The sequence below is a fragment of the Mesorhizobium sp. ORM8.1 genome (assembly GCF_053005525.2).
This window is the reverse complement of record NZ_CM132600.1, coordinates 448,275-504,015: the sequence shown is the minus strand read 5'-3', so window position 1 is coordinate 504,015 and position 55,741 is coordinate 448,275. Positions and strand designations below refer to the sequence as shown.

55 protein-coding genes, 1 tRNA gene and 5 pseudogenes (1 of these 61 running past the window's edge) are annotated in these 55,741 nt (G+C 60.9%); 34 read left to right on the top strand and 27 right to left on the bottom strand.

Features of this window, described 5'->3' with window-relative positions:
• Positions 1-287: 287 nt before the first annotated feature.
• Entirely contained in the window at positions 288-1,592 is a 1,305-nt protein-coding gene (locus ACVDG8_RS02630; RefSeq protein ID WP_447253290.1) for a M24 family metallopeptidase, read from the bottom strand.
• Between the two features lie 181 nt (positions 1,593-1,773).
• On the opposite strand from ACVDG8_RS02630, the gene ACVDG8_RS02625 reads away from it, so the two are divergent.
• Positions 1,774-2,157 carry a hypothetical protein gene (locus ACVDG8_RS02625; protein ID WP_447253289.1) on the top strand — a complete coding sequence of 128 codons (384 nt, stop codon included), beginning with the start codon at positions 1,774-1,776 and terminating at the stop codon, positions 2,155-2,157.
• A gap of 80 nt (positions 2,158-2,237) precedes the next feature.
• On the opposite strand, the gene ACVDG8_RS02620 is transcribed toward ACVDG8_RS02625, so the two are convergent.
• Positions 2,238-3,134, bottom strand: coding sequence for a GlxA family transcriptional regulator (locus ACVDG8_RS02620; protein ID WP_447257211.1), 897 nt, complete (start codon positions 3,132-3,134; stop codon positions 2,238-2,240).
• A 188-nt stretch (positions 3,135-3,322) separates the two neighbouring features.
• On the opposite strand from ACVDG8_RS02620, the pseudogene ACVDG8_RS02615 reads away from it, so the two are divergent.
• Positions 3,323-3,819 (top strand): annotated as a pseudogene (locus tag ACVDG8_RS02615) (GAF domain-containing protein).
• A 12-nt stretch (positions 3,820-3,831) separates the two neighbouring features.
• On the opposite strand, the pseudogene ACVDG8_RS02610 reads toward ACVDG8_RS02615, so the two are convergent.
• A pseudogene (locus tag ACVDG8_RS02610) lies at positions 3,832-4,874 on the bottom strand (alpha/beta hydrolase family protein).
• Here ACVDG8_RS02610 and ACVDG8_RS02605 point away from each other — a divergent pair.
• On the top strand, positions 4,861-5,064 hold the full coding sequence (locus tag ACVDG8_RS02605) for a hypothetical protein (RefSeq protein ID WP_447253286.1): 204 nt from the start codon (positions 4,861-4,863) through the stop codon (positions 5,062-5,064). The pseudogene ACVDG8_RS02610 and the gene ACVDG8_RS02605 overlap by 14 nt on opposite strands.
• Positions 5,065-5,079: 15 nt before the next feature.
• Here ACVDG8_RS02605 and ACVDG8_RS02600 read toward each other — a convergent pair whose 3' ends face one another.
• Both ACVDG8_RS02600 and betI read right to left on the bottom strand, forming a co-directional pair.
• Entirely contained in the window at positions 5,080-6,141 is a 1,062-nt protein-coding gene (locus ACVDG8_RS02600) for a YeiH family protein (RefSeq protein WP_447253285.1), read from the bottom strand.
• Between the two features lie 96 nt (positions 6,142-6,237).
• Complete coding sequence (betI, locus tag ACVDG8_RS02595) at positions 6,238-6,855, bottom strand: transcriptional regulator BetI (RefSeq protein ID WP_447253284.1); 618 nt, start codon at positions 6,853-6,855, stop codon at positions 6,238-6,240.
• Between the two features lie 77 nt (positions 6,856-6,932).
• Here betI and ACVDG8_RS02590 point away from each other — a divergent pair, with 77 nt between their 5' ends.
• From ACVDG8_RS02590 to ACVDG8_RS02550, 9 genes are all read left to right on the top strand, one after another.
• Positions 6,933-8,957, top strand: a complete 2,025-nt coding sequence (locus ACVDG8_RS02590) for a CocE/NonD family hydrolase (protein ID WP_447253283.1) — start codon at positions 6,933-6,935, stop codon at positions 8,955-8,957.
• A gap of 37 nt (positions 8,958-8,994) precedes the next feature.
• Positions 8,995-10,536, top strand: coding sequence for an ABC transporter substrate-binding protein (locus tag ACVDG8_RS02585; protein WP_447253282.1), 1,542 nt, complete (start codon positions 8,995-8,997; stop codon positions 10,534-10,536).
• Between the two features lie 29 nt (positions 10,537-10,565).
• On the top strand, positions 10,566-11,531 hold the full coding sequence (locus ACVDG8_RS02580) for an ABC transporter permease (protein WP_447253281.1): 966 nt from the start codon (positions 10,566-10,568) through the stop codon (positions 11,529-11,531).
• Entirely contained in the window at positions 11,528-12,370 is an 843-nt protein-coding gene (locus tag ACVDG8_RS02575) for an ABC transporter permease (protein ID WP_447253280.1), read from the top strand. Before ACVDG8_RS02580 ends, ACVDG8_RS02575 begins: the two co-directional genes overlap by 4 nt.
• A complete protein-coding gene (locus ACVDG8_RS02570) occupies positions 12,370-13,359 on the top strand; it encodes an ABC transporter ATP-binding protein (protein ID WP_447253279.1) in 990 nt (329 codons plus the stop codon). The genes ACVDG8_RS02575 and ACVDG8_RS02570 overlap by 1 nt, the downstream gene beginning before the upstream one ends.
• A complete protein-coding gene (locus ACVDG8_RS02565) occupies positions 13,356-14,117 on the top strand; it encodes an ABC transporter ATP-binding protein (protein WP_447253278.1) in 762 nt (253 codons plus the stop codon). The genes ACVDG8_RS02570 and ACVDG8_RS02565 overlap by 4 nt, the downstream gene beginning before the upstream one ends.
• Before the next feature lie 145 nt (positions 14,118-14,262).
• Positions 14,263-15,696, top strand: a complete 1,434-nt coding sequence (locus ACVDG8_RS02560; protein WP_447253277.1) for an aldehyde dehydrogenase family protein — start codon at positions 14,263-14,265, stop codon at positions 15,694-15,696.
• Positions 15,697-16,204: 508 nt separating this feature from the next.
• Complete coding sequence (locus tag ACVDG8_RS02555) at positions 16,205-16,381, top strand: hypothetical protein (RefSeq protein ID WP_447253276.1); 177 nt, start codon at positions 16,205-16,207, stop codon at positions 16,379-16,381.
• A 340-nt stretch (positions 16,382-16,721) separates the two neighbouring features.
• Positions 16,722-17,006 carry a hypothetical protein gene (locus tag ACVDG8_RS02550; protein WP_447253275.1) on the top strand — a complete coding sequence of 95 codons (285 nt, stop codon included), beginning with the start codon at positions 16,722-16,724 and terminating at the stop codon, positions 17,004-17,006.
• Between the two features lie 64 nt (positions 17,007-17,070).
• Here ACVDG8_RS02550 and ACVDG8_RS02545 read toward each other — a convergent pair whose 3' ends face one another.
• The 4 genes from ACVDG8_RS02545 to ACVDG8_RS02530 all read right to left on the bottom strand — a co-directional run bounded on the left by ACVDG8_RS02545 (position 17,071) and on the right by ACVDG8_RS02530 (position 19,397).
• Positions 17,071-17,376 carry a hypothetical protein gene (locus ACVDG8_RS02545; protein ID WP_455707517.1) on the bottom strand — a complete coding sequence of 102 codons (306 nt, stop codon included), beginning with the start codon at positions 17,374-17,376 and terminating at the stop codon, positions 17,071-17,073.
• A gap of 78 nt (positions 17,377-17,454) precedes the next feature.
• Entirely contained in the window at positions 17,455-18,087 is a 633-nt protein-coding gene (locus tag ACVDG8_RS02540; protein WP_447253273.1) for a hypothetical protein, read from the bottom strand.
• 98 nt (positions 18,088-18,185) lie between these two features.
• Positions 18,186-18,259, bottom strand: a tRNA-Gln gene (locus ACVDG8_RS02535).
• A 205-nt stretch (positions 18,260-18,464) separates the two neighbouring features.
• Positions 18,465-19,397 carry a lysylphosphatidylglycerol synthase transmembrane domain-containing protein gene (locus ACVDG8_RS02530; protein ID WP_447253272.1) on the bottom strand — a complete coding sequence of 311 codons (933 nt, stop codon included), beginning with the start codon at positions 19,395-19,397 and terminating at the stop codon, positions 18,465-18,467.
• 256 nt (positions 19,398-19,653) lie between these two features.
• Between ACVDG8_RS02530 and ACVDG8_RS02525 the strand changes: the two are divergent.
• Together ACVDG8_RS02525 and ACVDG8_RS02520 are read left to right on the top strand one after the other, a co-directional pair.
• A pseudogene (locus ACVDG8_RS02525) lies at positions 19,654-21,035 on the top strand (Ppx/GppA phosphatase family protein).
• 196 nt (positions 21,036-21,231) lie between these two features.
• Positions 21,232-22,023 (top strand): RlmE family RNA methyltransferase, encoded by a 792-nt coding sequence (locus ACVDG8_RS02520; protein ID WP_447253270.1) that lies wholly within the window; start codon positions 21,232-21,234, stop codon positions 22,021-22,023.
• An 80-nt stretch (positions 22,024-22,103) separates the two neighbouring features.
• Here ACVDG8_RS02520 and ACVDG8_RS02515 read toward each other — a convergent pair whose 3' ends face one another.
• On the bottom strand, positions 22,104-22,523 hold the full coding sequence (locus ACVDG8_RS02515) for a lipocalin-like domain-containing protein (RefSeq protein ID WP_447253269.1): 420 nt from the start codon (positions 22,521-22,523) through the stop codon (positions 22,104-22,106).
• 201 nt (positions 22,524-22,724) lie between these two features.
• Positions 22,725-24,146, bottom strand: a pseudogene (locus ACVDG8_RS02510) (MFS transporter).
• Between the two features lie 221 nt (positions 24,147-24,367).
• Here ACVDG8_RS02510 and ACVDG8_RS02505 point away from each other — a divergent pair.
• Positions 24,368-24,892 (top strand): annotated as a pseudogene (locus ACVDG8_RS02505) (Arm DNA-binding domain-containing protein); the annotation flags it as partial.
• 116 nt (positions 24,893-25,008) lie between these two features.
• A complete protein-coding gene (locus tag ACVDG8_RS02500; RefSeq protein ID WP_447257209.1) occupies positions 25,009-25,542 on the top strand; it encodes a tyrosine-type recombinase/integrase in 534 nt (177 codons plus the stop codon).
• On the opposite strand, the gene ACVDG8_RS02495 is transcribed toward ACVDG8_RS02500, so the two are convergent.
• The 9 genes from ACVDG8_RS02495 to ACVDG8_RS02455 form a co-directional block, all read right to left on the bottom strand.
• Positions 25,539-25,961 (bottom strand): hypothetical protein, encoded by a 423-nt coding sequence (locus ACVDG8_RS02495; RefSeq protein WP_447253268.1) that lies wholly within the window; start codon positions 25,959-25,961, stop codon positions 25,539-25,541. The two genes, ACVDG8_RS02500 and ACVDG8_RS02495, sit on opposite strands and share 4 nt — an antisense overlap.
• Positions 25,962-26,016: 55 nt before the next feature.
• A complete protein-coding gene (locus ACVDG8_RS02490; protein WP_455707516.1) occupies positions 26,017-26,841 on the bottom strand; it encodes an MltR family transcriptional regulator in 825 nt (274 codons plus the stop codon).
• 173 nt (positions 26,842-27,014) lie between these two features.
• Positions 27,015-27,851 (bottom strand): hypothetical protein, encoded by an 837-nt coding sequence (locus ACVDG8_RS02485; protein WP_447253266.1) that lies wholly within the window; start codon positions 27,849-27,851, stop codon positions 27,015-27,017.
• Between the two features lie 272 nt (positions 27,852-28,123).
• Positions 28,124-28,801 (bottom strand): hypothetical protein, encoded by a 678-nt coding sequence (locus tag ACVDG8_RS02480; protein WP_447253265.1) that lies wholly within the window; start codon positions 28,799-28,801, stop codon positions 28,124-28,126.
• Between the two features lie 170 nt (positions 28,802-28,971).
• Positions 28,972-29,355, bottom strand: a complete 384-nt coding sequence (locus tag ACVDG8_RS02475; protein WP_455707515.1) for a hypothetical protein — start codon at positions 29,353-29,355, stop codon at positions 28,972-28,974.
• Positions 29,356-29,728: 373 nt separating this feature from the next.
• The gene (locus tag ACVDG8_RS02470) at positions 29,729-30,289 is read right to left on the bottom strand and encodes a hypothetical protein (RefSeq protein WP_447253263.1); all 561 of its coding nucleotides are present in this window, start codon (positions 30,287-30,289) and stop codon (positions 29,729-29,731) included.
• 324 nt (positions 30,290-30,613) lie between these two features.
• Positions 30,614-31,201 (bottom strand): hypothetical protein, encoded by a 588-nt coding sequence (locus ACVDG8_RS02465; RefSeq protein ID WP_447253262.1) that lies wholly within the window; start codon positions 31,199-31,201, stop codon positions 30,614-30,616.
• A 517-nt stretch (positions 31,202-31,718) separates the two neighbouring features.
• Positions 31,719-33,578, bottom strand: coding sequence for a DNA primase family protein (locus ACVDG8_RS02460; protein WP_447253261.1), 1,860 nt, complete (start codon positions 33,576-33,578; stop codon positions 31,719-31,721).
• A 92-nt stretch (positions 33,579-33,670) separates the two neighbouring features.
• On the bottom strand, positions 33,671-33,994 hold the full coding sequence (locus tag ACVDG8_RS02455) for a hypothetical protein (RefSeq protein ID WP_447253260.1): 324 nt from the start codon (positions 33,992-33,994) through the stop codon (positions 33,671-33,673).
• Between the two features lie 284 nt (positions 33,995-34,278).
• Here ACVDG8_RS02455 and ACVDG8_RS02450 point away from each other — a divergent pair, with 284 nt between their 5' ends.
• From ACVDG8_RS02450 to ACVDG8_RS02430, 5 genes are all read left to right on the top strand, one after another.
• On the top strand, positions 34,279-34,449 hold the full coding sequence (locus tag ACVDG8_RS02450; RefSeq protein ID WP_447253259.1) for a hypothetical protein: 171 nt from the start codon (positions 34,279-34,281) through the stop codon (positions 34,447-34,449).
• Positions 34,450-34,452: 3 nt separating this feature from the next.
• Positions 34,453-34,746, top strand: a complete 294-nt coding sequence (locus ACVDG8_RS02445) for a hypothetical protein (protein WP_447253258.1) — start codon at positions 34,453-34,455, stop codon at positions 34,744-34,746.
• Positions 34,747-34,748: 2 nt separating this feature from the next.
• Positions 34,749-35,189, top strand: coding sequence for a hypothetical protein (locus tag ACVDG8_RS02440; protein WP_447253257.1), 441 nt, complete (start codon positions 34,749-34,751; stop codon positions 35,187-35,189).
• Positions 35,186-36,205 (top strand): hypothetical protein, encoded by a 1,020-nt coding sequence (locus ACVDG8_RS02435; RefSeq protein WP_447253256.1) that lies wholly within the window; start codon positions 35,186-35,188, stop codon positions 36,203-36,205. The genes ACVDG8_RS02440 and ACVDG8_RS02435 overlap by 4 nt, the downstream gene beginning before the upstream one ends.
• Positions 36,206-36,288: 83 nt before the next feature.
• Complete coding sequence (locus ACVDG8_RS02430) at positions 36,289-36,555, top strand: hypothetical protein (RefSeq protein ID WP_447253255.1); 267 nt, start codon at positions 36,289-36,291, stop codon at positions 36,553-36,555.
• Positions 36,556-36,862: 307 nt separating this feature from the next.
• Here the strand turns inward: ACVDG8_RS02430 and ACVDG8_RS02425 are convergent, their stop codons facing one another.
• Together ACVDG8_RS02425 and ACVDG8_RS02420 are read right to left on the bottom strand one after the other, a co-directional pair.
• A complete protein-coding gene (locus tag ACVDG8_RS02425; RefSeq protein WP_447253254.1) occupies positions 36,863-37,207 on the bottom strand; it encodes a hypothetical protein in 345 nt (114 codons plus the stop codon).
• Complete coding sequence (locus tag ACVDG8_RS02420) at positions 37,204-37,710, bottom strand: hypothetical protein (RefSeq protein ID WP_447253253.1); 507 nt, start codon at positions 37,708-37,710, stop codon at positions 37,204-37,206. The genes ACVDG8_RS02425 and ACVDG8_RS02420 overlap by 4 nt, the downstream gene beginning before the upstream one ends.
• A gap of 474 nt (positions 37,711-38,184) precedes the next feature.
• On the opposite strand from ACVDG8_RS02420, the gene ACVDG8_RS02415 reads away from it, so the two are divergent.
• From ACVDG8_RS02415 to ACVDG8_RS02400, 4 genes are read left to right on the top strand one after another with little or no spacing between them, the layout of a single operon-like run.
• Positions 38,185-38,793, top strand: coding sequence for a hypothetical protein (locus tag ACVDG8_RS02415; protein ID WP_447253252.1), 609 nt, complete (start codon positions 38,185-38,187; stop codon positions 38,791-38,793).
• A 55-nt stretch (positions 38,794-38,848) separates the two neighbouring features.
• Positions 38,849-40,084, top strand: a complete 1,236-nt coding sequence (locus ACVDG8_RS02410) for a PBSX family phage terminase large subunit (protein ID WP_447253251.1) — start codon at positions 38,849-38,851, stop codon at positions 40,082-40,084.
• The gene (locus ACVDG8_RS02405) at positions 40,065-40,484 is read left to right on the top strand and encodes a hypothetical protein (RefSeq protein ID WP_455707514.1); all 420 of its coding nucleotides are present in this window, start codon (positions 40,065-40,067) and stop codon (positions 40,482-40,484) included. The genes ACVDG8_RS02410 and ACVDG8_RS02405 overlap by 20 nt, the downstream gene beginning before the upstream one ends.
• A complete protein-coding gene (locus ACVDG8_RS02400) occupies positions 40,481-40,726 on the top strand; it encodes a hypothetical protein (protein ID WP_447253249.1) in 246 nt (81 codons plus the stop codon). Before ACVDG8_RS02405 ends, ACVDG8_RS02400 begins: the two co-directional genes overlap by 4 nt.
• A gap of 4 nt (positions 40,727-40,730) precedes the next feature.
• Here the strand turns inward: ACVDG8_RS02400 and ACVDG8_RS02395 are convergent, their stop codons facing one another.
• Positions 40,731-41,042 carry a hypothetical protein gene (locus ACVDG8_RS02395; protein ID WP_455707513.1) on the bottom strand — a complete coding sequence of 104 codons (312 nt, stop codon included), beginning with the start codon at positions 41,040-41,042 and terminating at the stop codon, positions 40,731-40,733.
• Positions 41,043-41,455: 413 nt separating this feature from the next.
• Here ACVDG8_RS02395 and ACVDG8_RS02390 point away from each other — a divergent pair, with 413 nt between their 5' ends.
• The 5 genes from ACVDG8_RS02390 to ACVDG8_RS02370 all read left to right on the top strand — a co-directional run bounded on the left by ACVDG8_RS02390 (position 41,456) and on the right by ACVDG8_RS02370 (position 44,917).
• The gene (locus ACVDG8_RS02390; protein ID WP_447253247.1) at positions 41,456-41,701 is read left to right on the top strand and encodes a type II toxin-antitoxin system Phd/YefM family antitoxin; all 246 of its coding nucleotides are present in this window, start codon (positions 41,456-41,458) and stop codon (positions 41,699-41,701) included.
• The gene (locus ACVDG8_RS02385; protein WP_447253246.1) at positions 41,698-42,147 is read left to right on the top strand and encodes a PIN domain-containing protein; all 450 of its coding nucleotides are present in this window, start codon (positions 41,698-41,700) and stop codon (positions 42,145-42,147) included. Before ACVDG8_RS02390 ends, ACVDG8_RS02385 begins: the two co-directional genes overlap by 4 nt.
• Before the next feature lie 139 nt (positions 42,148-42,286).
• Positions 42,287-43,789, top strand: coding sequence for an IMP dehydrogenase (gene guaB / locus ACVDG8_RS02380; RefSeq protein WP_447253245.1), 1,503 nt, complete (start codon positions 42,287-42,289; stop codon positions 43,787-43,789).
• Entirely contained in the window at positions 43,740-44,480 is a 741-nt protein-coding gene (locus ACVDG8_RS02375; RefSeq protein WP_447257438.1) for a hypothetical protein, read from the top strand. Before guaB ends, ACVDG8_RS02375 begins: the two co-directional genes overlap by 50 nt.
• Positions 44,481-44,497: 17 nt before the next feature.
• Positions 44,498-44,917, top strand: coding sequence for an MAPEG family protein (locus tag ACVDG8_RS02370; RefSeq protein ID WP_447253244.1), 420 nt, complete (start codon positions 44,498-44,500; stop codon positions 44,915-44,917).
• Positions 44,918-44,923: 6 nt separating this feature from the next.
• Here ACVDG8_RS02370 and rnd read toward each other — a convergent pair whose 3' ends face one another.
• Positions 44,924-46,075, bottom strand: coding sequence for a ribonuclease D (gene rnd, locus ACVDG8_RS02365; protein WP_447253243.1), 1,152 nt, complete (start codon positions 46,073-46,075; stop codon positions 44,924-44,926).
• Positions 46,076-46,198: 123 nt separating this feature from the next.
• Positions 46,199-47,425 carry an MFS transporter gene (locus ACVDG8_RS02360; protein ID WP_447253242.1) on the bottom strand — a complete coding sequence of 409 codons (1,227 nt, stop codon included), beginning with the start codon at positions 47,423-47,425 and terminating at the stop codon, positions 46,199-46,201.
• Between the two features lie 111 nt (positions 47,426-47,536).
• Here ACVDG8_RS02360 and ACVDG8_RS02355 point away from each other — a divergent pair, with 111 nt between their 5' ends.
• On the top strand, positions 47,537-48,295 hold the full coding sequence (locus tag ACVDG8_RS02355; protein ID WP_447253241.1) for a DeoR/GlpR family DNA-binding transcription regulator: 759 nt from the start codon (positions 47,537-47,539) through the stop codon (positions 48,293-48,295).
• A 117-nt stretch (positions 48,296-48,412) separates the two neighbouring features.
• Positions 48,413-50,203, top strand: coding sequence for an aspartate--tRNA ligase (aspS, locus tag ACVDG8_RS02350; protein ID WP_455707883.1), 1,791 nt, complete (start codon positions 48,413-48,415; stop codon positions 50,201-50,203).
• A 95-nt stretch (positions 50,204-50,298) separates the two neighbouring features.
• On the opposite strand, the gene ACVDG8_RS02345 is transcribed toward aspS, so the two are convergent.
• Positions 50,299-51,489 (bottom strand): hypothetical protein, encoded by a 1,191-nt coding sequence (locus ACVDG8_RS02345; RefSeq protein ID WP_447253240.1) that lies wholly within the window; start codon positions 51,487-51,489, stop codon positions 50,299-50,301.
• A gap of 414 nt (positions 51,490-51,903) precedes the next feature.
• Here ACVDG8_RS02345 and parC point away from each other — a divergent pair, with 414 nt between their 5' ends.
• Together parC and ACVDG8_RS02335 are read left to right on the top strand one after the other, a co-directional pair.
• Positions 51,904-54,159 (top strand): DNA topoisomerase IV subunit A, encoded by a 2,256-nt coding sequence (gene parC / locus ACVDG8_RS02340; protein ID WP_447253238.1) that lies wholly within the window; start codon positions 51,904-51,906, stop codon positions 54,157-54,159.
• A 239-nt stretch (positions 54,160-54,398) separates the two neighbouring features.
• Entirely contained in the window at positions 54,399-55,661 is a 1,263-nt protein-coding gene (locus tag ACVDG8_RS02335) for an AI-2E family transporter (RefSeq protein ID WP_455707512.1), read from the top strand.
• Here ACVDG8_RS02335 and ACVDG8_RS02330 read toward each other — a convergent pair.
• Positions 55,588-55,741: the 3' end of a DMT family transporter gene (locus tag ACVDG8_RS02330; protein ID WP_447253236.1), read on the bottom strand. Its footprint extends 743 nt past the window's final position; 154 of the gene's 897 nt are visible here — the last part of the coding sequence; its start codon lies beyond the right edge, outside the window; it ends in the stop codon at positions 55,588-55,590. The genes ACVDG8_RS02335 and ACVDG8_RS02330 overlap by 74 nt on opposite strands.

Here is a 55,741-nt window from a genome sequence, read left to right as displayed (position 1 = left end):
GCAAACGGTGGTGATTGGCCGTTGCCTCCCCAGCTTCGTCATCCACGGGCGAAGCAGGAGCGAAGCTCCGTCGCGGAGACCCGAGGATCCATGCCGTGACGTTGGCCAAGTAACACAGCGGAGCAGAATTTGCACCGTTGCGGCGCTCGGGAGTCCCGGCATGGATCCTAGGGTCTGCGCCGCGTCGCTGCGCTCCTTGCTTCGCCCTAGGATGACGATGGCGCAAGCGCTGCAGCTACTCACCATGGTTTGCGATACTGCACCCGAGCCAAGAGTGGATATCGGCATCAAACCTGCGGCTCCAAAAATTCATCCTCATAGGGGAAGCGCGACAGCAGCTCGGTGCCGGTCTCGGTGATCAGGATCTCGTCCTCCAGCTTGACGCCCTCGCGGCCGCCTTTCTCGCCGATATAGCTTTCGACGCTGACCACCATGCCGGGCACGATGACGCCGTCGCGGCCATAGGTCGCGTAATCCATCGCATGGGCGATAAACGGCGTCTCGCCATGCATGCCGACGCCATGCATCACCGACGTGTAGCGCTGGTCGACGAAGCGGTCCGGGATTTTCCAGGCCTTCTCCGCGATCTCGCGGAACGCCATGCCGGGCTTCACGATCGAAATGTTGTGCTGCACCTGGTCGTGCGCCATGCGGTAGAGCGACTTCTGGTAGGGCGTCGGCCGGCCCGGACCGCAGCGGAAGGTGCGCGAGAAGTCGGAATAATAGCCGTAGCAGCCGATCGTGTCGGTATCGAGCGCCAGCAATTCGCCCGGCCGGATCTTGCGGCCGCTGGCTTCGTTGAACCACGGGTTGGTGCGCTGCCCGGAGGTGAGCAGCCTGGTCTCGATGAACTCGCCGCCCTGGCGGATCACCTCGCCATACATGATGGCGAACAGCTCGTTCTCGGAGACGCCGGGCTTGATCGCCTCGCGCACCGCGGCCACCGCAGCCTCAGCGCCGGCCATCGACGCCAGCAGGCATTTTACTTCCTCCGACGTCTTCACCGCGCGCACGGCGAGAATCTCGCCCTGGCAGTCCTTCACGTCGCAGCCGCGCTTTTCGAGCGCCAACGCCTGCAGATGGCTGCAGCGGTCGAGGCCGAGCTTCATCGAGCCGCCGCCATGCTGCTTCAGCAACTCGGTGATCTCGTCGGCGAAGGGGCCGGCGGTCTCGTCGTCGCGACCCGACACCGATGACCAGACCAGCTTCGACGGCCGCGCCTCGTCGATCGTGTCGAGCACCATCGAGACATGGTAGCTCTGCGGATATTCGAACAGCACGACCGGCCCTTCGGTCGGGATGAAGAAATACCGCGTCGAGTTGCGCAGGAAATAGCCGAACATGTTGCGCGAGCCGGTGGCGTAGCGCTGATTGTAAGGGTCGAACAAAACGATGCCGCCATAGCCCGCCTCGCGCATCCAGGCGCGCAACTTGGCGAGTCGGCCCTTGCGAAGCGCGTCGGCATCGATGAAGGACGGCTCGGTATCGGACAGCCACATGCCGCCGGCAGGGTCGGCCGCGGCGGGGTGGCGCATGCGATCCTTGAAGTCGACGTCTTCGGTGCTGTCGGGGTCGAATACGACGATGCTCATCAGTGCCTAGCCTTGTTGGATTGCGAGATCAGACCATGGCGCAGACGGTTCAAGAGCATTGTGCGGAAAACCGCGTCTGTTGTGCGAGATGCCGCCGCAACCTCGACTAAAACCGATCAACACGAACGGCGGAGTTCGATCTGAAGCGGAAATCTAGCAATCGACGGGGGCGTGTTGGCCGATGGACATGCGCCGCGCCGCAAGTTGTCCTATTGCCAGCGAATTCAATACCTTTGATAAAGTGGTTAAGCACTCGGAGATTGGCGGGATGGACCGGCGAAGCGAAGAACAAATGAGAGGCCTGAGAAAAGAATGGGTCGACGGTGGTCACATCGCGATGAGAGACGATGTACATAGGGAAGACCATATAGAGATCAATAGATGGATCTTGCGATTGCTTGACAAGAAAACGAGATCTGACGAAGAAGAATACATCGTTACATGCGTTGATATTAGCTTGAATTTCGACATTCCATTTAAAGCAACAAAGGGAGATAGGGACGATCTATTGCGCATGGTCAGAATGAAGATTAAGGATCCGAACTGGACCCGTTTCCCGCGCTGATGGAGGGAAGTCGCGTCAGGGAAATTTACGTCCGCCCTCCACCCAGTTCAGCCGTTGGCTGCAATCAGCCAATTCTGGTCCTAATGCCGTCGCGCCAGTTTCGGCGGATGCCCATGCTCCTCCCTGAACGCCCGGGCAAAGCTCGACATCGAAGCGAACCCGCAGGCCAGCGCCACGTCGCGCACCGCCAGTGTCGAATGCGCCAGCAGGTCGGCGGCGCGCTTCAACCTGAGCCGTCGGTAGTAGCCGTTGGGCGAGATGGCGAGTTCGGAGCGGAAGCTGCGTTCGAGTTTGTCGGACGACACGCCAAGCCGCGCGGTCAGTTCCGCCATGCCGAGCCGCTCCTCGACCGCGTCCTCCATGATGGCGATAGCCGACAGCACCAGTTCGTTCTGGACGCCGGTGCGCAATCTCAGCGGCATCAGCTTGCGATCGACGCTGGAGCGCAATTGGCTGTGCACGAACCATTCGGCGACGCCGGCGGCGAGCTCCGCGCCGTAGTCCCGAGTGATGATCTCCAGCATCATGTCGAGGCTGCCGACGCCGCCGGCCGAGGTGAAGCGTTTGCGGTCGATGACGAAGAGATCGCGCCGAAGCTCGATCTCCGGGAACGCTTCGGTGAAGGCGGCCTGGCTCGTCCAATGCAAGGTGCAGGCGTGGCCGTCGAGCAGACCGGCGCGGGCGAGGAAGAAGGCCGCATCGGCCACTGCGCCGATATGGGCACCGCCGCGCAGGCTTTTTCGGATCCAGTTCATCGCTTCGTCGGCCACGACATGATCGGCATCGCCGCCAGAGCAGACGACGATGCGGTCGACCTTGGGCGCGTCGGAAGCGCTAAAGCCAGGCTGGATGACGACGCCATTGGAAGCCTCGACCGTGCCCTCATCGGCACCGACGATCACCCAGCGATAGCATTCGCGCGTGGCCAGCACATTGGCGGCGCGCAGCGGCTCGATGACGGACGAGAACGCCATCATCGGGAAGCCTGGAAAGACAAGCACGGCGAAGGTGAGGGGCGCCTCGCTGGCGGCCGGCTGTGCGTGGTCGCGTTTTCGGGTGGCAAGGGTGGCATTCACGATTGTGTATTTCCCGGGCGCAGCATTGGTGGCAGAGAGAACGCAAACTGTAGCTGGCCAGCCGGCCGGCTTGCAACGGAGACACCAGGATGTTTGCGGCAACCGCGATCGACACCAAGGACAAGCCGGCCTTCTACAAGGAATTGGCGGCACAACTTAAAGCACTGCTCGAGGGCGAGGGGACTCCATCGCCAACGCCGCCAACACGGCGGCGTTGATCTATCAGATGGTGCCCGACCTCAACTGGGCGGGTTTTTATTTCCTCGCCTCCGACGAGGAACTGGTGCTCGGACCCTTCCAGGGCAAGCCGGCCTGTGTGCGCATCGCGGTCGGCAAGGGCGTGTGCGGCACGGCGATCGACCTCGACATGTCGATGCTGGTCAAGGACGTGCATGAATTCGCCGGGCACATCGCTTGCGATGCCGACTCGCGCTCGGAGCTGGTGGTGCTTCTGCGCGATGCGGAAGGCGCGTTCGGTGTGCTCGACCTCGACAGCCCGACGCCTGGCCGCTTCGACAAGGAAGACCAGGCCGGGATCGAGACACTCGCCGCCATCTATGTCGCGGCGACCTCCTTCGAGGACTGAGGTCGCGAGGTTTTACTCTCCGGCCTTCAGCGCCCGGTCGAACGCCGCCGTCGCCATGCCGATCAGCTGCGCGTGGATCGCCGCGCGGGATCGCCCGCCGCCATCGTCGCAAACCGGGTCGCCTATCTCCTGCGAGACGATGAGGGCTGCTGCACCCGGCTTGCATTCGCCGAACATGCTGTAGTGGCTGGCATCCTTGATCGTGGCGTAGCTGGACCCTGAGATCGCCTTGGCGACCCCGAGGCATCGGCCGTCACGGGGATTTTTCCTGGACGACCGAGATTGACGATGTCGACCGGAATCTTGATCGCCGCGAAGCTTTTGACATCGAAGACGTCGGACGGCGCCGGATCGATCGCCATTGCGAAGTGGATGCGCGGATCTCTGTTGTCGCGGCCGGCCAATCGCATGTCCATGGCATGAAGGTCGACGCCGCTCTGCCTGACCCATCCGCACAGCGAGGCGTTGAGCGTGTCGTTGTCGCAGTAGCCCGCGAGCAGCTTCGGGTCGACGCGCGCGCCGGCGATCGAGAGCGCGGTGTTGCCGCCCATCGAAAGCCCGAGCACACCGATCCGGCCTTGCTCCAGATGATCCTGGAAGAATCCGTCCTTGCCCATTGCATCGAGCGTTGCCGTGAGATCGGCGGGCCGCAGCCAGAGCTTCATCGTCTCGGCCGCCGACCTGTTTTTGCCGCCATTGCCCGGATGGGTGGGAGCGGCAACGATGAAGCCGTGTTCGGCCAAAGGCGTTGCGATCCAGCTCAGCGCTTGCGGGGTGCCGGCCAGGCCGGCGCCGTGCGAAAGCAGGATCAGTGGATACTTCCCGTCGGCAATCGGCGCATCGCGCATGGCCGACGTTCCGGTGAAAAGCGGACTGTCGCCGAGCACGACCGGCTCGCCGCCCGCCTGTGCCGGATACCAGACCGTCACGTCGAGATCGCCGCCGCGCTCCTTTGATGGCGCCGGCAACTGACGAACACCGACATCGGCGTATGCCGCGTGCTGGGCCAGCGCCATGGATGCAAGGATGATGCATAAGCGGATGATGAATTTCATCGAAATCTCCGTAGTCGAACGCTTTCGGCTCCAGCCGGCTGGCGGTGGCGTTCGGTTGCAGTTTCGATGTGCAGATCAGCGGATCGGGACGAAGCGCGCGACCTCGATCGCGATCGAGGACGTGCTCGATCGTGATCGGGTCAGCGCCCGGATCATCCGGGTCCTGGCCGGCATCGGCACGGCCAGGTAGAAACTCTCGGCCGCCTTAGGCGAACTTGACCAGCAACAGACTGAAGCAGCCGATGAAGATGAAAGCCGAGAAGGCCAGCAGCAGCGGGCGCAGGCCGCGCGAGCGCAGCTGCGAGATGTCGGCCTGAAGGCCCATCGCGGCGAGACCCATGGTCAGCAGGATCTGCGCGGCCAAGGCGACCGCCGAGTGGATCGGCGCCGGGATGTCGACGAGGCTGTTCAGCGCCACGATCGCCACGAAGGCCGCGACGAACCAGGGCATCGGCGGCTTGGCGGCGGAAGCATCGGTGCTGCCGCGGCGCGCCATCAGGCCGAGCGCAATGACCATCGGCGCCAGCATCGCAACGCGCGTCAGCTTGGCGACTGTGGCGGTCTCGCCGGAGAGTGTGCCGTTCTGGAAACCGGCGCCGATCACCTGCGCCACTTCATGGATCGAAGCGCCGGCCCACAGGCCGAATGCATGCTGGTCGAGCCCAAGGACAGGCGCCAGCAGCGGGAAGCCGAGCATGGCGACGGTGCCGAACAGCGTGATCGACGCGACGGCGTAGGTGACATCTTCATCCCGCGCTTCTGTGGCGATGTTGGTGGCCACGATCGCCGAAGCGCCGCAGATAGAGGTGCCGGCGGCGATCAACTGCGCCAGCTTGCGGTCGACACCGATGAGTCGGCCAAGCGTTACGGTGAACAGGAAGGTGGCCCCGAGCGTGGCGGCGACAATGCCGACACCGCTGAAGCCGATGCCCGCCACCTGGCCGAGCGTCAGCTGGAAGCCGAGCAGCACGATGGCGAAGCGCAAAAGGCGCTTTTGCGAGAATGCGATGCCGGCCTTGGCATGGGCGGGCAGGCCGAGCACGTTGGAATAGACCATGCCGACAACGACGGCGAGGATCATCGGGCTGAACAGCGTGAGGCCGGAGAAGCTGCGCGCCGAATAGGCGACGCTGGTGATCATGGCCACCAGCACGAGACCCGGCACGACGCTGGTCGAGACCGAAGCGAGGGCGGGGCGATTGCTCCCGGACTTGGCCGAATTCAGGCTGTTTGGAAGATCGTTCGCGGTGGCGGGCAGGAAAGACAATTCAATTCTCCGGGCACGTTCACGCGTGAAATGCCATTCCAGAACCAATCTTTCTAACGAATTATTCTAGTCATAACGATCGATTTTTACGAACGATTAGTTTTGCGTTGCCCGATCGGCCGGCTGTCCTTCGATGCCAGGGATCAGCAGGCAGACATAGCGCCAGCAGATCCTGCGCGCCCGCTCGGCGTCCTCAGCCTCATATTCGCCGGCGCTCTGCCAGAAGAAGCCGTCGATCAGCGCCGCGATACCGTCGACAATGTCATCGACCTTGTCGGCCGGCACCAGCTGCCGGACGGCGAAGCGGATGTTGGAGACGAAGCGCGCGCCGGTCAGATGATAAAGGTGCTTGATACGCGGTTCGGTCTGCGCGGCGATCATGAACTGCATCCATGTCGCGGCGCGCTTGGGCGCGCCCAGATGCTGCGGCACGAAGGATCCGTCGACGATGGCCTTCAACCGTTGCGCCGGCGTCGGATTGGCCGGCGCCAGGCGCATGATATCCTGGCGAAACAGGTTCGAGACGTTGCGCATGGCGAGCGCGATCAGCTCTTCCTTGCTGTCGAAATAATGGTTGACCAGCCCGGCCGACATGCCTGCGCGCCGTGCGATAACAGCCATAGTCGCGTTCGCCATGCCTTCCTCGCCAATGATGGCGATCGCCGCGTCCATCAGCTCGTCGCGCCGCATCGCCTTGATCGATCGTTTCGCCATTGCATTGCCTTCGCATTGGTAATATTGATTGGTCATTCAATATATTATATCATCGTTCAATCCAAGCCGGAGTTCTCATGCCCAGCGTCGTTATTTCCGGGGTCAGAACAGTCGAAACCCACTGGATTCCGCTTCGCGACGGCCGCAAGCTGGCCGCCCGCTTGTTCCTGCCGGAAGACGCCGAGGAAAACCCCGTCCCCGTGATCCTGGAATACATACCTTATCGCCGCCGCGACGGCACGCGCAGCGGCGACGAGGAGATGCATCTTTTCTTTGCCGGCCATGGATATGCCGGCGCCCGGGTCGACATCGCCGGCATGGGCGATTCCGACGGCCTGCTCGACGATGAATATGTCAGGCGCGAGCAGGACGACGCGCTGGAAATCCTCGACAATCTCTGCTCGCAGCCCTGGTGCAGCGGCGTCGCCGGCATGATCGGCAACAGCTGGGGCGGCTTCAGCGGCCTGCAGGTGGCTGCCCGTCGCCCGCCGCAACTGAAGGCGATCGTCACTTCATGCTCGACCGACGATCGCTACGCCTGCGACGCGCATTATAATGGCGGCCTGTTGATCAACGACAATTTCGGTTGGGGCGGTGCACTGTTCGGCTATTCGGCGCTGCCGCCGGATCCGGCCGTGGTCGGCGAGGGTCGCTGGCGCGAGATGTGGAAGGCAAGGCTGGACCATCACAAGAACCACGCGGCGCAATGGCTGAAGCATCAGCGCCGCGATGCGTTCTGGAAACAGGGTTCGGTCTGCGAGGATTTCTCGGCCATAGAATGCGCGGTGCTGACGGTCGGCGGCTATCTCGACGGTTACACGCAGACGATCTTCAGCCTGGTCGAGAACCTCAAGGCGCCGGCCAAGGGCATTTGCGGTCCCTGGGGCCACAAGGAGCCGAATTATGGCATGCCTGGACCAGCCGTTGGTTATTTGCAGGAATGCATCCGCTGGTACGATCACTGGTTGAAAGGCATCGACAACGGTGTCGAGCGCGATCCCGACATGCGGCTTTACCTGATGGACCATGCCAGTCCACATTCGCATATGGATTTCAGGCCGGGGCGGTGGCTCGGCCTGCCGCAATGGCCTGCAAGGCAGGTTGGGGCCAGGACCTTCTGGCTGAACGGCGACGGCAAGCTTGGCGAGATGCAGGATGCCGGCGGCATCCGGCCGGTGATTTCATCGCCGCTGACCACCGGCGTACAGGGGCAGGAGTGGTGCCCCTATGGCCAGGGCCGCATTTCGGCTGAAGGCGCGCGTGACCAGCGCGCCGACGACGGCGGTTCGCTGTGCTTCGACAGCGCCGTCATGGAAAGCGACCTGTCGCTGACCGGCATTTCGAAAATCAGGCTGCGCGTCGCCGCCGACAAGCCGCAGGCGCAGATCTGCGTCAGGCTGACCGACCTGGCGCCCGACGGTACCTCGGCCCTCATCACCTTCGCGCTGCTCAACCTCACGCATCGCGAAAGCCATGAATTCCCGACGCCGCTGACGCCGGGATACTTCGAGGATACCGAACTGTCGTTGAAGCCGGTGGCGCAGATCGTGCCGGCCGGACACAGGCTGCGCGTGGCGATCTCTTCGTCCTATTGGCCGATGGCCTGGCCGTCGCCCGAGCGCACGATGCTGACCTTCGATCCGGCCGGCTGCCGGCTCGACCTAGCGGTGCTGGCGAGCGAAGAAGGGCTTGTTCCGGTGACCTTCAAGGAGCCGCTGTGGGCCGAGCCCCGCCCGGTGACGGTCAAGGAGGAGGCGCGGCAATTGCGTTCGCTGGCGACCGATCTGCCGACCGAGCGCACCGAGCTGACGGCGATGTCGGATGACGGGCGCTTCGCGATAGAGGAGACTGGCACCGAGATCACGTCATGGCGTCGTAAGGTCTACGGCATAACGGACAACGACCCGACGAGCTGCGCCACCACAGTGACCTGCCACGAGGAGTTCATCCGGCCGGATTGGAACGCGCGCGTCGACTGCGAAATCAGCTTCAACTGCGACCGCGACAATTTCTATGCCCGCGGCTGGGTCAAGGCTTACGAGCGCGGCGTGATCTTCGCCGAACGCAATTACGACGAGGTCATTCCGCGCGACTGCATGTAACCGACAGGCGTATAACCAACAAAAATGGGGAACAAGAATGCGCATGAAACTCGATCGCAGAACCTTCCTGGCCGGCTCGTCGGCATTGGCGCTGCTGCCTTATGCCCGCTTTGCCCTTGCCGCCGACAGGACCAATCCGGTCATCGCTCTCGACACCGACATCGGCAATCTCGACCCCGGTAACCGCGTCGGCACCACCGAGGGCAATATCATCCGCGCCGTCTGCCAGACACTTGTCCGCTTCGAACCGGGCAAGACCAGTTGGACCAACGACGCGGCCAAGGACATCAAGCAGATCTCCGACACCGAGTTCGATTTCGAGCTCAATCCGGGCCAGATGTTCACCGGCGGCTTCGGCGAGATGACGGCCGACGATGTCAAGTTCACCTATGACCGCTACATCAACGGCGACGCGAACGGCAAGAAGCTCACCTATGCCGACGATCTGGAAGCGCTGAAGTCGGTCGAGGTCACCGGCAAATACACTGGAAAGCTAATCCTCAAGCATCCGTCGGCAGCACTTTGGCTGATCGGCATCTGCGATGCCTCCGGCGCGATCCTGTCGAAGAAGGCCACCGAGCAGCTTGGCGACAAGATCGCCACGACGCTGATCGGCTCCGGTCCGATGGTGCTCAAGGAATGGCGGCCGAAGGAGCAGTTCGTGCTCGCCGCCAACCCCGATTACAAAGGCCCGTACAAGGCGCATTTCGAGGAGATCACCGGCAAGATCATCCCCGAGCACAAGACCGCGTTCCTGTCCTATCAGGCCAAGGAACTAGACTTCACCGCCTTCGATGCCGACCAGCTTGGCACCGCCAAGGGCCTGCCGGACACCAAGGTCATCGACATCCCTGGCATCGACTACACCTGGATCGGCATCAATGTCGAAAAGGGCGATTTGGCCGATCTCAAGGTGCGCCAGGCGATCCGCTGGGCGGTGGATGTCGACGCCATCATCCAGGGCGCCTATTCCGGCGCCACCTCGCGTGCCAAAACGCTGCTGGCGCCTGGGCTGCTCGGCAACTGGGCCGATGCGCCGCTCTACAACCGCGATGTGGCCAAGGCGCAGCAATTGCTGAGCGAGGCCGGCAAATCCAACCTTGCCTTCACCTTCACCTGCCTCAACGACGCCACTTCGTTGGCGGTCGCCCAGATCGTTCAGGCCAATCTCGCCGAGGTCGGCATCACCATCAACATCAACGCCATGGATTCCGGCGCCTATTGGGCGCTCGGCGCCGACAATGCCAGCAAGGACCTCGAGCTGACGCTCATTCCCTACACGTCGAAATTCGACCCGAGCTTCCAGACGCAGTGGTTCCTCGCCAGCCAGATCGGCCTGTGGAATTGGCAGCGCTGGAACAGCCCGGAATTCGACAAGCTGCACCAGGAAGGGCTGGAGACGCTGGATAAAGCCAAGCGCGAGGAGATCTACATCAACATGCAGAAACTGCTCGATGAATCGGCGTCCTGCATCTGGATCACGCATGGCCGCAACTTCTTCGTCGACGCGGCCTGGCTGAAGCCGGTATTCCTGCCCAACGGCAAGGACTGGCAGTTCGAGTTTTTCGACAAGGCTTGAGCTCGGCAACGCCTCGGACGGGGAGCCGCATGACCAGAACGCAACGGACAGCCGCCTTCATCGCGACGCGGCTTGGCTCCATGGCGCTGACCATCGTCGGCGCCACGCTGCTCCTGTTCCTCATGGTGCGCCTGGTTCCGGGCGATTTTGCCTCGGTGATGCTCGGCCCGCGCGCCACGCCGCAATTGCGCGCCCAGATCGTGCATGACATGGGCCTCGACCGCAGTTTTGTCGAGCAGCTCTGGCTGTTCGTCAGCCGCGCTGCGACCGGCAATTTCGGTGAGGACGTCGTCTCGCACCGGCCGATCCTCGAACTCGTGCTCGAGGTCATTCCCAACACGCTGGCGCTGGCCTTCAGCGCGCTGGCGCTGGCGCTTCTCGTCGGCATCCCGATTGGGATCATCGCGGCGCTGAGGCCGGGATCATGGCTCGACAGCGGCCTGGCGCTGCTGTCGATTTCCTTCATCACCACCCCGACACTGGTCGTCTCGGTCGTGCTGTTCCTGATCTTCGCCATCGGCCTGCATTGGCTGCCGGTGGCGGGCGCCGGCAATCCAGGCGATATCGTCGACCGCCTGCAGCATCTCATCCTGCCCTCGGTGGCGCTGGCGCTGGGCTGGATCGGCTACATCTCGCGGCTGGTGCGGGCAGCACTCCTCGACACGCTCGCCGAACTCCATGTGCGCACGCTGCGCGCCTACGGCGTTTCCGAATATCGCATTGTCGGGCTGTTCGCGCTCAAGCTCGCGCTGGTGCCGGTGGTGTCGATCCTCGGCATCGGGCTTGGCGACCTGATCGGCAGTTCGGTGGTGGTCGAGATCATCTTCGCGCGCACCGGCATCGGCAGCCTGATCTTCAACTCGATCGCGCAGCGCAACTATCCCGTCGTGCAGGCCTGCGTCATCTTCATCGTCGCCTTCTATATCCTCGCCAACCTGGTGGTCGACATGGTCAACGCGCTGCTCGACCCGCGCGTCGCGGCGGGCCGCGGATGAGTGAGGCGATGTGGGCGCTGCGGCGCATCTGTTCGGAACGCGACGGCCGGCTCGGCCTTGCCTTCACCATCATTATCCTCGTGTTCGCGCTCGTCGGGCCGTTGGTCAGCCCCGACCCGAACGTGCTCGACATCAAGGCGCGCTTCGCGGCACCTGGCATCGCGCATCTGCTCGGCACCGACAATCTCGGCCGCGATCTGTTCGCGCGCACGTCGGTCGGCACGCGCTATGCGCTGACGCTTGCGGTGATGATCGTCGTCATCTCCTCGACCATCGGCTCGCTGATCGGCATCGTCGCCGGCATCGCCGGCGGCTGGGTCGACCGCGCGGTGACGGCGGTGTTCGACATCGTCAACGCCTTCCCGCCACTGATCCTGGCCTTCGCGCTGATCGCGCTTTACGGCAAGGGATCGGCCACCTTCGTGCTTCTGGTCACGGTCGTCTTCATCCCGCAATTCGGTCGCATGGCGCGGGCCCGGGCGCGCACCTTGCGCAATCTGAGCTTCATCGAGGCCGAGCGCATGCTGGCGGTCCATCCAGGGACCATTATCGTGCGCCACTTTTTGCCCAATGTCGCCGGGCCGATCATCGTTCTGGCCAGCATGAACCTGCCGGTCGTCATCGCCTTCGAGGCATCCTTGTCGTTCCTCGGCTTCGGCGTGCAGCCGCCGAAATCATCGCTCGGCACGCTGATCAAGGACGGCTTCGTGTCGATCAACCAGTCGTGGTGGCCGACGATCACGGCAGCCCTCGTACTGGCCGTCGCGACACTTGGCGCGACCTTGCTTGGCGAGGCGCTGCGGCGTGTCATCGATCCCAAGTCGGCGGGGGCGCGCTGATGACGATTTCGCTGCGCAATCTTTCGGTCGACTACAATTTGCCGATCGGCGCCGCGCATGCTTTGCGCGATGTCTCGCTGGACATCCAGAAGGGCGAGATGCTGGGCCTTGTCGGTGAATCCGGCAGCGGCAAATCCACCGTTGCTTTCGCGCTGATGGGCCTGCTCGCCGCCAATGCCAGGGTGACGTCGGGCACCGCCACCATCGAGGGCAGGCAGTTCGACCTGACCAGGCCCAACGCCACGGCATCGTTGCGCGGCCGCGGCATGGCGATGATCTTCCAGGATCCGATGCTGTCGCTCAATCCGGTCTTCACCATCGGCACCCAGCTCATAGAAGTGCTGCGCCGGCGTTCGCCTGGCAGCGACCGCAAGACCCGGGCAGCACAGGCCGAGGATGCGCTCGCCAAGGTCAAGCTCAGCAATCCGAAGCAGCGGATGCAGCAGTACCCGCACGAACTGTCCGGCGGCATGCGCCAGCGCGTGGTGATCGCCATGGCGCTTCTGTCGGAGCCGGCGCTGCTGATCGCCGACGAACCGACGACGGCGCTCGATGTCACCGTCGAGGCGCAGATCATGCGCGAGATCATCGGCCTGCGCGACCGCATCGGCTGCGCGGTGCTTCTGATCACGCACAGCCTGGGACTGGTCACCGAGCATTGCGACCGGATCTCGGTGCTTTATGCCGGCGAGCGGTTGGAAAGCGGCACGGTGCGCGACGTCCAGCGTCAGCCCGGCCACCCTTACACCCGCATGCTGTTCGACTGCGAGGTGCCGATCGATCGCGAGCGCGACCCCGATGCGGCGCAAAACCGCTTCACCGTTATCGCTGGAGAGTTGCCTGACCCGCGCCGGCGTCCGCCGGGTTGCATCTTCAAAGGCCGCTGCGATGTCTCATTCGAGGATTGCGCAAAAATCGTTCCCGGCGACTACGCCGTCGCCGGAAGCGCTTCGCATGGCGCCCGCTGCCTGCGGTTGGCGACGCCATGACCGACGCGATCTCTATTCACGACGCGCAGCTGCGCTTCGGCCAGACGGCGGCGCTGGACGGCGTTTCGCTGTCGATCCCGCAAGGCACATGTTTTGGCATCGTCGGCGAATCCGGCTCCGGCAAGACGACGCTGATGCGCGCGGTGCTCGGGCTGCAGTGGCTCGACGCGGGTGAGATACGTATTCTCGGCAATCCGCTAGGCCATGGCCGCGCGGCGCTGAAACGGCGCGCCAGTTTCATCCAGCCGATCTTCCAGGACCCGGCCGCCTCGCTGTCGCCGCGCAGCCGCATACGCACCTTGATGAACGAGGTCGGCACGGTGCTGAAGGAGCCGTATGCGGCAACTCATGAACGCCTGGCCGTGATCCTCAAGCGGCTCGGGCTGCCGGCAAGCGTCGTCGACAAATACCCGCACGAGATCAGCGGCGGGCAGGCGCGGCGGGTGGCGATTGCCCGTGCGCTTTTGATGAAGCCCTCGATCCTGATTGCCGACGAGCCGACCGCCGGGCTCGACGTCTCGGTGCAGGGTGACCTGCTCAATTTGTTGCAGGACATCCGTCGCTCCGACAACATCACGCTGGTCGTCATCAGCCACAATCTCGCGGTCGTGCGCCTGATCGCCGAGAACGCCGTCGTCATGCGGGCGGGCAAGGTGGTCGAGGGCGGCGAGGTCGGGGCGCTGTTCGGCGCGCCGCGCGAGGCCTACACCAGGGAACTGCTGGCTGCGTGGCCGAGTGTCACGCACCACACTGCATGAGCTGCGCCCGCCGGGGGTGTTCCCCTGGCTCAATCGCCCGCCCTTGCGTTTGACATCGCTATGGCCGCATCGTTATCTCTGAGGCGATACGACGATCCGGCGATCGCACCTCACCACATCAGAGATATCGACGAGGAAGAATTCCATGTCCCACAATCTGCAGTTCTATATTGACGGCGCCTGGGTCGATCCGGTGGTGCCGAACAATTTCGACGTCATCGATCCGTCCAACGAGGACGCTTTCGCGCAGATTTCGCTCGGCACCAAGGTCGATGTCGACAAAGCGGTCGCCGCCGCCAAGCGCGCCTTTAATACATTCGGCTTCACCTCGGTCGAGGAGCGCCTCGACATCCTCAACCGCATCATCGAAATCTACAAGAAACGCAGCAAGGATCTGGCGCTTGCCGTCTCGCGCGAAATGGGCGCGCCGCGCCAGTTCGCGCTGGACAGCCAGGTCGGCGTCGGCCAGGCGCATCTGGAGAAGATGGCGGAAGTGCTGAAGAGCTTCCAGTTCCGCCATGTCAAAGGCTCGTCCCTCATCGTCAAGGAGCCGATCGGCGTTGTCGGCCTGATCACGCCGTGGAATTGGCCGCTGAACCAGATCACCTGCAAGGTCGGTCCGGCACTTGCCGCCGGCTGCACCATGGTGCTGAAGCCGTCGGAGATCGCGCCGCTTGACGCCATCATCTTCGCCGAGATCATCGACGAGGCCGGCGTGCCGAAGGGCGTCTTCAATCTCGTCAACGGCGACGGCCCGGGCGTCGGCCAGGCGCTGTCCAGCCATCCCGACATCGATATGATGTCCTTCACCGGTTCGACCCGCGCTGGCATCCTGGTCGCCAAGGCCGCCGCCGATACCGTCAAGCGCGTACATCAGGAACTCGGCGGCAAGTCGGCCAACATCCTGTTCCCGGATGTCGACCTCGAAAGGGCCGTCACCAAGGGCGTCGCCGGCTGCTTCGGCAACTCAGGCCAGTCCTGCAACGCGCCGACCCGCATGTTCGTGCCGCGCGACCGTCACGACGAGGCGGCTGGTTACGCCAAGACGGCGGCCGAGAAATTTACCGTCGGTCCGGCTGACGCGGCCGGCTCGAAGCTTGGCCCGGTGGTCAGCCAGATCCAGTTCGATAAGATCCAGGATCTGATCCAGAGCGGCATCGACGAGGGCGCCACCCTGGTCGCCGGTGGCCCTGGTCGTCCGGCCGAACTCAACCGCGGCTACTACATCCGCCCGACAGTGTTCGCCAACGTGACGCACGACATGCGCATCGCCAGCGAGGAAATTTTTGGCCCGGTGCTGTCGATCATGCCTTACGACAGCGTCGAGCAGGCGGTCGAACAGGCCAACGACACGGTCTACGGCCTTGCCTCCTACATCCAGGCCAAGGACATCGAGAAGGCGCGCGACGTGGCTGCCCGCATGCGTTCCGGCAATGTCTACATCAACTATCCGACCTGGGATGCCGGCCTGCCTTTCGGCGGCTACAAGCAGTCCGGCAACGGCCGCGAATACGCCGAATATGGCCTGGAGGATTTCCTCGAGATCAAGGGCATCGCCGGCTATGAGGCGGCTGAATAGCCGGCTGTTAAAAACCGGTCATCGAACGATGCCAGGGCCGCTTCGTCTTTCAGGAGGAGCGGCCCTTGGCTTTGGGACACAGTGACGGCAGCGCCGGCGACGCCAATTACGGCGTCATCGGAATCGACTGCTCGCTTAAGCTGGTCGTCGGTCGCGGCTGAAGAGCGGCATAACGTGGCCATCTATTCGCCGCCTTTGCTACCGAGGGCGGCTCCAAACACATGTCCTGGCAAATATCCTCCAGCACGCACTCAGTAAAAACCCTCCGGCTGGAGCCGTTCGCTGGTGACGATCGCATGGCTGGTGAAATCCTCCGACTACATAAAAGCCAACAAGTCCACGGAGGCGAAAGAAGCGTTCGCACGTGCCCGCAGGATAGGTATAGACCCCGAGTCCCTTCAGGCCCTCTGCAGCAATCTGTGCAATGACGTCAATTTGTCCCTGAGCGAGTTCCGGTAGTCGAGCGCTCTCGGCCTCTCAATATATTCGATAGAATACAACGGCGGCGTTGCTATTTCAGCAGCCGACGTCGTCGTCGGCCGCGGCATTCGACTGGGGCTCCGACGCCGAGCAGGAGATGCTGCTCGACGAGCGGGTGATGCGCGACATGGCGCTCGGCGAATTGCGCGCCGCAAGTGGCAAAGGTCGCCATGATTTGAACAGTTCGGTGGCGGACCTGACCTGAAGCTCGCAAGCTTTGCGGAAGGACCTGCCTTTAGGCGCAGCCACGATTCAACGCCCGATCACTTCCGATAACGTTTGCGTGCCTCGTCATGTCAACGGCCGGGCAGTTTCTTACATCTCTTTGCGGGCCGAGTACCGCCGGCGATGAATGGCCTACACCGCGACACGACGCGACCAGACGGCCCCATTTTCGGAGAAGCGATTCTATCGTTTCCCCATCGTAGGGAGATGTCATCATGCGCTCTTTCATACCAAAAATCATAGCGGCCGCATCGATCTTCGCGGCTATACCGCTTTCAAGCGCCTATGCGGTGCACCGTCACCACAGGGCGGTCGACACCATGACGACGGCATCGGTGCCTGCGGACCCGGCAGCCAAAGCGGCGTTGGATCAGTTGGCCGGAGTGAAGCAGGGTATCATTGAGGCCAGGCAGGCCGGCAAGATCTCACAGGCCCAAGCCCGCGATCTGATGCTGCAGGCGGACACCATTCAGCGCACGGCGTCGACTTCGAGTCGTTCGAAGCTGGGGCAGATCAATGAGCTGGATCAGCGGCTTCAGCGTGCCACCGGCCAGGGAACCTATATCGGCGACGGCGCCGACGGCGGCTATTATCCGAACGGCTGACCGAACGCAAAGAGCCTCGCCGGCGAGATGCCTGCGAGGCTCTTCCCCAACGGAACTTGCAGATTTAACGACGATCGCTTCCGCGGTCACTGTGGCCATTGTTCGCGGCGCCCAGGCACTGGCTCCAGTAACTGTCATGGTTGCTGCACGAATTGACGGCCGCGCTCTGAGCGTAAGCCGAGCCGGTCAGGCCAGCAACGGCAACAACTGCGAGAAATGTATTGCGAAGAATCTTGGACATTTCAAAGTTTCCTTTGCTTAAATTCCGGTCATGCCGGTCGACGACGGTTTTGCCGCGATTGTGTTTCGGCTTGATGCCGGTTGAGCGCGCATTTGTTTCGAAACGGCAACTGTGCATGCGGAAAGCCAAACTGGACGGAAGCCTTGCAAACAACGATGAAACCGTTCGCATACGAACGTTTTAGAGGCTCTTGTTCTGGTTACGGACCTAGTCGGTCCCTTCCGGCAGCGCTTCATCTTGCCAGCCGGCCAGCTCCGGCAGGTCGTCAAGCCAACTTTTTTCGGTCATCGAGACTTCGCCGGCCGGCGGCAGAGCCTCGGTCGCGTTTTGCATCAGCCAGTCCATCCACTTGCGATAGGCAGGCGGGGCCAACTCGGGCGGCAACACCTTGGCCTTAGCCAGCATGCGTTTGCGGAAGCTGACTTGCCTGCGCAGTTTGGTCGTCGTGAATTTGATGGCCTTGCCTTGGTATTCGACTGTCCAGCGCCCATCCCCGTGGCTGGCCAGCCTGTCGATGGCGAAACCGGCATCGACCGGTCTATCGCGCCAGGGAAGCTCGATGGCATTCTTCCTCAGTTCGAGCGCCCATCGCCGGTAGTCGACACCGGTACGCTGGGGTGGCAGCACGCCGGCCTGTTCGAGTATCTTCCTACGCAAGGCAGGCTGCTTCTTGATCTGGCCCGTCGTCAACTCGATGCGATGCCCACGGAATTCGATGTGCCAGCGGATCCTCCCGTTGCCGAGATATTTCACCAGCCTGTCGATGACGAACTCGCCCTCGGAAAGCATCACGCATCCTCGGGCGGCGCTTTCGAGAATGTACCGGCTATCGGTGGGCATGACGCGGCATCGTGCAGAACCTTTCGCACAAGCATAACGATGCAAAATCGAAAGAGGTCAAAATTGCCCACCAGGCCGTGTATTTGTTGTGGAATGCTTGGCTGGGGAACCTGGATTCGAACCAGGACTAACGGAGTCAGAGTCCGTGGGTCTACCGTTAACCTATTCCCCAGCAGGTGCGTCTGGTAACGCGCGAAGCCGACGGCTATGTGCCGCGAGCGCTGCCTTGTAGCCGCCATCGGAAAATAGTCAAGCCCGCAGCTGCGTCCAATCGCAGGCTTTTTAGGCTTTTGTCCGACGCATGTCGTTACCCCAAAACGCTGCGCACTATTGGGCGACATGCATTGGGTTCGCCGGCAGGGGCGAGGCGGAACGCCTCAGCTTTCGCTCTTGCTGTATTGCGAGTGCTCGAAGAACAGCACCACGCACAGCCCGATCACCAGCGGAATGACGAGGTAGAACAGCCGGAACACCAGAAGGGCGGCAAGCACGCCCGCGGGATCCATGTCCGAAAGTCCAGTGAGGAAGACGACCTCGAACACGCCGAGCGCGCCCGGCGCATGCGACAACAGCCCGATCGAGAACGACACCATGAACACGCCGAGCACGACGAAATAGCCGGGATTGCCGGCCGCCGGCAGGGCAAAATAGATGATCGCCGCGGCCGCCAGCAATTCGACCGGGCCGATCAGCAATTGTCTGGCTACGATCGGCAGCGCCGGATAATGCAGTTGGAAAGAGCCGATCTTCAGCGGCCTGAGGCGCAGCCAGCTGCCGAAGGCATAGGCGCCGACAAGCACCAGCATGGCGAACCCGGCGGCGAACGCTGCGCTATGATGCGGCGCGCCGGTGAAACGGTCGGTGATCTGTGGCTCCAGCAACAGCACGAGGCCGCCGAGGAAAACGCTGGACAGGATAAAGGTGAACCAGCAGATCGCCACCAGAACGCCGACCTCCTGGCCGGTCAGCCCTCTCGTGCCGTAGGCGCGGTAGCGGATCACCGCGCCCGAAAACACCGAGCCGCCGATATTGTGCGACACGGCGTAGGTGGTGAAGGAACAGAGCGTGACGAACAGCCACGATACGCGTCTGCCGATATGCAAGAGCGCGATGTGGTCGTAGCCGGCAAGCGAGGCATAGGCGATGATCGAGCTCAGCGCCGCCAGCACCCAGCCGCGCGGCGGTATGGCGGCAATGCCGGCCCAGACGTCGTTGAACGAAATGCCGCGCAGCTCATGAACGAGCAGCCACAGCGAGAACGCCACGGCCGCGATGCCGATGACCGGCCAGAAATAGCGTTTCCAGTTCATCGCGGGATCGTCATGCTTTACGGCTCATGCGTCGATGTTGCCCCTTGGGTTTTGCGTGTCCAGCTTCATTTCAGACATGCCTGATTGAAGCCGGCTATTCAACCGGCAAGACATTGCCCCGGCATGACGGCGCCAAAAAACGGACCGGCGCTCTTGGTGATTGCCGATCGCACTGCTACTCTGTCGCCAACTTTGAAACAAATCGAGGTGCCTGCTGCGTCCGTCTCCGGTTCGCGCGGCGCCGAAAGGAACTGAAGTGGAAGACCACGACACCGGCGCTGGCGCGTCGGCAGTGGGTGTGTCCGGGGCATCGCCGACAGGTGCGGCGGGTCCGCCCGCCGGGCGGTTCAGCCGCCATGCGGGCGCGCATGCCAGACATGCCGACCAACGACATGCCGACCAACGACATGCCGACCAAAAGCATCCCAGCCAGAAGCAGGCTGACCATCACGGCGAGCAAAAGGGCAAGTCGCGCAAGCGTCGTAGCGCCGGCGCGGCCGCAAGGTTTTCGCCCGCGACGAGAACGGCGCCGCGCCGCCGGCGCCGGTCATCAGCCCGGCAAGCCAACCCCAACCCGAGCCGCCGCAGGCGCTGCCCAGACCACCGGTTCAGGGCGGGCCGCGCCCGCCATTCCAGGAACTGCCGGTTTTTGCCGCGCTCGATCTCGGCACCAACAATTGCCGGCTGCTGGTCGCCGTTCCCGGCCGTCATGGCCAGTTTCGCGTCATCGACGCTTTCTCGCGCATCGTCAGGCTGGGCGAGGGGCTGACGGCTTCCGGCCGTCTCGGCGAGGCGGCGATGGACCGCGCGGTCGAAGCGCTGAAAATCTGCGGCGAGAAGCTGCGCAACCGTCGGATTCGCAAAGCAAGGCTGATCGCCACCGAGGCCTGCCGCTCGGCCGCCAACGGCGTCGAATTCCTCGAACGGGTCGAGCGCGAGGCGGGCTTGAAGCTCGAGATCATCGATCGCCAGACCGAGGCCCGCCTGGCGGTCTCGGGCTGCGGCTCGCTGGTCGAGCGCGACACGCAAGGCGTGGTGCTGTTCGACATTGGCGGCGGCTCATCCGAGATCGCGCTGATCGACTTGACCGGGCGGCGTTCGCCGCGGCTCGCCAACCACATCGTATCCTGGACGTCGCTTCCGGTCGGCGTCGTTTCTCTCGCCGAGCGGTTCGGCGGCCGCACGGTGACGCGCGAAACCTTTGCCGCCATGGTCGAGGACGTGGCGGTGCGGCTGCGGACCTTCGACGGCCGCGACCGGCTCTCGCATGTGCTGGCCAGCCCCAATTTCCATCTGCTCGGCACCTCGGGCACGGTGACAACGCTGGCCGGCGTGCATCTTGACCTCGAACGCTACGACCGTCGCCGTGTCGATGGGCTGTGGATGGACCGTGACAGCGTCGATCGCATGATCGAGCGGCTGATCGGCTGGGATTTTCAACAGCGCTGCGCAAACCCCTGCATCGGCGCCGACCGCGCCGATCTGGTGCTTGCCGGCTGCGCCATCCTGGAAGCGATCCGCGCGGTGTGGCCGTCCGAGCGGCTGCGCGTCGCCGACCGCGGCCTGCGCGAAGGCATATTGAGCGAGCTGATGGCCGATGACGGCGTCTGGCGCAATGACGGGCGGAGCCGGGTATGAACAGTCGACCCCACTCCGTCGAGCCGCGCTCGACACCTCTCCCCCAGAGGAAGGACGCGAGGTGATTCCATCTGGCGCCTTTCCTCTCCCTCCGGAGGGGCGAGGTGGCGCTGCGAAGCAGCGACGGAGTGGGGGAAGCCGTTGACGAAGCGCGCGGTCGCCGTCCGGAGATCATGCTGAAGCAAGAAATCAACCAATGACCAAGAAACCGGAAAAGCCAGGCTCGGCCAGCATTCGCGTGCTGAAGACGCGGATCAAGAAGAAAAGCGGCCTGAAGGAATCGTCACGCCGCTGGCTGCAGCGCCACATCAACGATCCCTATGTCCAGCGATCGAAGGCCGACGGCTATCGCTCGCGCGCGGCCTACAAGCTGATCGAGATCGACGACAAGCATCATCTCCTGAAGCCCGGCATGAAAGTCATCGACCTTGGCGCCGCGCCCGGTGGCTGGTGCCAGGTGGCAGCCGCCCGGACGAAGTCGACCGCGGAAAACCCGCATGTCGTCGGCATCGACTATCTCGAAATGGATGCGGTGCCCGGCGCGCCGGTGCTGCTGATGGATTTCCTCGATCCGGAAGCGCCGCAAAAGCTGGCCGAGGCTCTGGGTGGCAACCCCGATGTCGTGCTGTCGGACATGGCCGCGCCGACGACCGGCCACAAGCGAACCGATCATATCAGAACCATGCATCTGTGCGAGGTGGCGGCCGATTTCGCGCTGTCGGTGCTGAAGCCGGGCGGCCACTTTTTGGCCAAGACCTTTCAGGGCGGCGCCGAAAACGAGCTGCTCTCCATGCTCAAGAAGAACTTCCGCTCGGTCCACCATGTCAAGCCGCCGGCGTCGCGCGATGAGTCGGTGGAGCTGTACCTGCTGGCCAAGGATTTCAAGGGGCGAGAGGCCGGTCCGCAGCCAGGCGGATCGGGACGTCCAGTCCCGAAGGACTCGAGCGCCCTGAGCCATAGCGAACGGCCGGAGGACGCCGACGGCTGATCTGTCCGCCGACTGCCGGTCCGCCGTCAGGCGGATCGGGAACGTCCAGTGGACGCCGGACCCCGTGCCTGGATCGACACTTATAACCTTTGCGCCGTCAGCACGCCGCGCGCCATTCGCCTGGGGAACTTCGGATGGGTTTGCCAAGCCGTGGTCATTGACAGAGTGTCGCCGTCAACCTTGAAGAATCGAACTTGTTCAGAGCCGACCCAAGCCGGATGCCACGCTGCGTCTACCTTTATGACGAGCTTGGCATCATCCTCGATACGGCACGAGCCGGAGTAGGCTATCATCGTTTCGAAGAGTGCTGCGGGGTCTTTGTCGGCGCGCTCTCTGGATGTGAGGATCGACATCATCCGGTCATGGCTGATGACCAGGTGGCCGAGAGGGTCGACGCCGAAAGCGTCCACGCACTCGCCAGTATCCTCCAACTCGGCATGAAAAGACGTAATATTCCACCATCCCAGCAATGCGCCGCGCCCCAATGCCGAAGCCGACATGACGTATCTCCTCTCTCGCAGCAGACATTATCCGATATCCGTGGGGTCGATGTGGTGCAGCCAGTTCGCGAGGCAATGAGGCCAAGTTGCTTGCTTTGTCTCAAAAACGCGAGAATTTCCGGCTAAAAACGCTTCGTCAAATTTCTCGATTTTCGATCATAACGAAGCGTCGGGAGACGCCGACGAACCAATTTGGCCGCCCTATTTCCCCGCCGTTCCGACCGTTTCCAACGTCTTCGGCGTGGTCAGCTTGCCGTGGCCGGACACGGCGTTGCCGGCATCCGGCGCCAACCGCATGAAGCTGAACGATGCCACCGCCGACACCGCCGCGACGATGAAGAAGGCTATGTGGAAATCGTTGAGCGTCAGCCCTCCGCCATGGATCGACGTCGAGACTTCGAGGATGCCGCCGGCCAGCGCCACGCCGAGCGCGATCGACAATTGCTGGAACACCGCCGTGATCGGCGTCGCCTTGCTGGTGTCGGTGGGCGTGATGTCGGCATAGGAGAGCGCGTTGACGCCGGTAAAGAACATCGAACGGATGAAGCCGCCGACCAGCAATATCGCCAGCATCAGCGCATAGGGTGTTTCGGGGGTGAACAGGCCGTAGATGGCGATCGAGGCGGCAGCGATCAGCGAGCCCCAGATCAGCACCCGGCGGAACCCGGCGAGCCGGAAAAGCAGTGCGGTCACGAACTTCATGCCGATGGCGCCGATCGCCGAGACGAAGGTGATCATGCCGGATTGGAACGGCGTCAGGCCGAAACCGATCTGGAACATCAGCGGCAAAAGGAACGGCACGGCGCCGATGCCGATGCGAAACAGCGAGCCGCCGAGCACGGAGGCGCGAAACACCTGATTGCGAAACAGCTCCAGCGCCAGCAGCGGGTTCTTGGCCCGCCGGGCATGCAGCAGATAGAGCACGCCGGAGATCACGCCGACCGCCACGGTGAGGAAACCGACCATCGGCGGCAAGGCGGGCAAGCTCACGACCGAAAGGCCGAAGACGACGCCGGAAGCGGCAAGGCCGCTGAGCACGAAGCCTGGAAAGTCGAGCGGCGGCGTTTCCGCAGGGTCGGTTTGCGGCAGGAAGCGGGTGGCAAGCCAGATGCCGATCAGCCCGATCGGGACGTTGATCAGAAAGATCCAGTGCCAGGTGAAATAGGTGGTGATGAAGCCGCCGATGGGCGGCCCGACCAGCGGGCCGACCAGCGCCGGCACGGTCAGCCATGACATCGCCGCGACAAGCTCGCTCTTGGGCGTGGCCCGCACCAGCACCAAGCGCCCGACCGGCGTCATCATCGCGCCGCCCATGCCTTGCAGGAACCGCGACACGACGAAGGCCGGCAGTGAATTGGAGATGGCGCAGCAGACCGAGCCGACGATGAACACGCCGATCGCGGCGCGAAACACGTTCTTGGCGCCGAACCGGTCCGCCATCCAGCCGCTGATCGGAATGAAGATCGCCAGCGACACCAGATAGGCCGTCAGCGCCAACTTCAGCGCGATCGGGCTGGTGTGGATATCGACAGCGATCGCCGGCAGCGAGGTCGCGATGACGGTCGAGATCCATGTTTTCCATGAACAATGCAACAGCAGAATCAGTGGGATTATTCGCGAGATCGAGGGCGGAGGTATCGTATTTTCCATTTTATATTCAATACTTTAAGGTGAGAACTGCACATTGGTGCATAAGCGCTTCGCACATTGCTGCACATTGCCGAACACGTACGCGAATTATGGTTGACGGGGCCAAAACCATAATTTCTCCTTTCGCGCTCGGCGTGTCATGTCCTATGCGTTGATGACACTGATTTAGGGCGTTTGCAGACAAAGGAACGGGCATGGCAAGGGCTGTCAACAAACTGACCGATACGTGGTTGAAGCGAGCGCAGATTAAGCCAGGCATCTATGGCGACGGCGGCTCGCTCTACCTGAGAGTGTCGGGCGACACGCGGTCGTGGTTTTATATTTATGTAGACCACCGGGGCAAGCGGCGGGAGATGGGCCTAGGCGGCTACCCTGCGGTTTCGCTGTCAATTGCTCGTGAGAAGGCGCGTGATGCGCGTGACGTGCGGGCAAAAGGCCTTGACCCTATCGAACACCGCAAGGCTGAGAAGGAAGCAGCCATACGTGCCGAACTGCAAACGTTCGGGCTCGTCGCCGACGAGTTCATCACCGCAAATTCTGGTCGATGGGTGCCTGCGCAAACTGACCGCTACAAGGGGTATTGCGCCAATTGGCTCAAGGACGTGGTGGGGCTTCCCGTTGAGACCGTCGACGACGACCACGTGGTTGACGCGCTGCGTCCTATTTGGGGCACGCCGACCGGCTCTTACCTTCGTTCTTTCATTGAGCGGGTTCTGGATTTCGCTGTCGCCAAGCGGTATCGGCCAAAAAGCCTGAACCCGGCTCGTCTAAGGGGCCATATCGCCGTCCTGCTGCCGCAACTTCGCAAGGCGACCGTCCACCACGCCGCGCTTTCTTGGGCAGGTGTCAGCAATGTCATGCAGCGTCTTCACGGGTTGGAGGGGAGGGTGCTCGTGCCTTTCGCTTCACGATCCTATGCGGGCTGCGTCAGAAGGAAGCGCGTGAACTGCGCTGGCGTCACATTAAGGACGACAGGCTGGTCTTTCCGGCGTCCGAATACAAAACTCGCCGCGAGCATGTGGTACCGCTGTCGGCGCAAGCAAAGGCAGTCCTTGCCGAGATCAAATCGAACCGCGAGCCCGACGCACTGGTCTTCAAGGGCCGCCTACATGACCGCCCGTTGTCGAGCCACACGTTCGAGTACCTGCTCGCGGACCTTGAACTAGCCGTTAAGCCGCATGGCTTCCGCACATCGCTCGCGGTGTGGGGCGTAGAGGCGGGCGGCTATGCGGACGACATCATGCAGCGTTGCCTCGGCCACGTCGTGGGCACTGAGGTCAGCCGCGCCTATCAGCGTTCCGACTTTTTCGAGGCGAAGCGCACGGTGTTCGATGCCTGGGGAAAGCACTGCGTCGCCCAGTCAGCCTAGCCGTCGTCTTCATTCAAGACCTCAATCGACGGATTCGGCCAGTTGCTCGTGTCGATGGGCAATAGGAATTCGTAGTCGTTGAGTCGGTCCTCGCCATCGATCCGATGGACTGTATCGCCTTCGATGCGGACGATCATGGGTGCAGCATCTTCGTAGCTGACTGCCCACCAATACCCGTCATGGACGGAAGCTGGGTCGACGGTGTAGCCCTCGTCCAGAAGCTCCCGCTCCGTTAGCTTTCCCTCTTGCGGCCAGGCACCGGTATCGACGTGATGGAGCAGATCGAATTCCCCGACATGGTAGCCCCAGTCATCGATCATGCGTGATGCTTCGTTGCCGCTGACATAGATGATCTCGGGTTGACCGTCATCGTCTGGGTGAATGCTGATAGCCCACCAGTAGCCGTTTTGCGTCTGCATAACTTTCTCCGAATGCTCTTAGGGCCGCAACCGCCGATCACTAGGGGCGGGCGAGCTAGGTTGAGGTCTGCGGAGTTTTGGTGGGCAGCCGTGCTGCTCGTTGTCTACGACGTAAAGGCTCCCCCAATCGTCGGTTATCAGCGCAGCTTATTCTAAGGCGCCAAGGGCCGCTTCTCTCAAGGCACGCGGTAGAAGCTAACTTGTCCGCAGTGGCAGTCAAGAGCCTTTGGCGCATACCGAAAAAAGCGCTGAGCACGCGCAATTCAGCGTCAGAACTTGAAACAGGGGGCGCAGGCCGAACGCGGCGGCTGCCCCCGCAAAGCTTGGCAGAACGCCGGTTATCCGCCAGGAGTCGGCGTCTGGTCTTCGCCTGCCGGGGGTCTTCGACCTTTTTGGAGCTGGCGAGGCCCCGAACGGCCATGCCAAAGGCTTCTGTAAATGCGGCCTCGGGCGTCATGTCCTTGCGCGCATTCGATAGCTTGTTTATCTCTTCAATGATCTCCGGGGTCTCGAATGTTAATGGCGTACGCGTATGGGCGCATTTGTTTCGAATTTCCCTGATTTTGTGAAGCTCGGCCGCAAGTTCCACTGATATTATTCCGAATGCTGAGGCAATTTTTATCTTACCAGAAAAGGTAGAGAGTGGGCCATTATTGTCGTAAATCACTTCTTCCATGTTTTTCGATTTACGAACCAAGTGACTCGTTATCGTCTCACGAAGCTCTTCTTCCAAAAAAGCCGAGTAGGTTAGCACCCGACCGAGGTGCGTCTGCTTTATAAGCTTGTCGGTTCTTTCAAGCATTCCAGCTACAGATTTTTGGAGCCGCTCGACAGCGGGACTTACTCGACGAGGCGGGGAAGCTTCTTTGTCGTCGTTCATCGTGCCGTCTTCAACCATTGTTCGGGTTCACCCATGCCTTCGCGAGTTCGGGTGCTGACCCGAGATTACAGATCGATGCCGACCGGTCGACAGGAACCTGCAGTTTACCAACCACGCGCTGCCGCAGATGCGACCGCGGAACGTCCCAACCTGACGGCTTGCCGGGCAGGCAGTCACTCGAACGGGCTCCCAGTTTTCGGCAATGCTACTTCCTCAGGCTCGCAATAGTGCGCCAGATTCTGAAACAGAACAGCAACACAGCGAACGATATGGAGCGCCTCAGAATCGGTGTAGAAGTTTTCCACATGCATCGTACCATTGCGCCATGGATTTTTTACAGCATCTAACGATGCATATATTCTGTCAAACGCTGCTCCGTCTGAGTTGGCCATTCGGCTTTTAGCAGGATATTTCTCTTCGATCCGATCCTTGATCTTTGAAAGTATGATGCCCCAGTTTCGTTCAGCAGGCTTCACGGGGTCTGGCAGCTCCAGTAAGCCGGCAAGCTTATTGATCGCGACCTCCAACATTCGCATCGCATGGAAAACAGCCGCTGTTGGACGTTGTAGAGACAAGCATTTACACGCCTCTTCCAGTTCCCTAGCTGCGTCGGGAAAAATTCGCTGTATATCCCATCCGTCGACAAGATCGTTCGCAGGAGCGAACAGTTTCTTCTGATTCCTGTTCAAAACGATGAAAGACACAAGCTGGCATTCATCCCGCAGACGGCTTTCAACGTCGGCAATGCTGTCCCTTATCGCTGTAACTTTGATCTTGTTGTCCCCGGCCAAGAGGGACGCCATCCTATCGGCAGCCATGGATGCCACTTCGGCACCTATGAAACTCGTTGCAGCGGCCAACTCCTCAAAGCTTCCCTGCAAATTTGCTCGCACTTCATCAACGACGTCGGAAGACCGCGTTGCGTCATCAAATGATGCGTCGATGACGGTCTTGATCCGCCGGACTTCCAAGATTGTGTCGAAAAACTTTGCGGCGTTGAGTTGCAGCATGGTCGATAGGCCTACGAATCCACTCCGTGTCAGTCACGTCAATAGCACGCTTCGGTTTCGGCATGCCTCAAAAACTAAGGTATCCCAAGCTACCGCATGACGCGCAAATCAGCATCGGGGGCCGACAAATCATCATCACGACCGGCGCGGCAGTTATCATCCGCCAGACATCAGGCCGAGCCCTCTTGCTATGCTAAATTCATTCGACGCTTTTCGTCTTGCCGCTCTTTCCACATCGGTTTCGGGAAGATGTTTAGACCCACGCCCGTCATTCATTGTGGCGCGATCCTCTTTGCTTCGGCATTACGTGGCGCACTCAGCGCCTGACGATCCTCAGGACTAAGCTCCGGTGGTTTTTCGATTAGTAGGTAGTCGGTTAGAGCACTGGCGCAGGCATCAACCAGCCCGCGCGCTCGGTTGAACTTTCTTCGCGCCTCTCCGGTCGGATCTTCCCCTTGCGCATCCTGCCATTCCGAATACGCCAAGTTGCATGCGTCGTAAAAATCGTACCATGCCTGAGCAAACATGGGGTCGTGAAAGAACTTGTCGGATTGTATTTCCGCGCCGTGAAAGGCAAGTCTCTTTTCCTCCTGCGTCTTTTCGAAGTTGATGATCGTGCGCCTAACGCGCGTTATCACTTCAACGGTCTTTATTCGTTCCTGAGCGATCAGTTCCGCAAGCTTCTCTCTCTGCCTTTGAGCCGGTGCATCGAGCGCGCTTTGCAAGGCGCTAATCCGACCTTGATCCTCTTTCCAAATGAAGTATGGCGCGGTTAGGAGCCTGAGAACAATGCCTCCGCCGACCGCCAAGACTATGAAAGCGGCTACGTACCCCTGCACCGCTTCAGTCACGGGCTTGCCAGCAAATTCGAAGGCAGCTGGGACAAAAACGCCCGCAACTATTGAAAGCTTGTCAGTGAATAGCACCGAGCCAGAAAACGCTCGCTGCAACAATTTCCCCAAATACCCCATGGACACAAGATGGCCGAAAAACCTCCAATTGTGGAGTCATTCGTTCTTGCGAACGGCCAAGCGATCCGCTTCCGGCGCCTGGAGCAAATTCGATGGGAGAAGCCGGTTATCTGGCGAGATGAGTATGCTGCACCACGTTCGCGCACTGCTCAATCACTAAACATGCGTCTAAATGCCATTTTCATCGAGCGCAACACACCGCCGGCAGCCGAGGCTCGTTGATACTTTCCTTCAAAATTGACGTTCATACCGTATATGCCGCTCCAATTTTTTTCAGTCACCTCGAGCAAATCACCTGCAAAACTGAGAACGATCTCGTGCCCTTGCTCCTCTGATTCCGAATGCCTGATTACGTTGCCGTCCAAATTGGCTGAAAAGTCCAACGTGCCGAGGTTTGGCCCATACTCCCTGTCTTTGCCCCACAGTGCCAATCCGTCCACATGATATGTATCGGGCCTGCCCATCGAGGCCGTAATCCGCAGTTCGGCGCTGTCTCCGCGACCTATCCTGATGTAGTGGCCGGAAACGTTCATCTCACTCGCCTTTCCGCCCTCTGCAAAAGCCATAACCAAATTCTGCCAAAAAAACCCCCGAGCCCGAAGTAGGTTTCTATATCCGCGTACAATTCGTCTCGATAGGTCTTCACCTCACGTATCGTCAGATTCTTGCTCTGGCGTGTGGTGCTATCATACTGATCGTGATGGACAAAACACATGAATGCGAGGTTGTCCTCGTTAGGATTGCTCGCATCGCGATCAAGGTGGGCTATTTGCCCTGCCTTCAGGCTCATGTCTCTGTGCAGTCCAAAGCACACACAGCACCGTCTGCGTGACTTTACGAAGATCGCGTCTTGCGTGGCTTGCGGTATGGGCTTTCGCAAAAGGGAAGCTCCTAGGCGCTGTGACGCTATCTCGAGTTGGGCGGGGAAGAGCCACCCATCTCGATTTCACCTGGACCAATGCATCCATTGTAAAAATCGGGCTCCTTGATTGCGGAGCATCGGTCGGAGTTCGCACGCATCAATCCGAAGAGCATATCGGCATCCAATTTCAATCGACTTACACGGAATTCACCGCCGGAGTCGCCAAACACAAACACGATGTCCGTTTTCGGCACCTCCTTCTTCTCAAGGATGAGTTTGATCATCTCCTCAGACTCTTTGTAAGATTGTTCCTGATTGAGAAGCGGAACCACATCGAACATTAAGAGATTCGTACCGGGTCCAACGACCGCCTTTTGATCATCATGCAGTCGAATCTTCGTCGCTGGGGCGAGATAGTCACTTTCGGTGAAGGCTCGAACAAACACTCCTGCCGCGTCGCCATTGTTGACCACCATTAGGCGGATAGTAGTTCCTTCCAGAGCGATCATAGGCGCGGCTAAGTCCGAATGAGGCTTGTGTAGGAGGGTTATGAAGCTTGGTACGGCGAAGCTGAGAACGGATATCAATGCGGTAAGCAGCGCCAATACTGTGCTCGAAACAGCAAACCAACGCCGCCAATCCTGATAGGATTGACAGTGAGTGCAAATTTGAGCGCCCTCGGGGATGGATAGGCGACACTGCTGACAGTGCAAAGTGGGCTGCTCTACCTTTTTCATTTTTCCCCACGCCCTGGCGAACTCCCGCGACTCAAAGCTAAGGTGCGTTGTGAATTTGTATTCTGGATCCCGCGATTCCAACTCACCCCACTTCCGTTTTTTGGTGGATAACGCCTGCGCCCCGGCGACGCGGCCTATTCATGAAGAATCCACCGCTGCTTCCGAGGCAAAGTGTCTGGAGTTCCAACGGAGCTAGGCTACACTCTCAATAAAGGTAACTGAACTGCCGCCACTGGTGAGTGTGTCGAACACAGCGAGTTTCGAACGAGCAAGTAGGTCACGCCAGATCGTTTCCATGTCGTCGAATGCGTCATTCATGAATTGCTCAGTAAGTTTCTTCTGCCAGTCAGCTGTCAGATAGCCACGTTTTTCCAACTCCTCGTGCGTCGTCACAACCTCCTTGTCACTTCGCAGTTCTAGCGGTTTGCCATGGGCTAGAGTGTCCCGGAAATCTTTAAGATCGTGCACGGATTTGTAGGGCCGGTTTCTGTCATCGTAGGCGACGCCTAGATGCTTCGTCACCTTCCTTACCTTGACTAAATACGGCGCTCTCTCATCCCATTTCGCTATAAGCCGATAGCCAAGAAAATTGAACTTTGCTTCAATCGCAAAGGCAATCATCGTCAAGCACGCCATCATTTCCAGACTCACCCCCTCGCGATCATTCAACTTCAAACGCTCCGAGATTCGTTGCTTGAAGTAGAAAGCAGCGTTGGCAAGGTCGTTGTGAATGAAAACGTTTCTGTGCTCCTGAACTCGCACTTTGATCTTATCTGCCATCTTTCCCTCCGTTGGCAGCATCATGCACCTAGAGCCCGCGCCATGCTAGGAGACGCGTAAATCGTGCTTTCGTTCGTCACCAGGAGCGCCCACGACTTTCGTGGCAAACATCGCGCTCGAAGCGGCAACCCTTGCAACGTAAGGGGTTGCGGCACTGTGGCTATTCGGGACCATAACTCAGACCCTAACGAGCGGCGAGTTGAGCGGCTGGTGCACGGGGAGTGAGGGGCGCTCGATTGGTTCGGCGATTTAGTCGAATTTGTGGACCAGATTGCCGTGACGCGGCATTTGGCGTGTCGGGGCATCTGTCGCCCCAACGAGAAATCAGCAACACCTAGCTTTTCAATGCCGCGTCACCCCATGTCAGGGCATGTCAAGGCACTATTAAACGTGGGGCATTGAGCGAAAGAGAATAAATGCCCCAGTTGAACAGTAATGGCGATGTCAGGGTGACATGGGCTGTCAGGGTGATACGTCGCCCCATGTCACCCCATTTCTGCTCGGACACAATGCATGCTCATCCTATACCCAGTATCCAACTTGGGCGGCTTTTCTCACCGGGCTGCTTCTGCGGTCTATAATCATGCAGCTCGATTCCCTCTTTTTCGCATGCGGCTTTTAGGTCGCGCATCATCCACGAATCTGTACCCAACTTGTGACCAGTCGAGGTGCACCAGAGTCGATAGCGGGAATAGAGGTCTTCTTTCTTGATCATCTTCCCCGTGCCCACCTCACAGCATTCTTCGATAAATTGCATGATGGGCGAGCCTAGGCGGGCAATTGCCTTCACCTCTTCAACCGAGTCGTCAGGCTGAATGAATTTACCACGGGCACGAAGTCGGTCGAGGCCGTTGAGCGCCCAAAGCAAGATGCCGTCGAGTTCAGGCAGCAATTTCTGCTCAAACAGCGTGGTGTCTTCCTTGCCGAGGAATGACTGCCTGAACCTCAACATGAGAAGCCTTGATGCGAGAGCGCCGGATGCATCGAACATGCCCAGCGCTTGGTTACAGGCGATCAGCACTCGGACGTTCAGCCTGCCGTACCATGCCTTCTTGAACTTACGACCGACAGATATCGTGTCCTCGCCAGATATCGACTTGAGCTTTTCGGCGACGATGGCGCTATCAATCGACTTGCCCAGTGCAGCGTCTGGCACCACGCAAATTGACTTACCGATTAGACCTTCCATTCCGAATGGTTGTTGAAATTCGGCGAGGGTTGCGGCGGCATAATTCACTGGCCCGACCAACGCCTCAATGACCCGCAGTACCGTGCCCTTGCCGCCGCGAGGTCGTCCCTGAAAAATGAAAATCTTTTGCTGTGATGTGTCCTGGGTGATCAGGTATCCAATGATCTCCTGCAACGTGTCGATCTTAGCCGCATCGTCGGGAAAGATCGCTTTCAAAAACGCGTGCCAGTTGGTCGGCACTGGCGCATTTTTGTTATAGGCAACATTCGCAGCTCCCAGATTGAAGAATGCCGGTTGGAGCCCAAACATCTCGCGGTTGCCATTGGCGATATTCAGCAGGCCATTTTTGAGCGGAACCATGTTGCGCGGGTCAGGACCAGATCCGGACTTCCAACACGGCGCCTCGATCATCGTGGGGATGCCTGTCACTGCGCCGAGCGCAGCCACAACGTTCTCGATAAGACCTTTGTTCGGGTTGTATGGACCGTAGACATTTTGCCCAGCCTTGTTAACGCCCTCAAAGACCTCAGCCTTATCGAGAAAATTCCAAAGACCTTGCTTTAGCCGGTCATCGTCAATGGAGGCATAGTGCTCCCCTCGCCAAACATAGAAGTCACCTCGCCAGTGCGTGAGATGGAGTTGCGGAAATAGCGCGCTGAATTGGCGCGCGCTTTTCATATGGTCAACGCGCGACAGAAGCAGTGGCGGTGGTGGCATCCGTTTGGCTATGATTTCTATCCTTGCATATCGAAGCTCCTCAATCGTTGTCGCGAGAATTCCGGCATACCCAGGCATTGCCTTCTCGGCGGCATCCTCAGGCATATCGGCTAAAAGCTCGGCTATCTTATCGAACTGAGGATGGACGCCAGGCGCTTGTTGCTGGACCTCATTGGCTTGCGCCTCGGCTGCAGCAGCTTGCGCCATGCGCTGCACTCGATCGGCCAACGGCTCTAGGTAGTCGTCCACATCGGCGTACCCCTCGCCATATGAACTAGGATTGTGCTGATCAATCGCATCCTGGTCGAACGTCGCAGCATCGTGTTGCACTGCGTCGAAAACCAGCGGTGAGCCTGTCGCATAGTCACGGGCAACGCCTTCCGGCTGCTGCTCCGCACGCGGTCGCGATGATGGCCCCTGCCACAGTTTTGGGTTGGGTTCCGAAGTATCGTCGGAGGTGTCGCTGGTCATGTTGGCCCTCTGCCTGCCTCCTGGGCACCGATCAAGCGGGCCGCCTGGGCACGGGCCAAGTTTCAGAGGATTAGGCCAACCAGATTCTAAGGCTACGCCGCTGGGCGGATAGGTGTCAACAGGACGAGCGTCGGCTGAGTGACGCTTGCCGATTCGACTTCGAGCGGCTTGCCGAACGGATGGTGCGTCTCCAGATTGATCGCGGCATGTGGGATATAGTGCGCCAGCATCGCCGTCAGAAATTCAAGATCATAGTTCTGGATGATTCCGCGACGGAATCGGTACACCTTCTGCGCCTCAACACCGAGTGCATCGGCAATTTGACCCGGAGTCCGGGGATCTTCGTTAGCACGACGCCTAAGATGATCTACAAGTATTACAAGGTTTAGCGGCAGAGGTGCATTATCAAAATCCATGTTAAATCCCTTGCTGTGTCGCGAAGTTATCGTATTTATACATGAGGCATGAATTAATGTCGATGTATTCCATTCGTTGGACGCAAAAATTGTATCAAATAATATTGACGTCAAATGCCGCCTCGTTCATATTTTATTCGTACGGGGCCGAGCAGGGGTGCTGATGTGTTGGAGTGTTGGTAAATGGACAGCAAATCTACAGATGTAGTACTGGTCGGCGCGACCATTGGGACGTCGCTTAGCATCATCATTCTATCTCTGCCGACTCTACTTCGGCGCGCGTGGTGATCGCCATGCAGGTCTACAGTTCTCGTGAATCCGCGAACATCTTCAAACTCTCCGACCGGCTTCCCCTTACCGCCACAATCGTTACGCTCGACGGCAGAAGCTGGTTCGTGCCGATGCGCGGCGACCGGCCAGTCGACGAAGTCAAACTAGTGAAACAGGAGCAGTAGGCAGTGGAAAACCTGACCGCGTATGACGATATCGTCCACCATTACCTCACAGTCGGCAGAGAGCGGAGCCAGACATTCTGGGCGCAGGTCGATGCAATGACCGCGCGGCGTCCGGCGCTTGACCGCAAGGTGCATGCTGTGAACCTTGCCCAAATTCGTGCAGAATTGCTCGACATGCCGGCTGACATTCGCCGCGAGCGAATTCCTGAAATCGCAACCGAGAAGTACGGCTACCCTGCCGATCTCTTCGATCATGAATGGCTGTCAGAACGAACCGAGACTGTTAGGAGGCCGTAGTCATGAGATTCGAGAATCTCGGAATTTTCGTCGACTACTCGTACTCAGACGAGGCCCCAAAGCGTTCGCTCAGCCCGTGGCGCGAATGCTGGTACGCCGAGCGCGAGTTGCGCAACAAGTACAACGTCCACTTTAACGAGGTGACCGAACCGACCGATTTCGTCGGGCGTATCGATCGCATCGAGCGCAGCACGATCTACCCCGGCAACCAATGCCTGACCTTTCACTTCTCGATCCTCGACCCACTGCCGTGGCGAGGCAAATACCACTGGTCCGAGGAGAACTGCGAATGCTACTGCGACGACGATGACAAGCTCTTTCAGCGCATCGGTGAACTCGCCCGTGCAGTTGGGTTTTGCGACGAGCCACCACGCAGCGTCGAAGCGCTTACCGGCCGCTCATTCATCGGCACAATGTACCCAGGCGACGGCCATCGCAGATGACACTTGATCGCCCACGCGCCCGCGCCAAGGCATTCCTGCAATCGGATATCAACGAAAACTGGCGTCCGATCATGGATACAAATTCCTGGCTAACCTTTCAGCTTCGCCAGCGCGACGATGGTAAGGTCGATAAGGTGCCGGTGAGGGCGAACGGAAGCGACTGCAATGTCAACGATCCACGAAATCACACTTCGCTGAATAACGCAGTCCACTACGTGCGGAACTTCCCCGATCTCCACCACGGTATCGGTTTTGTGTTCAGCGACGCGCATGACTTCTGCGGCATCGATGTCGACTTCTACAAGCTCGACCAGCTCACTCCGCCCGTGCGGCAGGCCATCGGATATATTCTGCAATTCCCAACGCTGACGCAGCGCTCCCTTTCCGGCAAAGGGTTTCACCTTTTCGGGCGGCTCACTAACCCCGAGACCATGCAACGGCTGGGGGCCTCACGACAGGGCTTGGTTGGAGCGGTCGAGGTCTACGCTTCGACCCGCTATTTCGCGATGACCTTTGATACCGTGAAAGAAAAGGACATGCCGATCGCGGATGTTGCGCCGCTGGTCAACTACATCCTCGACATGCACGTTGAGAACGGCGGCCAGTTGCCAGAGCAAGGGGACGCCTATGAGCCGCGTTCACCCCTGAACACCACCGACGTCGAACTGGTCATAGCCGCCATCCGGCGGATGCAATCATGGAAGAAGAATTTCTGTCTTGAGTTTCTGTTCCCGCTCAAGTCGGACGAAGGCAACGCGCACTCCGCGGCGCAGCTTGCCGAGGCACAGGAGAAGATTCGCCGACAGCATGGTAACGATCAAAGCAGGGTCGACTTGTCGCTCGCGCGGAGTGTCGCCCAGAAGACGAACAATTTCGCGCACTTCGAATTGATCATGGTTCGAAACGGCTTCTGGCCGCGCTCGGGAAAGAGCAAGCAGTATTTGGAACGCACCTTCTCCAAAGCCGTCGCTGAGGTCGAGCGGCGCCAGCTTGATCGCGGGCAATCAGCGCACTAAGCCTGGCCGCCTTGCAACTTGTGGTTGTCTAATCTTACGCATCGTTCATCGCAATCCCGCGATGCAACAGATGGGGTATCGACATGACCGACGAAACCAGCGCAAAGCCGGCCAAGGGTAAGAGCAAGGCAACGAAAGCGAAGCCGACGAAGATCAACAAGCGCCTTGCCGTCCTCGAAATGATGCGGGCCGAAGGCGGCACGACCGTCGCGGCAATCGCCAAGAAGTTTGTAATCTCGACCGGCGCGGCCCGCTCACTGATTGGAGACAACAAGGCCAAGGGGATCGCCGTCACCTCGATCCGCGTGGAAGGCCAGGCCGATCTCGCCTATACGGCAGCGAAAGAATGACTACGAAACTGCTACTAAACTGCGCCGGCTGCAAAGCGCCGATAACCGACAAAAACACCCACTGGATCGAGGGTGAGCCTTACCATGTGCTCTGCGCCCTCGAGCGCAAGGCCCGAGAGGCGAAAGAAAAGAAGTGACACAAATCGTCCTGGGCGAACGACAAGGGGCCGCGCAAGCGGCCCTTTTCGTTTGTGCGGTCGCTGTGCGCAGGGGCAGGACGACCGATTGCGGTCAGCGCCGTATGCGACATCGGTCTGAGACAATCGCTCGCTGACCAGCGCGTATGGCGCTCATCGGCCACCGCCCTTCAGGCGACTTTGTCCTTGAGATAGCGCCGCTGCCGGCGCGCATCTTCGGCAGGGTTAGTTGTATTCGGCTCTCGTGTGATCGTATGGACCACCGTTGCCTGTGGCATAACGCCCATGCTCATCGGCTGAATCTGCGTTGGCGGATCGAAGTAGTCGCCTCCCACGGCGGCCATGCCGACTTTATGCCGTGCCCACCGCTCCCACTGGTCGAGGCGATCGGGCGTTGCCGATCCCGTAGCAAGAAAACGTTCGGCCTCGTCAGCCGGCCATTTGAGCGCGAACGAAAGCGACCGCGCCGTCCACCCTGCACTGCGAGCGAGCTTCAGAATGTCTTTCAGGTTCATAGTGATTGGTTCTGTCTAAGCGCTGAGATGGCGTGTTGCATGACAGACATGGCGCGGATCATCGCGTCGAACGTGTCAGATGCCGCCTTTCGATATTGATCGAATGGCGGCGCCGCATCATGGCGCTGGCGCGACCGGACAAGCGCACTCGGGCAGCATGGCCGATCAACAAGCGAGATTTCCCGGATCAAGCCGCGCTTGACCAGCGCGTAGGCGCGCTCGCCTTCGCCGACTATTTCGTAATCCTGAACCTTGAACCGGCACGAGAAGCCTTTTCGATCAGCGTGATTATCATCGACCAGCGCGGTAATTGCGAGACCTTCCGGCGTCCATTCGAGCCTATGAATGCGCCCGACTGTCTTGGTCTGGTCGTAGTGGTGTTGCTCGCTATGATCGAAGAGAAGCGGCGGGAGCTCGTTGCCCCAGGACAGCGCGCCAAGTCGCACGAAGTGGTTCGACTTATCGACTTCGGGAACGCTGGCGAGGCCGCTTAGCAGATGCATCTTAGGCCCAGGAACCAAACCGGCCGGTACGCTTCTCTTCGCTCCTGATCTCCTCAAGGATTTCGTCGCCGCTGCGGCGGGACCGCGCCCGCGCCAGTTCGGCCTCCATGCGGAGCGATTTCAATAGATCGTCATTGGCGAACGTGGCTCCGTTCGGAGAGCCAATCATTATCGCGCCGACGCGGATAGCGGATTTATCAAGCCTATACATTTTGGCGGCCTTTCTGGTGAGGGTGGGAGGGGCGCACCGCCAAGGGTGGTTACCCCTCCCGTAGTCGTGTGGCGCGGAGCGCCTAGGAGTATCAGCACTCGATGCCTCATGGCGTACTCCTTGACGCTTTGAGGCGCTCGACACACGCGTCACGGAGTCGACGTTACGCGTCACGCGCAAATTGTCAACAGACGTCCCTTGATTTTAACAATAAATCATGCGCATCAATCAACAACGTGTAAGCATTTATTGAGGTAATACTCATGAACGATGAGAAATGGGTGCCATTTAATCTGAAGTTCAATGCAAATTTATTTGCGCCTCTCACGGTGTCTCCGGAAACGCCCAACGAGCAGGCGAAGAACGATGCGGAAGAAAGGCAGACCGCACAGGATCGCTATGTGCAGGCGCGGCATGAATACGCTTGCTCTGAGGCAAGGGTCGATCCGAAGAGCGGCATTCTCAATCTGACCCAGGCGAAAGCCTACATCCGCGCCCGCACGCTTCACATGCTTCCGAAGGCGCTCGACACCCTCGACGCGGCGCTGCTGGACGACAAGGGCAAGTCGGCTGACAAAGTCATGCTCGCCCTCGACTACATCAAGCGCGCGAATGAGCGCTCATCGATGGACGCCGGCAAGCTCGCGAAGGTGCCGCCAGCTGACGCGGTCGAGCTTGTTATGACCGCGTTCGCAAACGGTGACTGCGACGAGGCGTTTGCCAAGACTATGCTGACGATCCTTGGTCAGAAGGTCGAAAGTGCAAAGGTACAGGGCGCAATGGAAGCCGCGCGCAAGAAGGCCGAGAAGGCGAGCGGCAAGGGACCCATACCTCGAGAGCAGCCTTCCTCTGACAAGCGCAAGATGAATTGATGCTCACGCCGTCCAAGGCCGACCGCATCGCCCGCGAGATCGCCGGCAGTCCGCATTGCAGCGTGATCACGGACAGGATGGCACCAGGCCGATCATCTTCCCGGAAAAGCATGCGGGTGTCCTCTTCTCGGAGGACGCGACGTTCAAAGCGCTCAAGGGCGGTCGCGGCACCGCGAAATCGACCAGCGCGGCAATCTACATCATTCTCCGCATGGACGCCGAGAACGTCCGCGTCGCTTGCCTGCGAAGATTCCAGAACAGCATCCGTCAGTCGTCTAAGCGATCCCTTGAGCGCGCGATTGAGCGGCTAGGGCTGTCGCATCGGTTTTATGTCGGCAGGTTCGATATCGTAAACAAGGCGACCGGTGCAGAAGCGTTTTTTCAAGGTATCGAGCGCAATGCCGACGACACGGCTCGCGGCCTTGAAGACGTGGACATCTTCTACATAGACGAGGCGCACGCCGTCACCATTTCGGCATTCAATGTGATCCTGCCGACGCTACGAAAGTCCGACGCAGAGATGATCCTGTGCTGGAACCCTCGCGATCCCGAGGACGCGCCCGACAAGCTGTTCCTGCCGGGCGGCCTGTATGCGAGCGAGTCAGTCGTCTGCGATGCGCAAATTGAGGACAACCCTTACTTCTACGTCTCGCCGATGGCGCGGCAAATGCAGCTTATGAAGCAGCAGGACAATGATCTCTATCAGCACATCTGGCGGGGCGCGTACGATACTAAACGCAGCGACCGCATCTTCACAATTCAGGTACGCGAACTTTCATCCGGCGAGCTGCGCGGCATCGATCCGGTCTACGGTATGGATCTTGGTTATGTGGACGATCCGACGGTAGTCGTCAAAGTGTACGTAATTGAGTACAGCAAGACGATTTACGTCGCCAAATGCGCCCACGAGTACGGCTGCGAGGCCGACGACCTGCCCGACCTTATAGACGAGGTAATCGACAGTCGCGGCGATACCGTGATCTGCGACACCAACGAGCAGCGCACGACCTCGGCGCTCGTCAACAAAGGGTTCAACCTTGTGAATGCCGAGAAGGGGCCCGGCTCGGTCGTAGCAGGTGTTCGCTGGTTGCGCGGATACCAGATCGCAGTTCACCCCGACTGCGAACTTATCCAAGACGAGGCGCGCCTATACCGCTGGAAGGTTGATCGGGCGACAGGCAAGCGGACAAACGTGCCCGTCAAGGGCAACGATCACTCGTGGGACGCGGTTCGCTACGCGACACAGGCCGCACAGGCTGGCGAAGCAGCAGGTGAAGCTTGGTTTTGGTGATGTCATGGCGATGGTCAAACTTTATGGCGTGCTTGGCGATGAGTGGCCGGCACCTGACCGAATAAGCGACGATGATGGATCGCTGGTCCAATTGCTCATCGCGCCATCCGGCAAATTTCTCCCGCGACAACCGAAATGGGCGACCGTCGAAGTCGCCCAGCGCGATACGATCAGCGTGCCGGAGTTGGTCGAGGCCGATTTCTTTCCTGAACCTGAGATCGAGACGAGCGACGTTGTCACGTCGGCCGTTGCGATCCCCGTGCAAATAGAACGGCGCCTTCCCACTGACGCGGAAGCAATTGCCCAGGTCGAGGCATACGACGCAGCACAGCGCGAGGGCCCACCCTTCAGCGTGGCCGAGTGGGCCGCTCGCAAAGCAGCGGAGATTCGTAAACTATGAAGACGAACCTCGAACGCCACTTTGACGAGATCGCTCGCAAGGCCCTCCTGCGCGAGAACGAGCGTGCCGAACGTTGGCAGCGCGAGTCCGAAGCAGACTCCGAGTTGCGCAGACGGGTGAGCGTGTCCGCATATCGCTCACCATTCCAAGATGTAGTTGATGCCTATCGCGAAGCCGAGCGCAACAATGAACCTAGCATGTTCGAGCGCGTGCTGGCTTTGTTTGGTTGGCGACCGATATGAGCCGTTACAGGCTCAGCGCCCACCATTCATCGGCGGGATCACCCGGCTCCGGCCATTTGAACGCTGGCGTTGGCTGCGGGTTGTTGAACGCGTCGGCCTGTCGCTGCTGCTCCGGCGTGAGTTCAGATTTGGGCGCTGTCCCTGCCAAGTATGCGTTCACATCGGCTAGACGGAAGTAATTCCGGCCATTCCGAACGACCGGCTGCACCCCGAGCTTTTCGATGAGAGCGGGCAGGCTGTTGCGGTGCTTGTAACCGCAGCGCGCAAGCGCTTCCTTGGCTGGAATTAGGTCGGACATTCGAGCAATCGGCCACATGATCACTTCTGGGATTGTCGGGCGCTGCTTATGGACGTGTCAATGTTCGAATTTGCACCGGCGCTTCGGTCTGCGTCGATTTATGGTGCAAATTATGGTCTGAAATTGCTGAAAACCGGAAAGGGTTGATTTAGTTACCATTTTCGGGACAGATCAATTTTCTCCATGAACAAGGCGACCGCCAGTATGAGCGGAATGATGCGGTTCAACGAACGCGTCCGAATTGGTCAAAAATTGCATGCCGACCAGGGGCAAGCGATACGAAAGGGCGGTTATCACGCCCCAGGCGCGATGTCGCATTAAATTGCTGTCACGTTTGTGCGACTGCAACCCTTGGTGGTCGTCACGATGGCTTGCCAAAAAGCTATGATGATCACTATTGTAGTGAATATTACTACTATTGGAGCGCCGTCATGGACGAAGCTGTTTCCGCCGCCGATGCCAATCGCAAGTTTTCTTCGATTCTTCGCGGTGTACGCGACGGGCAGAGCTATGTCGTGACCAGCCACGGCCGGCCGGTGGCGCGGATCATCCCTGCCGAAAAGAACGGAGGCGTGGCTTCCCGCTCCCGAGCAACATTGCTGTCTCGTCTCGAACGGCAGCCGCTCATCGACGCTGGACGTTGGACCCGTGACGAACTCTATGAGGACGATCGGTGAAGGTCGCGCTCGACACCAATATCCTTGTCTATGCCGAGGGTGTGAACAGCGCGGAAAAACGCGACGCTGTTTTTGACCTTCTGCGTAATATTCCACAAGAGGCGGCAATCGTTCCGGTTCAGGTTCTGGGTGAGTTGTTCAATGTGCTGGTCCGCAAGGCGGGCCGATCGCCTGGGGATGCCCGTGAAGCGCTCCTGAGTTGGCGCGACGCATTTCCGGTTACTGGAACGACGCCCGAAGTGATGATGATGGCGGTAGATCTGGCCGCGGACCACCGTTTTGGTATTTGGGACGCGGTCATCCTCTCGACGGCCTCGCAATCGGGTTGCCGTTTGCTCCTGTCGGAGGATTTGCAACACGGCTTCACCTGGGGCGGCGTCACTGTCGTCAATCCTTTCGCTTCGCCACGCCATGAGTTGCTCGACAACCTGCTGGGCGCGGAATGAGAAGCTGAAGCGCGGCGCAACGACCGGCTTTTCATCCGCCGCCGGACGTGGTACCAGCCAGCGCCAATCCTGAAAGGGAAGAAACGAGTCGGCGCTGTCCATTGCGGTCCAGCGCTTTTTTGTATTCCGAGGGCTGGGCATGTCAAAAATCATCGAAACGTCCACCGGCGCGCTGGCGCTGACCTTTGACGACGTGCTGTTGCAGCCCGGCCATTCCGAGGTCATGCCCGGCGAAACCGACATCCGCACGCGCATCGCCGGCGATATCGACCTCAACGTCCCGATCCTGTCGGCCGCCATGGATACCGTCACCGAGGCGCGGCTGGCGATTGCCATGGCGCAGGCCGGCGGCATCGGCGTCATCCACCGCAACCTCACGCCAATCGAGCAGGCCGAGCAGGTCCGGCAGGTGAAGAAATTCGAATCCGGCATGGTGGTGAACCCTGTCACCATCGGTCCGGACGCCACGCTCGCCGACGCTCTCTCCCTTATGCGCACCTATTCGATCTCGGGCATTCCTGTGGTCGAGAATGGCGGCGCCGGCGGCCACACCGTCGGCCGTCTCGTCGGCATCCTCACCAATCGCGACGTGCGCTTCGCCTCCGATCCGTCGCAGAAAGTCTACGAGCTGATGACGCGTGAGAACCTGATCACGGTCAAGGAGAATGTCGACCAGGACGAGGCCAAGCGGCTTCTCCACCAGCACCGCATCGAGAAGCTGGTGGTGGTCGACAAGAACGGCAATTGCGTCGGCCTGATCACCGTCAAGGATATCGAGAAGTCGCAGCTCAATCCTCATGCCACCAAGGACGCTCAAGGGCGGTTGCGCGCGGCCGCCGCCACCAGCGTCGGCGATGACGGTTTCGAGCGTGCCGAGCGCCTGATCGACGCTGGCGTCGACCTTCTGGTCATCGACACCGCGCACGGCCATTCGCAGCGCGTGCTGGATGCCGTGGCGCGGGCAAAGAAGCTGTCCAACTCGGTGCGCATCCTGGCTGGCAACGTCGCCACCGCCGAAGGCACGCAGGCGCTGATCGATGCCGGCGCGGATGCCGTCAAGGTCGGCATCGGCCCGGGTTCGATCTGCACCACGCGCATCGTCGCCGGCGTCGGCGTGCCTCAGCTTTCGGCGATCATGTCGGCGGTGGAGACCGCGCATAAGGCGGGAGTCAGCGTCATTGCCGACGGCGGCATCAAATATTCGGGCGATCTCGCCAAGGCGCTTGCCGCCGGCGCGAGCGCCGCCATGATCGGCTCGCTGCTTGCCGGCACGGACGAGAGCCCGGGCGAGGTCTATCTGCACCAGGGCCGCTCCTTCAAGGCTTATCGGGGCATGGGCTCGGTCGGCGCCATGGCGCGCGGCTCGGCCGATCGCTACTTCCAGGCCGAGGTCCGCGACACGCTGAAACTGGTCCCGGAAGGCATTGAAGGGCAGGTTCCTTACAAAGGACCTGTGTCTGGAGTGCTGCACCAGCTTGCGGGCGGCCTGAAAGCCGCTATGGGTTATGTCGGTGGTCGCGACCTTGCCGATTTCCGCGAACGCGCCACCTTTGTGCGCATATCCAACGCCGGACTTCGTGAAAGCCACGCCCATGACGTCACGATCACCCGCGAAAGCCCGAACTATCCGGGCGGACTTTGATCAGGACGCCGCGCCCGACCGTCAAGGGGTGTGGCGCGGCCTGAGTTTTGCGGTGCTGCGCCTGTCGCGGCATGCGGCGGCGCTTTCCTTTGCGTCGTTCGCCGTTTTCCTGGCCATGAACGCGCTGGAGTTCTTCTATTTCCGCCATTTGAGCGGCGGACTGGCTTCGCTCGACATGCGCATCACCGGCTTCACGCCGGATGAAGGCATGGAGTGGCTCAACGCGCTCGGCCGACGCGGCAGTGAGATCATCATCGTCTGGCACTATCTGACCTTCGACCTTTTGTTTCCGGCGCTGCTGTCGCTCACTCTGGTCAGCCTGATTTCGGCGCTCGGCCGTCGGCTCAGCGCCTTCCGCGCCTTGCCGGCGCAGGTGCAGGCGCTGTTTTCGCTGGTGCTGGTGCTGCCCTACACGATTGCCGACTATGTGCAGAATCTCGCCGTGGCGCGGCTGTTGTCCGACTTCCAGTCGGCCAATCCCGATCTCGCTCGCTTTCGCCTCGTCGGCGATCGTGGCCAAATTCGCGCTGCTGGCGATCCCGGTTTTCGTCATCGCCGTGTTCACGCTGGCCGGGCAGCGGCGGCACTAAAGCAATTCCAGGAAAAGTGTGACGCGGTTTTCCGTCCGGAATTGCGTGAAAACAAGGAGACAGAGGGGTTTGCCGTTTCCGTGAACGGTGAAGCGCTCTGAACAGGGCAGGGGGACGTATGCACCAGACCGCTATCTTCTGGCCGATGCTGGCGCATGTGCTGCTGGTCTATGTCGTCTATCTGGTGATGTTTAAGCGGCGCTATGGCGCCGTGAAGTCCGGTGAAGCCAGGGTCAGCTCCTACAAGCTGCGCTCGACCGAGCCGGCTTCTAGCGTCACCGTCGCCAACAATTTGATCAACCAGTTCGAGCTGCCGGTGCTGTTCCACGTGCTCGGCCTGGCGCTGTTCGTCACCAATGGCGTCAACTATCTGACGCTCGTGCTGATGTGGCTCTTCATCCTGACGCGCTATGTCCATGCCTGGGTGCATCTCACCAGCAACAGTCTCAAGCATCGCAGCCGGATCTTCTTCCTTAGCGCCGGCATTCTGTTGATCGTCTGGATCTGGTTCGCGCTCCACCTGCTGACGGTGGTTTGAGCGGCGCTAGAGATCGAACACGGCGATCCTGCGCTTGTCGAACTTGATGCCGATTTCGCCGCGCACAAGCTTCAGCGCCCGTTCGCCGAACACGTTGCGCCGCCAGCCCTGCAGCGCCGGCACGTCGGCTTCCTCGCCCTCGGCCGCGATGCGGTCGATGTCGTCGCTGGAGGCAAGCACCTTGGTGGCGACGCCTTCATTCTCGGCGACAATCCTGAGCAGCACCTTGAGCAATTCCGCCGCCGCGCTCGAGCCTTCCGGCGGCTGCACGCTTTTCGGCAGCTTCGGCATTGCGTCCTTGGGCAGGGCAAGGGCTGCGTTGACAGCGCCAAGCAAAGCCGTCGCGGTCGCTGAGCGTTCCCAGCCTTTCGGCGTGGTGCGCAATTTGCCGAGCGCCGCCGTGTCGCGCGGCGCCTGCTGCGCGATCTCGTAGATCGCGTCGTCCTTCAGCACACGGCCGCGCGGCACGTCGCGTTCGCGCGCCTCGCGTTCGCGCCAGGCGGCCACCGCCTGCACGATCGCCAGTTCCTGCGGCTTGCGCAGCCGCATCTTCAACCGCTTCCACGCATCCTCGGGATGCGGATCGTAGGTCTCTCGCGAGGTGAGGACATCCATCTCCTCGTTCAGCCAATGCGCGCGGTCCTCGCGCTTCAGCTCGGCGCTGAGATGCTCGTAGACCTCGATCAGATGGGTGACGTCGGCAAGCGCGTATTCAAGCTGCTTGTCGGAAAGCGGCCGATGCCGCCAGTCGGTGAAGCGCGAGGACTTGTCGAGCCGGGCACCCGTGACCTTCTGCACGAGCTGGTCATAGGACACGCTGTCGCCGAAGCCGCAGACCATCGCCGCCACTTGCGTGTCGAAGACCGGGTGCGGCACCAGATCACCGAGATGGACGATGATTTCGATGTCCTGGCGCGCGGCGTGGAAAACCTTCAGCACCGCTTCATTGGCCATCAGCCGGAAGAAGGGTTTCAAGTCGATGCCGGGCGACAACGGATCGATGAGCGCCTCAATCCCGGGTGCGGCGATCTGGATCAGGCAAAGGATCGGCCAGAAGGTCGTCTCACGAATGAATTCGGTGTCGACGGTGACGAATTCCGACTTTTCGAACGCCGCGATGACGCGCTCAAGTTCTTCTTGGGTGGTGATGACCTGCATCAAATCGCTTTTGGCACACTATTAGGTCCCTTTCAATTTCAGCCGCGCGCGCTTTCGTCAAGCGCCGTGGCGCCGTCACGCACCGCTACGTCCGCAAGATTGCGACAATTCGGATCAAGTCGCTCAGACTTCCCCGGCCGACGCCGCTGCTTTGGCCTTGAAAGGGGCCGATGCGCTAGCAGGCGTCGAATCCATTGCCGGCACTCGTCGGCCGAGCGCGCCGGCGGCTGCCAGGCTGAGCACAATGAACGGGATGCCGATGCCAAAGGCCGAGCGGATGCCCCAGTGGTCGGACACGAAGCCGAGCAGCGGCGGCCCGAGCAGGAAGGCGACGAAGGAGATCTGCGACAGGGCGGCGACGTTGATTGCCGCCGCGCGGTCGGTCCGCTGCGCCGCGGCCGAGATCGCCAGCGGGAAGATGGCGCTGCAGCCGATGCCCATCAGGGCAAAGCCCAGCATCGATATGAACGGCAGCGGCGAGAAGAAGACGATGAAGACGCCGGCCGCCATCGTCACCAGAAGCACGCGCGCCACGCCGGCCGGCGAATAGCGGTCGACAAAGCTGTCGGCGAAGAAGCGCATCGCCGATTGCGAGAAGGCAAACAGCGCCACGGTGAAGCCGGCGACGAGCGGGCCGGATTCGAAGACGGTGCGCATGTAGATCGCCGACCAGTCCATGCTGGCGCCTTCCATCAGCATGGCAGAGAGCGTCACCGCGACGAGAACGAGGATCGGCAGCGTCGGCCGCGCAAACATCGGCGGCTTTTCGCTCGTGGCGGCGAAGCGGGCGGGCGCCGGCTGGAAGTCGCCGAGAAACAGCGCCATGGCGATCGCCACGATGGGCGCGACCAGACCAAGATGCAACTGTGGCGACAGGCCAAGATGCGCCGTGGCGCCGCCGAACACCCCGGCGCCGAAAAAACCGATGCTCCAGAACGAATGGGCACGGTTCATGATGCGGCGCTGCAGCAGAAACTCGGTCCTGTCGGCCTCGACATTCAAAATGATCTCGATGCTGCCGATCATCAGCCCGACCGGAAGCAGCATCATGAAAAGCGCGGCCGGCCCTGTCGCGTGCACCGCGATGGCATAAGCCAAGGACAACAGCGGAACAAGCCAAAGCAGCGCCCGGCGGAAGCCGACGCGCTCCAGGATCGGTGTCGCCAGCGTCAACGCGATCAAGGTGCCGATCGGCGTGCCGATCAGGGCCAGCCCGAGCGTGCCGTCCTCGATCTCCATGGCGCGCTTGATGTCGGGCAGACGCGGGAAAATGTTGCCTATGGCGAAGGAATAGATCGCGAAGCCGGCATAGACGCGGTGCTGAGGGGCGAGCTTGAGGCCAAAGGTCATTGTCGGATTCCATAACAGGTCGACGGCGTTCATAGCCGGTCGTTAACGATTCTGTTTCTTGCATAAACGTGCAAAACATGCAAGAACATGCGAAAAGAAATGGGATCGTGCATGCTTACCGAGGAACGGCAACAACTCATTCGCGACCAACTGGCAGCGGACGGAAGGGTACTGGCAGGCGATCTGGCCAGCCGCTTCGGCGTCTCCGAAGACACGGTGCGCCGCGACCTGCGTGAGCTGGCCAAGGCCGGACAACTGCGCCGCGTCTACGGCGGTGCGATCGCCTCGGCGCCTTTTGCCGCTGCGACGATCGATCAGCGCAGCGGACATGCGGTCGAGGAGAAGTTGCGTCTGGCAAAGGCGTCGGTGGGGCTGCTCAAAGCAGGTCAGTCGCTGTTCATCGATGGCGGCACGACCAACGAGGCGATCGCCCGCGCGATCCCGCGCGATATCGAGCTGACGGTGGCCACCAACTCGCTGGGTGTCGCGTCGGCTGTAGCCGGCCTGCCTCTGGCCAAGCTGATCGTGCTCGGCGGCCGCTATATCCCTGATCTCGGCACTTGCGTCGGCGGCGATACGCTGGCCGCGGTGGCGCAGCTTGGCGCCGACCTGTTCTTTCTCGGCTCCTGCGGCCTGGATATCGCGCGCGGCGTCACCGCCTTCGATTCGGCCGAGGCCGAGGTGAAGCGCGCCATGGCCAAGAACAGCGCCGGCATCGTCATCACCGTCACCAACGACAAGCTCGCCACGGCGGCGCCGTACCGGATCGCCGGTTCCGACGCGATCCGGTATCTGGTGGTGGAAAAGACCGCGCCCGCCGCCATCCTCGCCGATTTCGAACGCCAGGGCGCCGAAATACGCTTCGCCTGATTGCGGACACGACGGTCCGACCTGTCCGCTTGCCTTGACAAAGCCAGTCTCTCATGCGCTTTTCGCGCCAATTTTCGACCGGGCTTGGCCCGCAATTTCCGGACTTCCATCATGACAATGCATCGTTACCGCAGCCATACCTGTGCCCAGTTGCGCAAGAGCGACGTCGGCAATTCCGTTCGCCTGTCGGGCTGGGTGCATCGCGTGCGCGACCATGGCGGGCTGCTCTTCATCGACCTGCGCGACAATTATGGCTTGACGCAGATCGTCGCCGATCCGGATTTGCCCGCCTTCAAGGTTGCCGAGACCGTACGTGGCGAGTGGGTGATCCGTGTCGACGGCGAGGTCAAGGCGCGCTTGCCGGAGACCACGAACGCCAACCTGCCGACCGGTGAGATTGAGATATTCGCCCGCGAGATCGAAGTGCTGTCGGCGGCCAAGGAACTGCCGCTCCCCGTTTTCGGCGAGCCGGATTATCCCGAAGACATCCGGCTGAAGTACCGTTTCCTCGACCTGCGCCGCGAGACGCTGCACAAGAACATCATCGCCCGGACAAAAATCATCGCCGAGATGCGCAAGCGCATGACCGATGTCGGCTTCACCGAATTCTCGACGCCGATCCTGACGGCCTCGTCGCCGGAGGGCGCGCGCGACTTCCTGGTGCCATCGCGCATCCATCCCGGCACTTTCTACGCGCTGCCGCAGGCGCCGCAGCAATACAAGCAACTGATCATGGTGTCGGGTTTCGACCGTTATTTCCAGATCGCGCCTTGCTTCCGCGACGAGGATCCGCGCGCCGACCGTCTGCCCGGCGAATTCTACCAGCTCGACCTCGAAATGAGCTTCGTCGAGCAGGATGACGTGCTGTCGACCATGGAACCGGTGATGCGCGGCGTCTTCGAGACCTTCGCCAACGGCAAGCCGGTGACGCAGAAATTCCAGCGCATTCCCTATGATGTCGCCATGCGCAAATACGGCTCCGATAAACCGGACCTGCGCAACCCGATCGAGATGCAGGCCGTCTCCGATCATTTTCGCGATTCCGGCTTCAAGGTGTTCGCCAACATCCTCGCCAACGATTCCAAGGCTGAGGTATGGGGCATCCCGGCCAAGACCGGCGGCAGCCGCGCCTTCTGCGACCGCATGAATTCCTGGGCACAAGGCGAGGGCCAACCGGGGCTGGGCTATATCTTCTGGCGCAAGGAGGGCGACAAGCTCGAAGGCGCCGGCCCGCTCGCCAAGAACATCGGCGAGGAGCGCACCGAGGCGATCCGCCAGCAGCTCGGCCTTGCCGATGGCGACGCCGCCTTCTTTGTCGCCGGTGATCCGAAGAAATTCGTCTCTTTTGCTGGTGCCGCGCGCACGCGTGCCGGCGAGGAACTGAACCTCGTCGACCGCGACCGCTTCGAGCTTTGCTGGATCGTTGACTTCCCGTTCTTCGAATGGAACGAGGAGGAGAAGAAGATCGACTTCGCCCACAACCCGTTCTCGATGCCGCAAGGCGGCATCGATGCGCTGAATGGCGAGGACCTGCTCGGCATCAAGGCGTTCCAGTACGACATGGTCTGCAACGGTTTCGAGATCGCCTCGGGCGGCATCCGCAACCATCTGCCGGAAACCATGGTCAAGGCGTTCGAGACCGTCGGGCTGGACCGTGCGACTGTCGAGGAGCGTTTCGGTGGCCTCTACCGCGCCTTCCAGTATGGCGCGCCGCCGCATGGCGGCATGGCAGCCGGCGTCGACCGCGTCGTCATGCTTCTGGTCGGCGCCAGGAACCTGCGCGAGATCACCATGTTCCCGATGAACCAGCAGGCCTACGACCTGCTGATGAACGCGCCCTCGGAAGCGACGCCGCAGCAGTTGCGGGAGCTGTCGCTGCGTGTCGCGGTCGCCAAGAAGGAAGGCTAGGAACTAGCCACCCTATTCTTTTCGCTTGAAGAATCGACCTCAATAGAAAAGCCCGGCATCGCTGCCGGGCTTTTCGTTTGGAACTGGCTGTTTGCTCAGTCTTGGTTCGCCTTGACCTTGACGCCGAGCGTCTTGGGCAGGTCGAGCGGGTTGGACATGGCGCCGGCCATGATCAGCGCGAACGGCACCGCCGCCGCCGGCTCGGCCGAGATCTCGAGGCTCTTCGGGTCGTCGAGGAAGGTGTTGACGGCCGTCGATACCTCAGCCGTCAGTTCCGGATTGTTGAGCTGCGCCATGCCGAACGGCACGATCGCCTTTGCCTGGTTGGCGACATCCTTGCCCGACATGCCCTGCTGCTTGCCGACATAGTCCAGCACCTTGCCGGTCAGCGAATCGTCATCGTAGCGGATCGAGGCGCTGTTGAAGGACAGCTGCTGCAGCAGGCCGAGCATTGCCATGCCCTGCGCTGACTTGTCGGCGCCTTCCGGCTGCGAGGCCAACTGCTTCTGCATGGCCTGCATCGACTTGATGAAGTCGACGGTATAGCCGCCGAGGTTGAAGGTCATGCCGAGCGTGCCGGCATTCTCGACCGAGATGTCATACTTCGACAGCTCCATCTTACCGTCGCTCGGCTGCCAGCTGCCGGCCATGTCGAGTTTGCCCGTGATGCTCTGATAGCCGAGCGCCTCGATCGCTTCCTTCGACTTGGGGTCGTCGACCAGCGACAGATCGCCAGTGAACTTCTCGGTGGTGGCAGTGAAGTCCATCGCCTTGCCGTCGGCCGGCGGGGTGATCTGGACGTCGAGCCCGTCCATCGAGAAGGCGGTCTTGTCGCCGACCTTGACGGTCATGTTGGAAAGCTCGGCCGACTTATACATCATCAGCGATCCCAGCGGATCGGTACTGCCCTCGGCCGGAACCTTCATGTCGTGGATGACGAAGGGGGTGAGGTCCAGGGTCACGCCGTCCTTGCTGTGCTCGAAAGCCGAGGTCGAGACGGTCGCGATCTCAAAGCCGCCATCGGCCTCGGTGACGCCTTCCAGCTTCACGTCGCCGATCGTCAGCGCTTCCTTTTCCGAGGCCGGCTTGATGGCCACGCCCTGCAGCGTCACGTTGGAATCGTCGCCCGACACGCCGGTCCAGGAAATGTCGACGCCCTGGGCGGCAAGCGAAGCCTTGACGCGCTCGGCCACCGCCGGATCGGCGGCGAAGGCGGCATTGAGCGGCAGCGTCAGCAGAAAGGTCGAAAGAGCCAGTTTCTTGAAAGTCGAGCGTTGGATCGTCATGGGAGTTTCCCTGTTCTGATTGCTATGAAAATTGTTTTGAAACCTGCTCCATCACCATTCCGTGACGAACGGGACGGGAAAAAGGCATTGCCGGCCCCATTTGTCGAAAACGGCGACGAAAAGCAAACCCTGGTCGGCAGGCATTGCCCGATGCGGTGAATTTGTCATGAAAACCGCAGCTTTCCTCCGCCAGCGCGTTGCATGCCAGATAGAGGCCGCATGTAACAGATTGATGTTGGCCGGCGCTGCCCCGTCGCCGATCCTTGTTGCACATCGCCGGCAAACTGGAGTGTTCGCCTTGTCGCTTCCGTGAAATGCTTCACATCGTCCATTTGGTGCGCATTCGCGCGCTCTTGGCCGTGGATTTCCAAGCCGGCGCTTGCCGCGAATCATCCGCTCGGCTAGTCCAGCCCGATGGGAAAGAGGCTTGTGCCGCCGAAGGACAATGGCGGCGGTGATCACATCGAACCGGTCGACCTCAAAGAGGCGCTCGAGAAGCGTTATCTCGCTTACGCGCTGTCGACCATCATGCACCGGGCACTGCCTGATGTGCGCGACGGGCTGAAACCGGTCCATCGCCGCATCATGCACGCCATGCGGCTGCTCAGGCTCAACCCCGACCAGGGCTTTGCCAAATGCGCCCGCATCGTCGGCGACGTGATGGGCAAATTCCACCCGCATGGCGACCAGTCTATCTATGACGCGCTGGTGCGCCTCGCGCAGGAATTCTCCATGCGCTATCCGCTGGTCGACGGGCAGGGCAATTTCGGCAATATCGATGGCGATAACGCCGCCGCCATGCGCTACACCGAAGCGCGCATGACCGAGGTGGCGAGCGAGTTGCTGGCCGGCATCACCGAGGACGCCGTCGACTTTCGGCCGACCTACAATGAAGAGGACGAGGAGCCGTCCGTTCTCCCCGGCGCGTTCCCCAATCTGCTCGCCAACGGCTCGTCGGGCATCGCCGTCGGCATGGCCACGTCCATTCCGCCGCACAACGCGGCCGAGCTTTGCGACGCGGCACTGCATCTGATCGAACAGCCGGACGCGCCGGTGGCGAAGCTGATGGAATTCGTCCAAGGGCCGGATTTCCCGACCGGCGGCATCATCGTCGACAGCCGCGCCTCGATCCTGGAAGCCTATGAGACCGGCCGCGGTGGTTTTCGCGTGCGCGCCAAATGGGGCCAGGAAGACCAGGGCAGGGGCACCTGGAGCATCGTCGTCACCGAAATCCCTTATGGCATCCAGAAGGCCCGGCTGATCGAGAAGATCGCCGAGCTGCTGATCGCGCGCAAACTGCCGCTGCTCGAGGACGTCCGCGACGAGAGCGCCGAGGACATCCGCATCGTGCTGGTGCCGAAGAGCCGCGCCGTCGATCCGGGCATCCTGATGGAATCGCTGTTCAAGCTGACCGAGCTCGAAAGCCGCTTCCCGCTCAACATGAATGTCTTGTCGCGCGGCAAGGTGCCGAACGTCCTGTCGCTGAAGGGCGTGCTGAAGGAGTGGCTCGATCATCGCCGCGACGTGCTGATCCGCCGTTCGAAGTACCGGCTGGGCGAGATCGATAAGCGGCTGGAAATCCTCGCCGGTTATCTGATCGCCTACCTCAACATCGACGAGGTCATCAGGATCATCCGCGAGGAGGATGAGCCCAAGCAGGTGATGATGGCCCGCTGGTCGCTCACCGACAATCAGGCCGAAGCCATCCTCAACATGCGGCTGCGCGCTTTGCGCAAGCTCGAAGAATTCGAGATCCGCAAGGAATTCGATGGCCTGACCGCCGAGAAGAAGCAGATCGAGGCGCTGTTGGCATCGGACGCCAAGCAATGGTCGACGATCAAGTGGGAAGTCACCCAGGTCCGCGACAAGTTCGGTCCCGAGACCGGGCTCGGCAAGCGCCGCACCCAGTTCGCCGACGCGCCCGAGCATGATCTCACCGACATTGCGCATGCCATGATCGAGCGTGAGCCGGTCACCGTCGTGGTGTCGGAAAAGGGCTGGCTGCGCGCCATGAAGGGTCACCTGACCGACTATGCGCAGCTTACCTTCAAGGAAGGCGACAGCCTGAAGCTCGCCTTCCATGCCCAGACCACGGACAAGATCCTGGTCTTCACCACCGGCGGCAAGTTCTACACCATCGGCGCCGACCGGCTGCCCGGCGGCCGCGGTCATGGCGAGCCGATCCGTATCATCGTCGACATGGAAAACGACCAGGATATCGTCACCGCCTTCGTCCATGACCCGAAGCGCAAGCTGTTGCTCGTCTCCTATGATGCCAACGGCTTCGTCGTTTCGGAAGAAGAGGTCGTCGCCAACACCCGCAAGGGCAAGCAGGTGATGAACGTCAAGGCGCCGGACGAGGCCAAGCGCTGCCTTCCGGTCGAAGGCGACCACCTCGCCATCGTCGGCGAGAACCGCAAGATGCTGGTTTTTCCGCTCGCCGAAATCCCCGAAATGGCACGAGGCAAGGGCGTGCGTCTGCAGAAATACAAGGACGGCGGCGTCCTGGACCTGAAGACCTTCGCGATTGCAGCGGGTCTGTCCTGGCAGGACTCGGCCGACCGCACCTTCACCCGTTCGCGCGAGGAACTTGCCGAATGGATCGGAGCCCGCGCCGCCGCAGGCCGCATGGTGCCGAAGGGTTTTCCGAGGACGGGCAAGTTCGGTTAGCGCTTCTTCCTTCTCCCCTTGTGGGAGAAGGTGTCGCCGCAGGCGACGGATGAGGGTGTTCCAGGGAACGCCAACGTCTCACTCCACTGGAACACCCCTCATCCGTCTCGGCGCTTCGCGCCGATCCACCTTCTCCCACAAGGGGAGAAGGAAAGGGCCCAAGACATTTGGACTATCGTCACGATTGCTGCACTATGATCGTGCATAAGCATCCTTTGAAGCATGGGAGAAACGCCGTATTGAAGCGGGCTGAAATCCAGAAGCCGGGGCAGCAGCGCCTGTTCGGTCTTTCGACGCCGCTCAGGTCCGCCGTCATTCCGCCGCTGTCGGCGGCGCGTTGGCTGCTGGTGCTGATCGTCGCCGCCGGCGTCTATTTCTTTCACGGCTTCCTGTTCCCGGTGTTGGCCGCTCTTGTCATCGCCTTCGCCAGCTGGCCGCTTTATCGCCGGCTGCTTGTTGCCGTCGGCGGCAACCGCACCATTGGCGCGACTTTGGCCATCCTCTTCATCCTCGCCTTCCTAGTCGTGCCTATCGCGCTCGCCGGCACCTATGCCATCAACGAGCTGCGCGAATGGGTGACCTGGGCGATCGAGACCAACCGCCATGGCGCGGTGACGCCGCAATGGATCGCCACCATGCCGGTCATCGGCGATTGGCTGAACGACCAGTGGACGACCAATCTCGGCCACCCGGGCGGCATCGGCGAGCTGATCCAGCTGGTCAGCGGCTCAAACATCGGAAATATCTATCGCGGCGCCTTGGCCGCCGGCGGCAGCGCCTTTGGTCTGGTTTTGACGCTGCTGTTCATGCTGATCGCGCTGTTCTTCGCCTATCGCGACGGCGAGGCCTTCGCCGCGCAGATCGATCGCCTTGGCGAACGCATCCTGCCGACGCGCTGGGAGCGGATCTCGCGCGTCGTGCCGGCGACGATTTCGTCCACGGTGACCGGCATGACCATCATCGCCATCGGCGAGGGGCTGGTGCTGGGCGTCGCTTACTGGATCGCCGGCGTGCCGTCGCCAGTGACGCTCGGCGCGCTCACCGGCATCATGGCGCTGATCCCGGGCGGCGCGCCGCTCTCCTTCACGCTGGTCTCGATCTATCTAGCCGCCAGCGGCAAGATGGTTGCCGGGGTAGCGTTATTCGTCTGGGGTGCGGTCGAACTCTTCATCGTCGACAAGACGCTGCGGCCGAAGCTGGTCGGCGGTCCGATCAAGCTGCCGTTCCTGCCGACCTTTTTCGGCTTGATCGGTGGCGTCAAGACGATGGGCTTCCTTGGCCTGTTCATCGGCCCGGTGCTGATGGCGCTGTTGGTGGCGATCTGGCGCGAATGGCTGCGTGAGGTCGATATCATGGACGAGCTTCCGCCTGTCGCCGAGGATGACAGCGGGCCGCCGCGGATCGAAGCGGCGGCCGAGCCCAGGAAGATCAAGCCGGGTGATGCACTGCGATATCCGCTCGGCGCTTGCGGCCCTCAAGCAATTGCCAGAGCGAGTGCGTGACCAGCGTCACGATCAGGATCGTGCCGCCGATCAGGCTGTTGCGCGTCGGAGCTTCGGCAAAGATCAGCCAGACCCAGACC

Excerpts from the sequence above, each read along its gene's own strand:
- ACVDG8_RS02630 (WP_447253290.1), bottom strand. The coding sequence starts at position 1,592 with ATGAGCATCGTCGTATTCGACCCCGACAGCACCGAAGACGTCGACTTC.
- ACVDG8_RS02625 (WP_447253289.1), top strand. The coding sequence starts at position 1,774 with ATGGACATGCGCCGCGCCGCAAGTTGTCCTATTGCCAGCGAATTCAAT.
- ACVDG8_RS02620 (WP_447257211.1), bottom strand. The coding sequence starts at position 3,134 with ATGATGGCGTTCTCGTCCGTCATCGAGCCGCTGCGCGCCGCCAATGTG.
- ACVDG8_RS02605 (WP_447253286.1), top strand. The coding sequence starts at position 4,861 with ATGATGAATTTCATCGAAATCTCCGTAGTCGAACGCTTTCGGCTCCAG.
- betI (WP_447253284.1), bottom strand. The coding sequence starts at position 6,855 with ATGGCGAAACGATCGATCAAGGCGATGCGGCGCGACGAGCTGATGGAC.
- ACVDG8_RS02590 (WP_447253283.1), top strand. The coding sequence starts at position 6,933 with ATGCCCAGCGTCGTTATTTCCGGGGTCAGAACAGTCGAAACCCACTGG.
- ACVDG8_RS02585 (WP_447253282.1), top strand. The coding sequence starts at position 8,995 with ATGCGCATGAAACTCGATCGCAGAACCTTCCTGGCCGGCTCGTCGGCA.
- ACVDG8_RS02580 (WP_447253281.1), top strand. The coding sequence starts at position 10,566 with ATGACCAGAACGCAACGGACAGCCGCCTTCATCGCGACGCGGCTTGGC.
- ACVDG8_RS02575 (WP_447253280.1), top strand. The coding sequence starts at position 11,528 with ATGAGTGAGGCGATGTGGGCGCTGCGGCGCATCTGTTCGGAACGCGAC.
- ACVDG8_RS02570 (WP_447253279.1), top strand. The coding sequence starts at position 12,370 with ATGACGATTTCGCTGCGCAATCTTTCGGTCGACTACAATTTGCCGATC.
- ACVDG8_RS02565 (WP_447253278.1), top strand. The coding sequence starts at position 13,356 with ATGACCGACGCGATCTCTATTCACGACGCGCAGCTGCGCTTCGGCCAG.
- ACVDG8_RS02560 (WP_447253277.1), top strand. The coding sequence starts at position 14,263 with ATGTCCCACAATCTGCAGTTCTATATTGACGGCGCCTGGGTCGATCCG.
- ACVDG8_RS02550 (WP_447253275.1), top strand. The coding sequence starts at position 16,722 with ATGACGACGGCATCGGTGCCTGCGGACCCGGCAGCCAAAGCGGCGTTG.
- ACVDG8_RS02540 (WP_447253273.1), bottom strand. The coding sequence starts at position 18,087 with ATGCCCACCGATAGCCGGTACATTCTCGAAAGCGCCGCCCGAGGATGC.
- ACVDG8_RS02530 (WP_447253272.1), bottom strand. The coding sequence starts at position 19,397 with ATGAACTGGAAACGCTATTTCTGGCCGGTCATCGGCATCGCGGCCGTG.
- ACVDG8_RS02520 (WP_447253270.1), top strand. The coding sequence starts at position 21,232 with ATGACCAAGAAACCGGAAAAGCCAGGCTCGGCCAGCATTCGCGTGCTG.
- ACVDG8_RS02515 (WP_447253269.1), bottom strand. The coding sequence starts at position 22,523 with ATGTCGGCTTCGGCATTGGGGCGCGGCGCATTGCTGGGATGGTGGAAT.
- ACVDG8_RS02495 (WP_447253268.1), bottom strand. The coding sequence starts at position 25,961 with ATGCAGACGCAAAACGGCTACTGGTGGGCTATCAGCATTCACCCAGAC.
- ACVDG8_RS02490 (WP_455707516.1), bottom strand. The coding sequence starts at position 26,841 with ATGAACGACGACAAAGAAGCTTCCCCGCCTCGTCGAGTAAGTCCCGCT.
- ACVDG8_RS02485 (WP_447253266.1), bottom strand. The coding sequence starts at position 27,851 with ATGCTGCAACTCAACGCCGCAAAGTTTTTCGACACAATCTTGGAAGTC.
- ACVDG8_RS02475 (WP_455707515.1), bottom strand. The coding sequence starts at position 29,355 with ATGAACGTTTCCGGCCACTACATCAGGATAGGTCGCGGAGACAGCGCC.
- ACVDG8_RS02465 (WP_447253262.1), bottom strand. The coding sequence starts at position 31,201 with ATGGCAGATAAGATCAAAGTGCGAGTTCAGGAGCACAGAAACGTTTTC.
- ACVDG8_RS02460 (WP_447253261.1), bottom strand. The coding sequence starts at position 33,578 with ATGACCAGCGACACCTCCGACGATACTTCGGAACCCAACCCAAAACTG.
- ACVDG8_RS02455 (WP_447253260.1), bottom strand. The coding sequence starts at position 33,994 with ATGGATTTTGATAATGCACCTCTGCCGCTAAACCTTGTAATACTTGTA.
- ACVDG8_RS02440 (WP_447253257.1), top strand. The coding sequence starts at position 34,749 with ATGAGATTCGAGAATCTCGGAATTTTCGTCGACTACTCGTACTCAGAC.
- ACVDG8_RS02435 (WP_447253256.1), top strand. The coding sequence starts at position 35,186 with ATGACACTTGATCGCCCACGCGCCCGCGCCAAGGCATTCCTGCAATCG.
- ACVDG8_RS02430 (WP_447253255.1), top strand. The coding sequence starts at position 36,289 with ATGACCGACGAAACCAGCGCAAAGCCGGCCAAGGGTAAGAGCAAGGCA.
- ACVDG8_RS02425 (WP_447253254.1), bottom strand. The coding sequence starts at position 37,207 with ATGAACCTGAAAGACATTCTGAAGCTCGCTCGCAGTGCAGGGTGGACG.
- ACVDG8_RS02420 (WP_447253253.1), bottom strand. The coding sequence starts at position 37,710 with ATGCATCTGCTAAGCGGCCTCGCCAGCGTTCCCGAAGTCGATAAGTCG.
- ACVDG8_RS02415 (WP_447253252.1), top strand. The coding sequence starts at position 38,185 with ATGAACGATGAGAAATGGGTGCCATTTAATCTGAAGTTCAATGCAAAT.
- ACVDG8_RS02400 (WP_447253249.1), top strand. The coding sequence starts at position 40,481 with ATGAAGACGAACCTCGAACGCCACTTTGACGAGATCGCTCGCAAGGCC.
- ACVDG8_RS02395 (WP_455707513.1), bottom strand. The coding sequence starts at position 41,042 with ATGTGGCCGATTGCTCGAATGTCCGACCTAATTCCAGCCAAGGAAGCG.
- ACVDG8_RS02390 (WP_447253247.1), top strand. The coding sequence starts at position 41,456 with ATGGACGAAGCTGTTTCCGCCGCCGATGCCAATCGCAAGTTTTCTTCG.
- guaB (WP_447253245.1), top strand. The coding sequence starts at position 42,287 with ATGTCAAAAATCATCGAAACGTCCACCGGCGCGCTGGCGCTGACCTTT.
- ACVDG8_RS02375 (WP_447257438.1), top strand. The coding sequence starts at position 43,740 with ATGACGTCACGATCACCCGCGAAAGCCCGAACTATCCGGGCGGACTTT.
- ACVDG8_RS02370 (WP_447253244.1), top strand. The coding sequence starts at position 44,498 with ATGCACCAGACCGCTATCTTCTGGCCGATGCTGGCGCATGTGCTGCTG.
- rnd (WP_447253243.1), bottom strand. The coding sequence starts at position 46,075 with ATGCAGGTCATCACCACCCAAGAAGAACTTGAGCGCGTCATCGCGGCG.
- ACVDG8_RS02360 (WP_447253242.1), bottom strand. The coding sequence starts at position 47,425 with ATGACCTTTGGCCTCAAGCTCGCCCCTCAGCACCGCGTCTATGCCGGC.
- ACVDG8_RS02355 (WP_447253241.1), top strand. The coding sequence starts at position 47,537 with ATGCTTACCGAGGAACGGCAACAACTCATTCGCGACCAACTGGCAGCG.
- aspS (WP_455707883.1), top strand. The coding sequence starts at position 48,413 with ATGCATCGTTACCGCAGCCATACCTGTGCCCAGTTGCGCAAGAGCGAC.
- ACVDG8_RS02345 (WP_447253240.1), bottom strand. The coding sequence starts at position 51,489 with ATGACGATCCAACGCTCGACTTTCAAGAAACTGGCTCTTTCGACCTTT.
- parC (WP_447253238.1), top strand. The coding sequence starts at position 51,904 with ATGGGAAAGAGGCTTGTGCCGCCGAAGGACAATGGCGGCGGTGATCAC.